Origin of the sequence: Zwartia sp. (assembly GCF_049655405.1) — a bacterium.
Taxonomy (GTDB): domain Bacteria; phylum Pseudomonadota; class Gammaproteobacteria; order Burkholderiales; family Burkholderiaceae_B; genus Zwartia.
In genome coordinates this window covers 1-55810 of sequence record NZ_JBASJR010000009.1, presented here as the reverse complement: position 1 = coordinate 55810, position 55810 = coordinate 1, and the positions used below count along the sequence as shown (strand labels likewise).

The 55810-nt window shown below is 53.7% G+C and carries 61 protein-coding genes, 1 tRNA gene and 1 other RNA gene (1 of these 63 cut by a window edge); 33 read left to right on the top strand and 30 right to left on the bottom strand.

Translation table 11 applies throughout. The features are described 5' to 3' along the window. On the bottom strand, positions 1–784 hold the 5' portion of the coding sequence (locus tag WBJ47_RS06075; RefSeq protein WP_422245793.1) for a phosphomannomutase/phosphoglucomutase. 605 nt of this gene lie to the left of the window's left edge; 784 of the gene's 1389 nt are visible here — the first part of the coding sequence; its start codon is at positions 782–784; the stop codon falls past the left edge of the window. Positions 785–896: 112 nt separating this feature from the next. Between WBJ47_RS06075 and WBJ47_RS06070 the strand changes: the two genes are divergently transcribed. Further along, a complete protein-coding gene (locus tag WBJ47_RS06070; RefSeq protein WP_422245791.1) occupies positions 897–2312 on the top strand; it encodes an FAD-binding oxidoreductase in 1416 nt (471 codons plus the stop codon). 54 nt (positions 2313–2366) lie between these two features. On the opposite strand, the gene mutM is transcribed toward WBJ47_RS06070, so the two are convergent. After that, positions 2367–3194 carry a bifunctional DNA-formamidopyrimidine glycosylase/DNA-(apurinic or apyrimidinic site) lyase gene (mutM, locus tag WBJ47_RS06065; protein ID WP_422245789.1) on the bottom strand — a complete coding sequence of 276 codons (828 nt, stop codon included), beginning with the start codon at positions 3192–3194 and terminating at the stop codon, positions 2367–2369. 61 nt (positions 3195–3255) lie between these two features. On the opposite strand from mutM, the gene WBJ47_RS06060 reads away from it, so the two are divergent. The 8 genes from WBJ47_RS06060 to WBJ47_RS06025 all read left to right on the top strand — a co-directional run bounded on the left by WBJ47_RS06060 (position 3256) and on the right by WBJ47_RS06025 (position 9954). Beyond that, positions 3256–5094: a tetratricopeptide repeat protein gene (locus WBJ47_RS06060; RefSeq protein ID WP_422245787.1), complete on the top strand. Its 1839-nt coding sequence runs from the start codon at positions 3256–3258 to the stop codon at positions 5092–5094. Next, positions 5091–5669, top strand: coding sequence for a lipoprotein insertase outer membrane protein LolB (gene lolB, locus WBJ47_RS06055; RefSeq protein ID WP_422245785.1), 579 nt, complete (start codon positions 5091–5093; stop codon positions 5667–5669). Before WBJ47_RS06060 ends, lolB begins: the two co-directional genes overlap by 4 nt. 25 nt (positions 5670–5694) lie before the next feature. Further along, positions 5695–6615, top strand: coding sequence for a 4-(cytidine 5'-diphospho)-2-C-methyl-D-erythritol kinase (gene ispE / locus WBJ47_RS06050; protein WP_422245783.1), 921 nt, complete (start codon positions 5695–5697; stop codon positions 6613–6615). A 1-nt stretch (position 6616) separates the two neighbouring features. After that, positions 6617–6690 (top strand) — tRNA-Gln (locus WBJ47_RS06045). A gap of 130 nt (positions 6691–6820) precedes the next feature. Next, a complete protein-coding gene (locus WBJ47_RS06040) occupies positions 6821–7771 on the top strand; it encodes a ribose-phosphate pyrophosphokinase (protein WP_422245782.1) in 951 nt (316 codons plus the stop codon). Between the two features lie 132 nt (positions 7772–7903). Further along, positions 7904–8506: a 50S ribosomal protein L25/general stress protein Ctc gene (locus tag WBJ47_RS06035; protein WP_422245781.1), complete on the top strand. Its 603-nt coding sequence runs from the start codon at positions 7904–7906 to the stop codon at positions 8504–8506. 108 nt (positions 8507–8614) lie between these two features. Then, entirely contained in the window at positions 8615–9211 is a 597-nt protein-coding gene (pth, locus tag WBJ47_RS06030) for an aminoacyl-tRNA hydrolase (RefSeq protein ID WP_422245779.1), read from the top strand. Beyond that, on the top strand, positions 9208–9954 hold the full coding sequence (locus tag WBJ47_RS06025; RefSeq protein WP_422245777.1) for a CPBP family intramembrane glutamate endopeptidase: 747 nt from the start codon (positions 9208–9210) through the stop codon (positions 9952–9954). The genes pth and WBJ47_RS06025 overlap by 4 nt, the downstream gene beginning before the upstream one ends. On the opposite strand, the gene WBJ47_RS06020 is transcribed toward WBJ47_RS06025, so the two are convergent. Beyond that, entirely contained in the window at positions 9947–11452 is a 1506-nt protein-coding gene (locus WBJ47_RS06020) for a class I adenylate-forming enzyme family protein (protein WP_424585374.1), read from the bottom strand. The genes WBJ47_RS06025 and WBJ47_RS06020 overlap by 8 nt on opposite strands. 123 nt (positions 11453–11575) lie before the next feature. Between WBJ47_RS06020 and ychF the strand changes: the two genes are divergently transcribed. The 3 genes from ychF to WBJ47_RS06005 are packed head-to-tail and all read left to right on the top strand — an operon-like array spanning position 11576 to position 15498. Then, entirely contained in the window at positions 11576–12667 is a 1092-nt protein-coding gene (gene ychF / locus WBJ47_RS06015; RefSeq protein ID WP_422245775.1) for a redox-regulated ATPase YchF, read from the top strand. Positions 12668–12699: 32 nt separating this feature from the next. Next, a complete protein-coding gene (locus tag WBJ47_RS06010; protein ID WP_422245773.1) occupies positions 12700–13776 on the top strand; it encodes a malate/lactate/ureidoglycolate dehydrogenase in 1077 nt (358 codons plus the stop codon). Positions 13777–13827: 51 nt separating this feature from the next. Next, positions 13828–15498: a thiamine pyrophosphate-binding protein gene (locus WBJ47_RS06005; protein WP_422245772.1), complete on the top strand. Its 1671-nt coding sequence runs from the start codon at positions 13828–13830 to the stop codon at positions 15496–15498. A gap of 6 nt (positions 15499–15504) precedes the next feature. Here the strand turns inward: WBJ47_RS06005 and WBJ47_RS06000 are convergent, their stop codons facing one another. From WBJ47_RS06000 to WBJ47_RS05965, 8 genes are all read right to left on the bottom strand, one after another. Continuing rightward, a complete protein-coding gene (locus WBJ47_RS06000; RefSeq protein WP_422245770.1) occupies positions 15505–16263 on the bottom strand; it encodes an SDR family NAD(P)-dependent oxidoreductase in 759 nt (252 codons plus the stop codon). 56 nt (positions 16264–16319) lie between these two features. Next, positions 16320–17033 (bottom strand): ABC transporter ATP-binding protein, encoded by a 714-nt coding sequence (locus WBJ47_RS05995; RefSeq protein WP_422245768.1) that lies wholly within the window; start codon positions 17031–17033, stop codon positions 16320–16322. Further along, positions 17030–17782 carry an ABC transporter ATP-binding protein gene (locus WBJ47_RS05990; RefSeq protein WP_422245767.1) on the bottom strand — a complete coding sequence of 251 codons (753 nt, stop codon included), beginning with the start codon at positions 17780–17782 and terminating at the stop codon, positions 17030–17032. The genes WBJ47_RS05995 and WBJ47_RS05990 overlap by 4 nt, the downstream gene beginning before the upstream one ends. Further along, positions 17782–18579: an SDR family NAD(P)-dependent oxidoreductase gene (locus WBJ47_RS05985; RefSeq protein WP_422245765.1), complete on the bottom strand. Its 798-nt coding sequence runs from the start codon at positions 18577–18579 to the stop codon at positions 17782–17784. The genes WBJ47_RS05990 and WBJ47_RS05985 overlap by 1 nt, the downstream gene beginning before the upstream one ends. Further along, entirely contained in the window at positions 18576–19544 is a 969-nt protein-coding gene (locus WBJ47_RS05980) for a branched-chain amino acid ABC transporter permease (protein ID WP_422245764.1), read from the bottom strand. The genes WBJ47_RS05985 and WBJ47_RS05980 overlap by 4 nt, the downstream gene beginning before the upstream one ends. Next, on the bottom strand, positions 19544–20446 hold the full coding sequence (locus tag WBJ47_RS05975) for a branched-chain amino acid ABC transporter permease (protein WP_422245762.1): 903 nt from the start codon (positions 20444–20446) through the stop codon (positions 19544–19546). The genes WBJ47_RS05980 and WBJ47_RS05975 overlap by 1 nt, the downstream gene beginning before the upstream one ends. A gap of 98 nt (positions 20447–20544) precedes the next feature. After that, positions 20545–21819 (bottom strand): ABC transporter substrate-binding protein, encoded by a 1275-nt coding sequence (locus WBJ47_RS05970; protein ID WP_422245760.1) that lies wholly within the window; start codon positions 21817–21819, stop codon positions 20545–20547. Positions 21820–22001: 182 nt separating this feature from the next. Further along, positions 22002–22385 (bottom strand): VOC family protein, encoded by a 384-nt coding sequence (locus tag WBJ47_RS05965; RefSeq protein WP_422245759.1) that lies wholly within the window; start codon positions 22383–22385, stop codon positions 22002–22004. A gap of 70 nt (positions 22386–22455) precedes the next feature. Between WBJ47_RS05965 and WBJ47_RS05960 the strand changes: the two genes are divergently transcribed. Then, positions 22456–22860 (top strand): MOSC N-terminal beta barrel domain-containing protein, encoded by a 405-nt coding sequence (locus WBJ47_RS05960; RefSeq protein ID WP_422245757.1) that lies wholly within the window; start codon positions 22456–22458, stop codon positions 22858–22860. Positions 22861–22884: 24 nt separating this feature from the next. Here the strand turns inward: WBJ47_RS05960 and WBJ47_RS05955 are convergent, their stop codons facing one another. The 3 genes from WBJ47_RS05955 to rsmD are packed head-to-tail and all read right to left on the bottom strand — an operon-like array spanning position 22885 to position 24256. Further along, positions 22885–23148 carry a YfhL family 4Fe-4S dicluster ferredoxin gene (locus WBJ47_RS05955; RefSeq protein WP_422245755.1) on the bottom strand — a complete coding sequence of 88 codons (264 nt, stop codon included), beginning with the start codon at positions 23146–23148 and terminating at the stop codon, positions 22885–22887. A gap of 32 nt (positions 23149–23180) precedes the next feature. Continuing rightward, the gene (coaD, locus tag WBJ47_RS05950; RefSeq protein WP_422245754.1) at positions 23181–23693 is read right to left on the bottom strand and encodes a pantetheine-phosphate adenylyltransferase; all 513 of its coding nucleotides are present in this window, start codon (positions 23691–23693) and stop codon (positions 23181–23183) included. Continuing rightward, positions 23690–24256, bottom strand: coding sequence for a 16S rRNA (guanine(966)-N(2))-methyltransferase RsmD (rsmD, locus tag WBJ47_RS05945; RefSeq protein ID WP_422245831.1), 567 nt, complete (start codon positions 24254–24256; stop codon positions 23690–23692). Before rsmD ends, coaD begins: the two co-directional genes overlap by 4 nt. Here rsmD and ftsY point away from each other — a divergent pair. After that, entirely contained in the window at positions 24255–25511 is a 1257-nt protein-coding gene (ftsY, locus tag WBJ47_RS05940; protein WP_422245753.1) for a signal recognition particle-docking protein FtsY, read from the top strand. The two genes, rsmD and ftsY, sit on opposite strands and share 2 nt — an antisense overlap. 15 nt (positions 25512–25526) lie before the next feature. Here the strand turns inward: ftsY and WBJ47_RS05935 are convergent, their stop codons facing one another. Then, positions 25527–27170 (bottom strand): CYTH and CHAD domain-containing protein, encoded by a 1644-nt coding sequence (locus WBJ47_RS05935; protein WP_424585373.1) that lies wholly within the window; start codon positions 27168–27170, stop codon positions 25527–25529. A gap of 32 nt (positions 27171–27202) precedes the next feature. Next, on the bottom strand, positions 27203–28006 hold the full coding sequence (locus tag WBJ47_RS05930; protein WP_422243095.1) for an HAD-IIB family hydrolase: 804 nt from the start codon (positions 28004–28006) through the stop codon (positions 27203–27205). Between the two features lie 132 nt (positions 28007–28138). On the opposite strand from WBJ47_RS05930, the gene ribBA reads away from it, so the two are divergent. Genes ribBA through WBJ47_RS05900 form a run of 6 tightly spaced genes read left to right on the top strand, consistent with a single transcriptional unit; the run spans position 28139 to position 32355 of the window. Then, a complete protein-coding gene (ribBA, locus tag WBJ47_RS05925; RefSeq protein ID WP_422243102.1) occupies positions 28139–29314 on the top strand; it encodes a bifunctional 3,4-dihydroxy-2-butanone-4-phosphate synthase/GTP cyclohydrolase II in 1176 nt (391 codons plus the stop codon). 10 nt (positions 29315–29324) lie between these two features. Next, the gene (gene ribH, locus WBJ47_RS05920) at positions 29325–29843 is read left to right on the top strand and encodes a 6,7-dimethyl-8-ribityllumazine synthase (protein ID WP_422243094.1); all 519 of its coding nucleotides are present in this window, start codon (positions 29325–29327) and stop codon (positions 29841–29843) included. After that, positions 29815–30306: a transcription antitermination factor NusB gene (nusB, locus tag WBJ47_RS05915; RefSeq protein ID WP_422243093.1), complete on the top strand. Its 492-nt coding sequence runs from the start codon at positions 29815–29817 to the stop codon at positions 30304–30306. The genes ribH and nusB overlap by 29 nt, the downstream gene beginning before the upstream one ends. Positions 30307–30320: 14 nt before the next feature. Continuing rightward, complete coding sequence (gene thiL, locus WBJ47_RS05910; RefSeq protein ID WP_422243092.1) at positions 30321–31310, top strand: thiamine-phosphate kinase; 990 nt, start codon at positions 30321–30323, stop codon at positions 31308–31310. 1 nt (position 31311) lies between these two features. Further along, on the top strand, positions 31312–31836 hold the full coding sequence (locus WBJ47_RS05905; RefSeq protein WP_422243091.1) for a phosphatidylglycerophosphatase A: 525 nt from the start codon (positions 31312–31314) through the stop codon (positions 31834–31836). A 21-nt stretch (positions 31837–31857) separates the two neighbouring features. After that, the gene (locus tag WBJ47_RS05900) at positions 31858–32355 is read left to right on the top strand and encodes a CinA family protein (RefSeq protein WP_422243090.1); all 498 of its coding nucleotides are present in this window, start codon (positions 31858–31860) and stop codon (positions 32353–32355) included. Positions 32356–32379: 24 nt separating this feature from the next. Here the strand turns inward: WBJ47_RS05900 and pyrF are convergent, their stop codons facing one another. Together pyrF and WBJ47_RS05890 are read right to left on the bottom strand one after the other, a co-directional pair. Then, the gene (gene pyrF, locus WBJ47_RS05895; protein ID WP_422243089.1) at positions 32380–33195 is read right to left on the bottom strand and encodes an orotidine-5'-phosphate decarboxylase; all 816 of its coding nucleotides are present in this window, start codon (positions 33193–33195) and stop codon (positions 32380–32382) included. A gap of 33 nt (positions 33196–33228) precedes the next feature. Beyond that, complete coding sequence (locus tag WBJ47_RS05890; protein WP_422243088.1) at positions 33229–33624, bottom strand: diacylglycerol kinase; 396 nt, start codon at positions 33622–33624, stop codon at positions 33229–33231. Between the two features lie 93 nt (positions 33625–33717). On the opposite strand from WBJ47_RS05890, the gene WBJ47_RS05885 reads away from it, so the two are divergent. The 6 genes from WBJ47_RS05885 (at position 33718) to WBJ47_RS05860 (ending at position 39558) form a co-directional block, all read left to right on the top strand. Then, entirely contained in the window at positions 33718–34092 is a 375-nt protein-coding gene (locus WBJ47_RS05885; RefSeq protein WP_422243087.1) for a tautomerase family protein, read from the top strand. 31 nt (positions 34093–34123) lie between these two features. Next, positions 34124–34927, top strand: a complete 804-nt coding sequence (locus tag WBJ47_RS05880) for a crotonase/enoyl-CoA hydratase family protein (protein WP_422243086.1) — start codon at positions 34124–34126, stop codon at positions 34925–34927. Between the two features lie 473 nt (positions 34928–35400). Next, entirely contained in the window at positions 35401–35688 is a 288-nt protein-coding gene (gene groES, locus WBJ47_RS05875) for a co-chaperone GroES (protein ID WP_028817000.1), read from the top strand. A gap of 24 nt (positions 35689–35712) precedes the next feature. Beyond that, a complete protein-coding gene (gene groL / locus WBJ47_RS05870) occupies positions 35713–37374 on the top strand; it encodes a chaperonin GroEL (protein ID WP_422243085.1) in 1662 nt (553 codons plus the stop codon). A 204-nt stretch (positions 37375–37578) separates the two neighbouring features. Continuing rightward, entirely contained in the window at positions 37579–38628 is a 1050-nt protein-coding gene (locus tag WBJ47_RS05865) for an Ldh family oxidoreductase (RefSeq protein ID WP_422243084.1), read from the top strand. Positions 38629–38649: 21 nt separating this feature from the next. Next, a complete protein-coding gene (locus WBJ47_RS05860; RefSeq protein ID WP_422243083.1) occupies positions 38650–39558 on the top strand; it encodes an EamA/RhaT family transporter in 909 nt (302 codons plus the stop codon). 99 nt (positions 39559–39657) lie between these two features. Here WBJ47_RS05860 and ybgF read toward each other — a convergent pair whose 3' ends face one another. The 8 genes from ybgF to WBJ47_RS05820 form a co-directional block, all read right to left on the bottom strand. Beyond that, a complete protein-coding gene (ybgF, locus tag WBJ47_RS05855) occupies positions 39658–40335 on the bottom strand; it encodes a tol-pal system protein YbgF (protein ID WP_422243082.1) in 678 nt (225 codons plus the stop codon). 72 nt (positions 40336–40407) lie between these two features. Then, positions 40408–40890, bottom strand: a complete 483-nt coding sequence (gene pal / locus WBJ47_RS05850; protein WP_422243081.1) for a peptidoglycan-associated lipoprotein Pal — start codon at positions 40888–40890, stop codon at positions 40408–40410. 89 nt (positions 40891–40979) lie between these two features. Continuing rightward, positions 40980–42290, bottom strand: a complete 1311-nt coding sequence (gene tolB, locus WBJ47_RS05845) for a Tol-Pal system beta propeller repeat protein TolB (protein ID WP_422243101.1) — start codon at positions 42288–42290, stop codon at positions 40980–40982. Between the two features lie 37 nt (positions 42291–42327). Continuing rightward, positions 42328–43401 carry a cell envelope integrity protein TolA gene (gene tolA / locus WBJ47_RS05840; protein ID WP_422243080.1) on the bottom strand — a complete coding sequence of 358 codons (1074 nt, stop codon included), beginning with the start codon at positions 43399–43401 and terminating at the stop codon, positions 42328–42330. Positions 43402–43443: 42 nt separating this feature from the next. Further along, complete coding sequence (tolR, locus tag WBJ47_RS05835) at positions 43444–43935, bottom strand: protein TolR (protein WP_422243079.1); 492 nt, start codon at positions 43933–43935, stop codon at positions 43444–43446. Beyond that, complete coding sequence (tolQ, locus tag WBJ47_RS05830) at positions 43935–44615, bottom strand: protein TolQ (RefSeq protein ID WP_422243078.1); 681 nt, start codon at positions 44613–44615, stop codon at positions 43935–43937. The genes tolR and tolQ overlap by 1 nt, the downstream gene beginning before the upstream one ends. A 3-nt stretch (positions 44616–44618) precedes the next feature. Continuing rightward, the gene (gene ybgC, locus WBJ47_RS05825) at positions 44619–45047 is read right to left on the bottom strand and encodes a tol-pal system-associated acyl-CoA thioesterase (protein WP_422243077.1); all 429 of its coding nucleotides are present in this window, start codon (positions 45045–45047) and stop codon (positions 44619–44621) included. 17 nt (positions 45048–45064) lie between these two features. Beyond that, on the bottom strand, positions 45065–46798 hold the full coding sequence (locus tag WBJ47_RS05820) for a proline--tRNA ligase (RefSeq protein WP_422243076.1): 1734 nt from the start codon (positions 46796–46798) through the stop codon (positions 45065–45067). An 85-nt stretch (positions 46799–46883) separates the two neighbouring features. Between WBJ47_RS05820 and WBJ47_RS05815 the strand changes: the two genes are divergently transcribed. After that, on the top strand, positions 46884–47468 hold the full coding sequence (locus tag WBJ47_RS05815; protein WP_422243075.1) for an RNA pyrophosphohydrolase: 585 nt from the start codon (positions 46884–46886) through the stop codon (positions 47466–47468). Between the two features lie 106 nt (positions 47469–47574). On the opposite strand, the gene WBJ47_RS05810 is transcribed toward WBJ47_RS05815, so the two are convergent. Genes WBJ47_RS05810 through WBJ47_RS05800 form a run of 3 tightly spaced genes read right to left on the bottom strand, consistent with a single transcriptional unit; the run spans position 47575 to position 50458 of the window. Continuing rightward, the gene (locus tag WBJ47_RS05810; RefSeq protein WP_422243074.1) at positions 47575–48477 is read right to left on the bottom strand and encodes an NAD(P)-dependent oxidoreductase; all 903 of its coding nucleotides are present in this window, start codon (positions 48475–48477) and stop codon (positions 47575–47577) included. A 3-nt stretch (positions 48478–48480) separates the two neighbouring features. After that, a complete protein-coding gene (locus WBJ47_RS05805) occupies positions 48481–49980 on the bottom strand; it encodes a tripartite tricarboxylate transporter permease (RefSeq protein ID WP_422243073.1) in 1500 nt (499 codons plus the stop codon). A gap of 13 nt (positions 49981–49993) precedes the next feature. Then, entirely contained in the window at positions 49994–50458 is a 465-nt protein-coding gene (locus WBJ47_RS05800) for a tripartite tricarboxylate transporter TctB family protein (protein WP_422243100.1), read from the bottom strand. Between the two features lie 411 nt (positions 50459–50869). On the opposite strand from WBJ47_RS05800, the gene WBJ47_RS05795 reads away from it, so the two are divergent. From WBJ47_RS05795 to ssrS, 3 genes are all read left to right on the top strand, one after another. Then, positions 50870–51253, top strand: coding sequence for a hypothetical protein (locus WBJ47_RS05795; RefSeq protein WP_422243072.1), 384 nt, complete (start codon positions 50870–50872; stop codon positions 51251–51253). Then, positions 51253–51579 (top strand): cell division protein ZapA, encoded by a 327-nt coding sequence (locus WBJ47_RS05790; RefSeq protein WP_422243099.1) that lies wholly within the window; start codon positions 51253–51255, stop codon positions 51577–51579. The genes WBJ47_RS05795 and WBJ47_RS05790 overlap by 1 nt, the downstream gene beginning before the upstream one ends. 24 nt (positions 51580–51603) lie before the next feature. Next, positions 51604–51789, top strand: a non-coding RNA gene (gene ssrS, locus WBJ47_RS05785) — 6S RNA. Between the two features lie 54 nt (positions 51790–51843). On the opposite strand, the gene lgt is transcribed toward ssrS, so the two are convergent. Continuing rightward, a complete protein-coding gene (gene lgt / locus WBJ47_RS05780; RefSeq protein WP_422243071.1) occupies positions 51844–52638 on the bottom strand; it encodes a prolipoprotein diacylglyceryl transferase in 795 nt (264 codons plus the stop codon). Positions 52639–52704: 66 nt separating this feature from the next. Between lgt and ilvD the strand changes: the two genes are divergently transcribed. The 3 genes from ilvD (at position 52705) to msrA (ending at position 55386) form a co-directional block, all read left to right on the top strand. Next, positions 52705–54390: a dihydroxy-acid dehydratase gene (gene ilvD, locus WBJ47_RS05775; RefSeq protein ID WP_422243070.1), complete on the top strand. Its 1686-nt coding sequence runs from the start codon at positions 52705–52707 to the stop codon at positions 54388–54390. A gap of 58 nt (positions 54391–54448) precedes the next feature. Then, entirely contained in the window at positions 54449–54781 is a 333-nt protein-coding gene (locus WBJ47_RS05770) for a c-type cytochrome (RefSeq protein ID WP_422243098.1), read from the top strand. An 86-nt stretch (positions 54782–54867) separates the two neighbouring features. Continuing rightward, the gene (gene msrA, locus WBJ47_RS05765; RefSeq protein ID WP_422243097.1) at positions 54868–55386 is read left to right on the top strand and encodes a peptide-methionine (S)-S-oxide reductase MsrA; all 519 of its coding nucleotides are present in this window, start codon (positions 54868–54870) and stop codon (positions 55384–55386) included. The last annotated feature ends 424 nt before the right edge of the window (positions 55387–55810 follow it).

Here is a 55810-nt window from a genome sequence, read left to right as displayed (position 1 = left end):
GACGGTCGGGCCAGATAATTTGGCCAGATTTTGTCACCACTCCCAGTCTGTCTCCGTCACCGTCAAAAGCTAAACCAATTTCGCAGTCAGTCGATTGCACGCAGCGGATCAGGTCCTCGAGGTTGTGGGGGTCGGCCGGGTCAGGGTGGTGGTTTGGAAAAGTGCCGTCCACCGTACAGAACAGTTCGGTGACTTCGCAGCCAAGGCCGCGAAAGAGGGCGGGCGCCACGGCAGCGGCGACTCCGTTACCGCAGTCGATCGCGATTTTCATCGGACGACTGAGTTTGATGTCACCGAGCACGCGCGCTAAGTAGGGCGTCAAAATATCAACCACCGAGGCGGTGCCTGCTGTGGCAGCCGTCGCTGGACCTGCAGCGACTTCGTCGCGCAACCCAAGGATCGCGTCACCGTGGAGCGTTTGGCCGCCCATCATCATTTTGAAGCCGTTGTATTCGGGTGGATTGTGGCTGCCAGTGACGGCGACGCCAGAGCCCGTTTTGAGGGTGTAGGCCGCAAAATAAACAAGAGGTGTTGGGACCTCCCCCACATCAATAGTATTGATGCCGCCTTCGCGCATGCCTTGTTGCAACGCGCCTGCCAGCTCTGGGCTACTCAATCTGCCATCACGACCGACCACCATGGTGGTCACGCCACAGGCATGGGCGCGCGCAGCCAGGCCCAAACCGAGTTGCCGGGCAAAATCTGCATTGAGAGCGGTCGGCACGACACCGCGAATGTCGTAGGCTTTAAACGCGGCATGGGGAAATTTAGCTTGGTCAGACACGTAAAAGGCTCCAGAATCAAAAGACCACTTAATCCATATTATCGCCGATTGAACTGCCCTACAATTTGGCATTCATAAATCAGCCTAACCGACCATTTTTAAAGAGAGCCGAATGAGCGCGTTGAAACAGCTAGAGCAAATCGTAGGGGCGACACAAGTGTTGACCGGCGAGGCCATGACGCCTTATCTGATTGATTGGCGAGGACGCTATCGGGGTGAAGCCTTAGCGGTTGTGCGGCCAGGGAACACCGAAGAAGTCGCTGCCGTTGTGCGTGTGTGCGCGGAGCACAACATCCCGATGGTGCCTTCGGGTGGTAATACTGGGATGTGTGGTGGCGCGACCCCTGATACCTCGGGTTTAGCGCTCGTGGTGTGCCTGGCTCGCTTGAATCGCGTCAGAGAGATTGATACGGATAACGATACGATCACTGTCGAGGCAGGATGCATTCTGCAGGCAGTGCAGGAGGCGGCTCGCGCAGCAGGTCGATTGTTTCCGCTCAGCCTAGCGGCAGAAGGCAGCTGCACGATTGGTGGCAACCTGTCCACGAACGCGGGTGGCACGCAGGTGCTGCGCTACGGCAATACACGTGAGCTTGCACTGGGTCTCGAGGTGGTCACGCCTCAAGGCGAAATCTGGCATGGTTTGCGCGGCTTGCGCAAGGACAATACGGGTTACGACTTGCGCGATCTGTACATTGGCAGCGAAGGCACCTTGGGCATCATTACCGCCGCCACCATGAAACTCTACCCTGTACCGGTTGCGCAGCGGATTGCGATGTTGGCACTGAATTCTCTTGAGGATGCCATTGCGATGCTGTCGCGCGCGCGCGCCGGATTTGGTGCGTCCCTGACTGGCTTCGAAGTGATGATGGGGTCGGCGCTCAAGGCTGTCGTGCGCCTCTTTCCACAGCAACGCTTGCCCTTTGAAGGCCCCTCCGCAGAGGCACCTTGGTTTGCCATCCTCGAGCTGTCCGATAGCGAAAGCGCCGAACATGCCCAAGCGCGTTTCGAGGCGGTATTGGGCGCTGCGATTGAGGATGGTCTGGTGGTAGATGCCGCCATCGCTGAAAATATTGCGCAGAGCAAAGCAATCTGGCACCTCAGGGAAAGCATTCCCCTTGCCGAGGCGGAGCTTGGCAAGAGCATCAAACACGATGTTTCAATTCCGATTTCTTTAATCGGAACCTTTGTCCAAACAACCAATGCAGCGCTGCAAGCCAAGTTTCCTGGGATCCAGCACATTGTGTTCGGTCATCTGGGCGATGGCAATCTGCATTACAACGTCGCGCGTGCGCCCAATCAGACTGAGCAGGAACTGCTTGCAACCCAGTATGACGTGTATCAGCTCGTGCACGATAGTGTGCATGCGCATGCCGGGTCGATTAGTGCAGAGCATGGTGTCGGTCAGCTCAAACGTGACGAGCTCACGCGCTACAAGAGTCCGCTTGAGCTAAAGCTCATGAAACAAATTAAACAAGCACTCGATCCAGAGGGGCTCATGAACCCTGGTAAGGTTCTGCAGACTTAATTTTCGGACGCCAGGGCGTTGCCGCGTGCCTAAACTGAACGTTAAACCCGAGCGCTAAACTTTTTGGCAGTTGGGGCAAAAGTACGTTGCGCGCTGCCCTTGAACAATGCGTTTGATGGGGGTCGCGCAGACCTTGCAGGGCTCTCCCTCTTTTTCATAGACCGCTGCGTGCAGAGTGAAATAAGCCCCGGCTTCGCCCGTTGCGTTGACATAGTCACGCAACGTGCTGCCGCCTGACTCCAAGGCGTCCGTCAGCGTTTGCTTGAGAGACTCGGCGAGACGTTCGCAGCGCGCGAGTGACACCCTGGCAGCCTGTGTCTTGGGATGGATGCGCGCCCGGAACAAACTTTCAGAGGCATAAATATTCCCTGCACCTACGACGACGTCCCCGGCTAACAGGGCTTGTTTGATCGAGACCTTACGACCTGCCAATCCTTTTTTGAGCCAGTTTGCGTTGAACATCGGGTCAAAGGGTTCTATTCCCAATTTGCTGAGTAATGGGTGGTTTTCCACCGGTCCCAAAGCACTGGGGTGCCATAAAACAGAGCCAAATCGACGCGGATCATGCAGGCGCAGGGTGACGTGGTCAAACTGCCATTCCACGTGGTCGTGTTTTCTGAGGAGTTCGCCGTTGAGAACACTACGCAAAGACCCAGACATACCCAGGTGAATGAGTTGTGTTCCGCTGTCGAACTCGATCAAGAGGTATTTGCCGCGCCTTCGACAGGCCCGTACAACCTGATCCGCAACCAGATTTGGCAGGTCCGCGGGAATGGGCCAGCGCATGCGAGATTCGTGCACGATCATCTTTCTGAGCGTGTAACCTGTTGCAACGGCGTCAATTCCCCGGCGAGTTGTCTCGACTTCTGGTAGTTCTGGCATGGCTGAGTGCTAACATCCGTTCACTGATTTTGTAGATTGTGCCACCAACTAGGCGGGTCGAGTGAAGTCGCTGTTCAAATCCATTCTTTCTCAAGTGTCCACCGCCGCCTTAATTGGGGGTGTTTCTTTGTCGTGGGTGCTGGGTGCATGCGCCCAGTCTGGCCCTGCAAAAGGGTTTGGACAGAGTGCTCAACTCCAAATCAAACCTAGGCAGCCCGAGTCCGAGAACATTCGTTTGCGTGCGGGTCAGCTTCCCGAGGTGACGCTCACCTCTACGATTCTCTTTCGCATCCTCGCCTCCGAAATCTCCGCGCAGCGCGGCACCTTTTTGCCTGCTGGCAAAACCATGCTGGAGTTGAGTCGGGAATTGGGTGATTATCGCCTAGCGCGTCGCGCACTAGAGTTTTATCTTGCCGGTGGCAATCTGCCTGGCGCGCTGGATGCTTCGAGGGTGTGGCTGCGCCTGATGCCAGATGATGCTGAGGCGTCCTCCACAGAAATGGCGCTCGCAGCGGCTTCTGGTCAAACTAGTGGCTTGGCGGCCGCACTTCGCAAACAAATTGATGCTGCAGCGGACAAATCTGCCGCGATTGGGCAGGCATTTGCGGTGTTGAGCCGCATGCCCGACAAACAAGCCGCCTTAAGAATCTTGAGTACGGCCATTGGCGATAGCAACGCGCGAAACTTGGCTGCGGGGCATATGGCTCTGGCCGATATGGCACGCGCAGCCGGCGATCATGCGCGCGCCCTCGAAGAATCCCGTTTGGCGCTTGCTGCCGCGCCCCGCTCCGAGGACGCGGCGATGCGTGTCTTTGAGTATGGTTTAAATGTCGACCAAGAGCGCGCGCTGCGTGACGCAACCGAATTTGCTGCCTTGCAACCCAATGCGCGCCGCTTGCGCGTCATTTTGGCGAGTCACCTCGCAGACCGAGGGCAGTTTGATGCTGCGATGGCAGAACTTAAGTCGATGGCGACACGCTCACCCGAAGACTTCGACCTGTTATTTATGCAGGCCCAAGTGTCTTACCGTGCCAAGCAACTCGAACAGGCGAGAGCCTTTTTAGATCAGTATGTTGCGGTTCAGTCGCAACGTCTGAAAGCTTCTGCGGCTGCTGGCGCGACAGATGCCCCTGCGGCCTTGGCTGAAGCCTATCAACTCATGTCTAAAGTCGCTGAGGAGCAAGGGCAGCTCGATGAGGCAGTGAGCCTGCTCACCAAGATTGAAGACCCCTCGATGCGCTATACCTCGCGCATCCGCCAGGCCATTATTCGTGCCAAACAAAAGCGAGTTGACGAAGCGCTTGCGTTGATTGACTCGGCCAATGCACAAACTGATGAAGAAATCATGATGGGAGCCTCGGCAGGCGCCCAGATTTTGCGTGATGCCAACCGACTCTCAGAAGCCATCAAGCGGATGCAGGCGCTTGACCAGCGGATGCCTGATTCGGTCAATGTCAAATATGAGCTTGCGATGTTGCATGAGCGTGCCGATCAGCTGCGCGAAGCAGAGCGGTTATTGCGACAAGTGATTGCGCTTGATCCGGGACATGCGCACGCACACAATGCGCTGGGCTACTCGTTGGCAGATCGCAATCAGCGTTTATCAGAGGCTTTAGCCTTGATTACGAGAGCGTTGGAAATCTCACCCAAGGATCCTTTTATTCTTGACAGCATGGGTTGGGTCAAGTTTCGAATGGGACAATACAAAGAAGCCGTTGATTACTTGCAGCGCGCCTACGAAAGACGTCCAGAGGCAGAAATCGCAGCCCATCTTGGCGAGGCACTCTGGAAACTGGGTCAACAGAGTGAGGCCCGTCAAGTATGGCAGGAAGGCTTGACCAAGGAGCCTGCTAACGAGACCTTATTGGAAACCTTAAAGCGCTTCGGAGTGAAGCCTTGAGTGGTCGATTGTTTTTTGGTGGGCTGCTCAGCGCGCTCCTGATGGTGCTTGCCGGTTGTGCGACGCAAACCTCTCCGACCCCTGAGGGGGTGAGTGGGAGCGAGTTCGTGCGCAATGGCCGCTTTGCTTTACGTGCAGAAGAGCCGAATCAAGCGCCGGAGGCAGTCCAGGGCGGATTTGCTTGGCGCGACGCGAATGGCCGCTTGACACTCGATTTAAGCAACCCTTTTGGAAATATTTTGGCGCGCGTCTTAGTGGAGCCTGGCCAGGCGACGCTGACCCAAGCCAATGGCGAGGTCTTGCGTGCGACTGATCCTGATGGATTGGTGCAAAAAGCAATCGGTCAGCGCGTCCCTGTCAGGGATTTGCGTCAATGGCTGCGTTCGCCCTTGCGTGCGTTGCCGACGATGCAACAAATTAACAGAGACGATCAGGGTCGAATTGTTGCTTTTGAACAAAACGGCTGGACGGTGGAGCTGACGCGTTTTGACGCCCAAGGACCTCGACTGTTGGTGCTGTCGCGCGCAGAGGCGAGCCAGCAAATTGTGATCCGCTTGATTGTGGATACCCCTTAAGTCTGTCCGGGTATGGCAAATCAACATGCTTTATGACCTGATCGCACCCGCCAAGCTCAACCTGTTTTTGCACGTGGTGGGCCGGCGCGCGGATGGATACCATTTATTGCAGACGGTTTTTCAGTTCATTAGTCTGGCTGATCTTCTAGACATTGACGTGCGTGAGGATGGCCAAATTTGTCGGGAAACCGATATGCAGGGTGTCCCGCACGACCAAGATCTCGTGGTCCGCGCGGCACGGTTGCTACAACAGTCGACAGGTGTCAAGCAGGGGGCGCAGCTGCATGTGCGCAAACGCATCCCCTCTGGGGCGGGTCTCGGTGGGGGGTCCAGTGATGCGGCGACCGTTTTAATCGCGTTAAATCGGCTTTGGCGAACAGGGTTGAGTCGGGCTGAGCTCATGCGGCTTGGGTTGCAGTTGGGAGCGGATGTCCCTGTTTTTATCTTTGGTCAGAATGCTTTTGCCGAGGGAGTGGGAGAGCAGTTGACGCCGGTCGAGCTGCCTTCACAGGCTTTTGTGGTGATCCAGCCTGCGCAAGCTGTGCCGACTCAAGGCATTTTTCAGGCGCCTGATTTGACAAGAGACACTGAAACAGTCAAAATAATGGACTTTTCTGGACCTCATGCGATTACTCGTTTGGGGTTTGGTCACAACGATCTGCAGCCAGTGGTTTTAAACCGCTTCCCGGTTGTCCGTCAGACGCTTGATTGGCTTGAACAAGCTGGTTATCAAGCACGAATGACCGGGTCTGGATCCTGTTTTTTTATTGGATTTCAGAGTGTTCAGCAGGCCGAAATGGCTAAACAGAAAATGCTCGCTAAAATACGTGTAGATTTTTCTGATGTTGCGAGTGTGGGTGTAGATAGTTCTGTATGTCCGATACAAACCTTGATGGTTTGTGAAAGCCTTCCAGAGCACCCGCAGCGGTATTGGATTGAAAGCTAGTTGGGGAGTCGCCAAGCTGGTTAAGGCACCGGATTTTGATTCCGGCATGCGAAGGTTCGAATCCTTCCTCCCCAGCCCCGAATTGTGTATAGCTGTTGAACTCGCCTAAAGACTTGCCGTAAAGCATGTCATACGATTGCCTGGCCTCAGTTCAGCAGCTTTTTTGTTCCACATCTGCTCTTGACGGTCTGTGACTGCCCCCATCATGCCCAATGATAGTTTCATGATCTTTACCGGCACTGCGAATACGCGGCTGGCAGTTGATGTGGTCAATCATCTGGATATGTCCCTAGGTCGCATGACTGTTGGACGTTTTTCTGACGGCGAAGTCATGGCCGAGATCAACGAAAACGTTCGCGGCAAGGATGTATTTGTTCTCCAGCCCACCTGTGCCCCAACAAACGACAACCTAATGGAAGTCATGGTGATGGTCGATGCGTTGCGTCGCGCCTCCGCTGGACGCATTACTGCTGCGATCCCTTATTTTGGTTATGCACGACAGGATCGACGACCCCGCTCGGCGCGTGTGGCGATTACGGCAAAAGTTGTTGCAAATATGCTGCAAGTCGCCGGGGTGGATCGCGTGCTGACGATGGATCTTCACGCAGACCAGATCCAAGGCTTTTTTGATATTCCTGTCGACAATATTTATGCCGGTCCGATCTTGCTCGGTGACATCTGGCGCCGCAACCTCAGTAATCTAGTGGTGGTTTCCCCGGATATCGGTGGTGTGGTGCGTGCCCGTGCGCTCGCTAAACAGCTCGAAGCGGATTTGGCGATTATCGATAAGCGCCGCCCACGCGCCAACGTTTCCGAAGTGATGAATATCATCGGCGAAGTCGATGGTCGGACATGCTTAATCATGGACGACATGGTGGATACGGCGGGCACGCTCTGCAAAGCAGCGCAAGCACTCAAGGAGCGTGGCGCAGGTGCTGTGTATGCGTATTGCACGCATGCTGTGTTGTCTGGTGGAGCGATTGAGCGGATTGCTGATTCAGAGCTCACAGAATTGGTGGTAACGGATACGATCCCGTTGTCTGACGAAGGACGCGCTTGCAGCAAAATACGTCAGCTTTCTTGTGCAGCCTTGCTGGGTGAGACTATTTTGCGTATTTCCAACGCAGAGTCCGTCAGCTCGCTGTTTGTAGATTAAAAAATCAACAGCGGATCTCTTTGAGATGCGCTGAGATATTCGCAGTTCACTGGTCGCGGTGGGCTGTGGAGCCACGATCCGATATCCGGATTGTGTTTTAACTGGGTGCTAGCCATCCTTATTGGAGTTTTTATGGAATTTAATGCAACCCCACGTAGCGTACAGGGAACGAGTGCGAGCCGCCGCCTGCGCCGTGCGAGCCGCGTTCCTGCCATTGTTTATGGTGGAAAAGAGCAGCCCGTCAATATCGAGCTCGATCACAACGAAATCTATCACGCGTTGCGCAAAGAGCAGTTCCACGCATCCATTCTGCAAATGCAACTCGAAGGCAAGAGCCATCAGGTTCTGTTGCGTTCGGTTCAGTGGCACCCCTACAAGCAGATCGTCATGCACGTTGACTTTCAGCGCGTTTCCGCCGATCAGGCGCTGCACACTAAGGTGCCTTTGCACTTTACCAACGCTGAAACATCGCCTGCAGTCAAACTCAGCGCTGCGATCATTTCGCACGTGATGACTGACATTGAGATTGCTTGCTTGCCCGCAAACTTGCCCCAGTTTATCGAGGTGGATTTGTCCAAGTTGGTCGGTGGCGCATCGATTCACTTGGCTGACATTGCTTTGCCTAAAGGCGTGACGTACATTGCACACCGTGGCGATCCAAATCCTGTCTTGGTGACGGCAATTGTCAAGGGTGGTCCTGCTGACGCAGCCGAAGGCGCAGCGCCAGCCGCCTAATTGACTTAGTTGAGGCTCAAGCAGTCGCCTCAAATCAGTTGATGATCAGGTTGTACCCCAAGCCCTGTCCGTTTTGCGCGGATGGGGCTTTTGACATCTAATGCTGCTATGACTCAACCCATCAAACTCATCGTCGGACTTGGCAACCCAGGCCCTGATTACGCTCGAACGCGCCACAATGCAGGCTTTTGGTTAGTCGAGGCACTTGCAGAAGATTTGCGCTGTGATTTCACGGTTGAAAAGTCGTTCTTTGGCTCAGTGGCCAAAGCGCGCGTGAATGGTGAGCAAATATTTTTGGCAAAACCGCTCACTTACATGAATCGCTCAGGTCAGTGTGTGGGTGCTTTGGCGCGGTTTTACAAACTCGTCCCGGAGGAGGTGTTGGTGCTCCACGATGAGCTTGATCTGATGCCAGGTCAGGTTAAGGTCAAGCAGGGTGGCGGTCACGCCGGCCACAATGGCCTAAGAGACATACAAGCAGCGCTGAGCAGCCCCAACTTTTGGCGCTTGCGCCTGGGGATTGGACACCCGCGTAGTTTGAATCTTGCTCAGGAAGTTGCAGACTTTGTCCTTCACCCACCCAGACGAGAAGACCAGGTGGCGATTGATGAGTGCCTGACCCGTTGCCGTGCGGTCATGCCTTTGTTTCTCAAGGGTGACTTTGTTCGGGCGACAGAGCAACTTCATCGCGACAATCCAGCATGACAGAGCCACGCTTTCGGGAAGAGTTCCGACAGTTTTTACGCTTTGTCCGGCGGCCCAGTCTCAAGCGTGAGATTCAGCATACGACTCCAGTGAATAGTTGGATCGCGGACTGGTGGCCCAAGTGCAAACTGTCGCGACTCCTCGCGTGGGCGGGGGCGCTGTGGCTGATTAATATTGTGGCGCTTGGTCCCATTGTGCTGACTGTCTTTGAGATGAGTGGCGCGACACACCGCATCAGTGTTCACAATTTACCTTGGTTCCAGGCGCTTATATGGGCACCGATTATCGAAGAGCTGCTGTTTCGGTTTGGCTTGCGCAGGCCGCTGTTGGCGCTCTTGGTCGTGCCCGTACTCGTCTATGTATTTTTGAATGGTTTTGCTTGGTGGGCGAGCAGCTTGGTTGTATTGGTGATGCTCATGCTGATCTGGTCAATGCGACACGCGAGTATGCCAACGGGAAATGCTTGGAAGTGGCTCAGAACATATCGTTGGGCGTTCCCAGCCGTGTTGCATGGCTCTGTATTGGCCTTTGCGGCACTACATATTCACAACTATGAGTTTGTGGACTTACCTTGGTGGATGATGGCGGTATTGGTGCTGCCCCAATGGGTCACCGGACTTGCCCTGTGCTGGATTCGTGTGCAACGAGGCATCGGTGCGGCGATACTCGTGCATGCACTTTTTAACGCAGGTCCCTTATGCGTGGCATGGTTAGCGCTGCAAGCAGCCGGTGACGCTATTTAAGCGGGGATTCATACCGCTCACGTAACTCCCTTTTGAGTATTTTGCCGATTTCGCTTCTAGGGAGGTTATCGGTGAGGATGAGGTCGGCTAAGCGCTGTGTTTTACCCAGACGGGCATTCACCCATTCGAGAAGCGTTTCGCTCGAAATTGTGGCCGTTGGTTTGAGCACGACGTACGCGACGGGGGTCTCGCCCCATTGTCGGGACGGTACGCCAACTACGGCAGAATCATGCACTTCAGGGTGCTGAGCGAGCTCAGACTCTAGGTCGCTTGGATAAATATTGAAACCACCCGAGATGACCATGTCTTTTTTGCGGTCTGCGAGGATCAGAAAACCGTCCTCGTCGTAACGTGCGATGTCGCCTGTTCGGATAAAGCGTTTACCGGATGGATCAAACCACTCTACCTCGCGGGTTTTTTCAGGCATGCCGTAATAGCCCTCCATCATTGCGGAGGAGCTTCCAACAATTTCACCGGTTTGACCCTGTGGGACCTCTTGGCCCGCCTCATTGATCAGGCGGATGTCATGGCCGCTGGCAGGACGGCCGATCGTGTGGAGTTTGTGTGGATAGTTGTGTGCTTCAAGTTCGCAACGTCCCCCGCCCTCGGTCATTCCGTAGATTTCCGTTAAAAGACCAGGCCAACGTTTAAGCACCTCGGCTTTGAGGGCGGCGCCAAAGGGCGCACTGGTGGAAAACTTTGCTTGAAACGCGGAGAGATCAAACTGATCAAATGCAGGATCGTCCAAGATACGTTGATATTGCACGGGCACCAGCATCGTGTGCGTGACCCGATGTTGTTCGGCTAGCTCAAGGTATCGGCGCGCATCGAACTTGCCCATCAGCACACCTGTGCCACCAAGCGCGAGAGTCGGTAAAAGCGCGACCAGCGTGGTGTTGGAGTAGAGAGGTGTTGAGGCGAGCGTCACAGAGTCGGGACCATAGCCGTTAGTGGCCGCCCGCTGGACATGTGACCAGCGCATCGAACAGGGTTGTACGATGCCTTTTGGGGTGCCTGTGGTGCCGGACGAGTAAATGAGATTAAAGGCCCAATTGGGCTGTGTGTCGACGGGGCGAGGCTGCGTCTCGCTCGACAGCCAGGCGCCCCAGCTGTCTGGTCCTCCCTGTTCGTCAATCCATATCCGACGTAAGCCTTGCTCGACCAGCGCATCGGTCGGCCAGCTCAACGCGCAGGCGCGATCTTGAAAGAGAAGCGTGGCACCTGAATTAGCCAGCATTCCGGTCAGATTTTGACGCGTGGCCGAAGGCGGCAGTGGGGTCATGACCGCACCAGCCCGCAACGCACCCAGAAAAAGTGCCACATATTCAAAAGACGTCCCCGCACACGCCGCCACCCTGTCGCCAGGTTTAAAACCATCACGCTGTAATGATGCGGCAACCCTCGAGATCAGCATATCGAGCTGCGCGTAGGAAAGCGCATGCGCGTTGAGGAACAGTGCAGGGTGCTCCGGCCTCTGCGAAGCGGCAAAACGGATCATTTCAGGGAGGGTTCCGAAAGGGCGGGCGAGAAGCTCTGCGAGAGTCATGATCTGGGACGGAAAGTAGCGGTTAAACTCACATTCTATACAGCACTTTCACTTATTAAGAACTTCGGGATTCTCATGGCTCTGCAATGCGGCATCGTTGGTTTGCCCAACGTCGGTAAATCAACCCTTTTCAATGCCCTCACCAAGGCAGGTATCGCTGCCGAAAACTACCCCTTTTGTACGATTGAGCCCAACGTCGGCGTGGTCGAAGTGCCGGACCCTCGCCTTGATGCGCTTGCCGCCATCGTCAAGCCTGAGCGTATCCTGCACGCCACCGTCGAGTTTGTAGATATCGCGGGTTTGGTCGCAGGCGCGAGCCAGGGCGAAGGCTTGGGCAACCAGTTTCTCTCTCACATCCGTGAAACCAATGCCATCATCAACGTTGTGCGTTGTTTCGAAGATGACAATGTGATCCACGTCGCTGGACGAGTCGATCCGATTGCCGACATTGAGGTCATCGAAACCGAGCTGGCGCTCGCGGACATGCAGACGGCTGAAAAAGCCATCCATCGTTTTCAAAAGACCGCGCGTTCGGGCGACAAAGAAGCCCAAAAGGTCGTGGGCATTCTCGAGCAAGTGATCGCCCAGCTCAACGAGACCAAGCCGATTCGCGCGCTGGATCTTTCGCCCGAAGACTTCGCATTGATCGCTCCGCTTTGCTTCATCACGGCCAAGCCTGCCATGTATGTCGGCAACGTGAGCGATCAAGGCTTTACCAACAATCCCTTATTGGAACGCTTGAACGAATATGCCGCCGCGCGCAATGCGCCGGTCGTGGCGATTTGCGCTGCGATCGAGTCTGAAATCGCCGAGCTCTCCGACGAAGACAAAGCGGTCTTTTTGGCCGACATGGGTATGCAAGAGCCGGGTCTCGATCGTCTGATCCGCGGTGCGTTCAAATTGCTCGGTCTGCAGACGTATTTCACCGCTGGCGTCAAAGAAGTCCGCGCCTGGACTGTGCCGATTGGCGCAACGGGCCCACAGGCTGCGGGCGTGATTCATACGGACTTTGAGCGAGGTTTCATCCGCGCGCAAACGATCGCGTATGAGGATTTCATCGCTTGCAAGGGCGAACAGGGCGCAAAAGAAGCGGGCAAGATGCGCGCCGAAGGCAAGGAGTACATCGTCAAGGATGGGGATGTGCTGAATTTCTTGTTTAACGTTTAAGCGTTTATAGACACACCAAAGGAAATCCTTGAATGGCTCAGATGCATCTCATCCCCGTCGACCGCTTGCGCGCTGCAGTGCGGTATCTGGTGAAAGGTTTCGGCAGTGATGATCGAGAAATCGAACTCGTCACGGAAAATTTGATACAAGCCAACCTGACTGGTCACGATTCGCATGGCGTGGGGATTTTGCCGCGCTATGCCGAGGCGTATCTGGAAGGTAGCCTCAAGCCGAATGCCAAAATTCAGACACGGATGGACAACGGTTCCATGATCGGTTTGGACGGCGAATGTGGCTTTGGTCAGGCGATTGGTCATCAGGCCATGGAGTTGGGTATTGCGCGCGCCAAAGAGCACGGCAGCTGCATTTTGGCGCTCGGTAACTCGCACCATTTGTGCCGCATTGGCGCGTGGGCCGAGATGACCGTTGAGCAGGGCTTGATTTCGATTCATTTTGTGAATGTGATTTCCCGCCCGATCGTGGCACCCTTTGGTGGCGGTGATGCGCGGTTTGGGACCAACCCTTTTACTGTTGGTATTCCTGTGCCTGGTCAGGATCCCATCTTGCTAGACTTTGCGACCAGCGTGATTGCGCAGGGTAAGGCCCGTGTTGCGCTCAACAAAGGCGAGCAGTTACCAGAGGGCTACCTGATCGATAACGAAGGGCGTCCCACCACCGAGCCAGTTTTCGCGGTCAAGGCACCTCTCGGTGCGCTCTGTACCTTTGGTGAGCACAAAGGCTTTGGTCTGGCGCTGATTTGCGAAATCTTAGGAGGCGCGTTGGCGGGCGGTATGACGACGCAGTCCCCACCAGATGGTAAGCGCCGCATTATCAACGGTATGCTCTCGATTATTTTTGATCCGGCTAAGCTCGCTGATGGTTCTATTTTTGAACACGAGATGAAGGCATTTATTGATTGGGTCAAGGCTTCGCCGCCGCAGCCAGGTGGAGATCACGTCCGCATTGCTGGCGAGCCTGAGCGTGAAACACGCGCGCAGCGCTTGGCGCAAGGCGTGCCGGTTGACGAGACCACTTGGAACGAAATGCTGGAGACCGCGAAAAAACTCGGTTTGGATGCTGTGCAGTTACAAAAATTAGCGGGTCTGTAATCGCCTGTTAATAAATACAAATAGATGCATATGCATCACGGGGAGACAAAAATGACGATTCAAAAAATGACCGGCCGCCAGGCGTTTATCAAGCTCTTGCTCGATGAGGGTGTCACCCACTTGTTTGGTAACCCGGGGACCACTGAGCTGGCGATCATGGAGGCAGTGCCTCAGTTTCCCGAACTGACTTATGTGCTGGGTCTACAAGAGTCGATCGTCGTGGGCATGGCGGATGGTTTTGCGCGTGCATCCAATCAACTGGTCGCTTGTAATCTGCATTGTGCGCCTGGCTTAGGTCATGCGATGGGCGCGATTTATAACGCCAAGTTTTCTGGTTCTCCCTTGTTGATTACAGCGGGCCAGTACGAGGTCGGGTATGGGCTGCAAGAGCCGTTGTTGTATGAGCCGTTGGTGCCGATTGCTGCACCCTTGGTCAAATGGGCTTTTGAGGTCACACGCATTGAGGACTTGCCACGCGTGATCCGACGTGCCGCGAAAATCGCGCGCACCCCACCGATGGGTCCCGTGTTTATTAGCTTGCCAGGCTCCGTGCTCGATGAAGAAGCAGAGATCGAGTTTGGCTTCCCCACACTAGTAGATGCTGGCATGCGACCAAGTGATCGCGCACTCGAGGAGATCGCGCAAAAACTGTTGGCCGCGAAAAAGCCCGTTATGGTGGCGGGACGTGAAATCGCCAATGCCGATATGTTTGCCGAGGCGTGTGAATTAGCCGAGTTGCTCGGCGCTGCGGTGTATCAGGAGTCCGTGCCTTATAACGCGCGCTATCCCTCCTCGCATCCCACCTGTATGGGTGACCTGACACGTAACCAAAAGAAGGTTCGTCAGACGCTGGAGCAATACGATTTTCTGCTGTGCCTGGGCGCGGACCTCTTGCGTATGTCGCCGATGAGTACGGTCGAGCCTTTGCCGCCTGAAATGCCCGTGATGCACATCACTGAGCGTGAGTGGGAGCTTGGTAAAAATTACTCCACTGCCACCGCCGTGCGTGCGGATATCAAGGAAACGTTGCTAGCCTTGTTGCCTGTGCTGCGTCGGATGCGTACTGCTGAGCAAGCCAAACAGGCGCAAGCGCGACTGGCTGACCTTGCGACCCGTAACTGGTCGGCCAATCGTGCGAAAACACGCGCTGAGGTGGAGGCGAGTGCCACGACGACGCCGATTGATCAACGCTATCTCGTCAGCCAGATTGTGGATGCTTTGCCCAAGGACGTCATCGTGGTCGACGAAACTTTGACGGCTGCGCCTGCGATTTCGGCGATGTTGCCAATGGATAACCCTCAGGCCTATTACGGTTTGGCTAGTGGTGGCTTGGGCTTTGGAATGGCGGGTGCGGTGGGGGTGGCGCTTGCGCAGCCGACTCGGCCCGTGGTGGCGACCATTGGCGATGGCAGTGCGATGTATAGCATTCAGTCGCTCTGGACCGCCGCACATCTGAAGCTCAACATCACCTACGTCATCATCAACAATCGTAGCTACCGCATCATCAAAGAGCGTCTGCTCGCGATGCGTGGCACGGATGATTTCGTCGCGATGGATATGGATAACCCAGCGATTGATTTTGCGGGTGTGGCGAAAAGTATGGGCATGCCATCACAGGTCGTGACCGATCCGACTCAGCTTGCTGAGGTTCTTAAAACGGCGATGGCAAGCGGTGGCCCTAACCTCGTTGAGGTGATTGTCTCCAGAGGGTTTGGAGAGTAAAGCGCACTACCGCATCAGGGTGCCGCCATTGACATCCATGATGGCACCCGAGACAAAACCCGCTGCGGGCGAGCACAGATAGGTGAGTATGCCCGCGATTTCTTCGGGTTGTCCCATGCGCTTCATTGGATAGGCGTTTGCATCGTAGCCGTGGCCAGCGGTCATGCCAGTTTCGATCGGGCCTGGCGCGACGGCATTGACCGTCACGTGATGCGGTGCGGCTCTCTGTGCAAACCAACGGACTAGCGCATGGACGCCGCCCTTCGACGCAGAATAGTGTGGACCGGCACGCAGGCCCCCCGTCCAGCCTGCAATCGACCCACACAGCGCGATGCGACCGTGTTTGCGTTCCATCATTCCCGGCAGGATGGCGCGCACGAGATTGATCGGTCCTAAGACATTGACCTGCATGACTCGCATAAACTCGACATCATTCCAGCTCGGTGATAGCCAGTCATCATCGTAGGGACAGATGCCCGCGGTGTCTGCCAGCGCGCTAAAGGGGGCGTGTCGCGCGACGAGCGCTTCGACTTGTTCGCGTTGACTGACATCGCAGCCTTCGACGGTGACTTGTCCTGTGAGGGAGTGAGCAAGCTGCTCAAGAGCAGGTATATTTTTCTCGATGTCGGTCAATACCAGACGGGCTCCGAGCTGGTTGCAGAGTCTGGCGGTCGCTGCGCCAATGCCGCCCGCCGCGCCGGTGATGAGCATGTGTGTATTGGAGAGGTCAAAAGCTTGTAAAGCGTTTTCACGTGAAATATGCATGACCTCTCCGACGGTTAAGCTTGAATGAGCCTTGGCAAATATTGAAGACGCAGACGTCAGACAGACAAATAACGTTGCTTGATATCTGCGTTGTCGTTGAGCTCAGTAATCGTGCCAACAAACACATCCGTTCCTTTGTCGATCACGACAGCGCGGTCGGCAAGCCCCAGACAGAAATGCAGATTTTGCTCCGCCAGCACGATGGTTTTTCCCATCTCTCGCAGAGATTGAATCAGATCGCCAATTTTTTGCACCATGATTGGCGCGAGACCTTCGCTGGGCTCGTCGAGCAACAATACGTCCGGATTGCCCATCAAGGCGCGGCCAACAGTTAGCATTTGCTGTTCGCCGCCTGATAGCTGTCCACCCAGTCGCTCACGCAACGGCTTGAGCAAAGGCAGCATCTCGTATACGCGCTCAATGCTCCAGTCATCTTCGCCATTGGCGCCGCGTTTGATCGCGATATCTAGATTTTCTTCGACGGTGAGGTCTGGGAAAATTTGTCGATCTTCAGGGACATAGCCAATCCCTGCGCGCGCGATTAAGTGTGCAGGGCGACCCGTGATGGTTTTGTTATGCAGGGTAATCTGCCCGCTCTTGGCGGCGATCACACCCGCCACGGATTTCATCGTCGTGCTTTTGCCTGCACCATTGCGACCGAGCAACGCCAGCGTTTCACCTTTATGCACATCAAAAGACAGGTTAAAGAGTGCCTGACTTGTGCCGTAAAACACATTGACTTGCTCGACATTCAAGACCTGCTGACTCATGCGTGTGCCTCCCGAGGGGTGCCCAGATAGGCCTCAATGACGGCCGGATTATTGCGAATTTGTTCCGCATTGCCTTCGGCGAGAACCTTGCCGTAGGACAGCACATGGATGTGTTGAGAAATACGGAAAACAATTTCCATGTCGTGCTCGATCAACACAACAGTCAGGCCGCCTTTTTTCCAGAGGCCATATACCGTTTCAATCATTTGTTCGCGCTCCTCTGGACCCATGCCTGCGACGGGCTCATCGAGCAGCAAGACTTTGGGACGCAGAACAAGCGCCAGCGCCATATCCAAGAGCTTTTGATCACCGTGAGATAAATTGCCACTGACAACATTGGCCTTGGTATGCAAACCAAGCTGCTCCATCACTTCGTAGGCGCGGTCACGTGTTTGTTGCAGAGGAAAACGACCAACCATTTGCGCGGACTTTCCCAGCGGAGACATCAACGCGCCACGCAGAGACTCTTCGACAGTCAAGGTTTTGAAAAGCTTGGCGACCTGAAAGGCGCGACCAATTCCTTTGCGCACAATCTCGCTGCTGGGCTGTCCAGTGATGTCCTCACCATCCAGAATGATGCGTCCTGAGTCAGGGGCTAAGGCACCTGAAATCAAATTGAAAAATGTAGTTTTACCCGCACCGTTTGGTCCAATCACCGCACTCAGAGACTCTGTTTTGAAATGAATCGAAACATCTGAGGTCGCTACGACGCCACCAAAGGATTTGTGGAGATGTTCAATCTTGAGCATCAGCGCGCTCCGTCCGGATGTTTGTGACGGGGTTTTGGAACGCCGCCATAAGTTTGCCAAGTCGAGCCCGCCAGCCAACCGGCATCGACGGGCAGGTTGATACCCGTAATGGCTTTGGCAGCAGGGGACAATAAAAAGCCGACTGAGTCTGCAATCTCATCGGGTGTCACCATCCGACCCATTGCCGCTTGGGATGTGAGGTCCTCGGGATTTCGATCGTTGCGATCAATTGCAGCCTGCAAGGCCTCGGTAAGAACGTAACCGGGTGAGATGGCATTGACGCGCACGCCGGAGCGGCCCCACTCGGCAGCCAGACAGGCAGTCATCGCAGCGACGGCTGCTTTTGCCGGACCATAGGCGTGCAAAGGCGAGGAGCGTAAGGACGTGATCGAGGCGATGTTAATGATGGAGCCGCCGCCCAATTCGACCATGCGCGAACCATAGATCGCGCACGCCAGATAAGTGCCGCGTTGATCGATGTCCACCACGCGATCCCATTCAGTCATGGTGAGCAGATCGGGTGATAGACGATTCTGCAAAATACCGGCGCAGTTCACCAGCGCCGTCACGGGGCCGTGCTTGGCCTCGATCATGGCGGCGGTCTCTTTCATGCCCTCGTCGTCTGTGACGTTGCAGGCATAGGCGGTCACGCCCATGTCGCGCATTTTGCCCTCGTCCCATGTTCCGGGTAAATCAAGCGAGACTACGTGGTCGCCGCGTTTGGCAAGATGACGCACACAAGCCGCACCAATACCACTTGAACCACCGGTCACCACTGTGATGTTTGGCTTGCTCATGAACGTGCACCTCGTTTGAAAATGTACTGAAAAATTTGCACCACAAAATCTGTGATGCCACGCTTAAAGCCCAGCGCAAACAGCAATACGATGACGCCGAGTGCGAGACCGTGATACTCGGTCGTACGCGTGATGATGTCGTTAAACACCAACAGCAGACCCGCACCGACCAGTGGGCCGATAAAGGTATGCAGACCACCCATCATGATCATGAACACCGCTTCGCCTGACATGGTCCAGTAGCTGAACTCCGGATAGGCGCCTGACACAAACAATGCCATGATGACGCCGCCAATGCCGGCGAAGCAGCTTGCCAAAATGAAGGCATACAGACGAACACGCCAGACATCAATGCCGAGAAACTTGGCGCGATCCGCGTTGTCGCGCACCATCCTGAGCGTATAGCCAAAGGGCGATTGCAAGATGTAGCGCATGATAAATAGGCACAGGACCCCAATGATGCAGGAGAACCAATAGAGCGTCTGAGTGTCGGCCAGATTAATGCTGCCCCATACGCGCGGGATGCCACCCATCAAGCCTTGGTCGCCGCCTGTCAAAGACGTCCACGTAATGATGATGCTGTGAATCAGCATTTGGAAGGCGAGCGTCAAAAAGGAAAAGTAAATTTCCTTGAGTCGTACGCAAATCGCACCAATGACCAGACCGAGTAATGCGCAAAATACAATCGCGCCTAACAGTGCGACCGGTATCGATGCGCCCCCTTTTTGCATCAGCAGACCAAAGGCATACGCGCCGCCGCCAAAGAACATGGCATGCCCAAAAGACACCATGCCCCCATAACCCACCAGAATATTGAGGGAGGTTGCAAAGAGTCCGAAGGCCGCCAACCGAATCACAAAATCAAGTGCCACACGCCCGGGAGAGAAGAGGGGAATCGCGATCAAAATCGCTAAACCCGCGAGCGCGAGCAGGAGTTCTTTGTTGAAAGTGAGCTTGGAGTTCATCAGCGTGGCTCCTTGCCGAGCAAGCCACTAGGCTTGAGCACCAGAATGAGCGCCATTGCAAGGAACATAATGCCTTCGACAAAAAGTGGAAAGCCAATCGAGCCAAACGAACGCACCAGACCAATCAAGAGCGCACCGACCAACGCGCCACTCACCGAGCCCATGCCACCAATCACGGTCACGATGAAAGACTCAATCAGAATCGAAAAGCCCATGCCGGGCGACATTGAGCGTACGGGTGCCGCGAGCGCCCCCGCGAGGCCTGCGAGTGCTCCGCCAAACGCAAACACGCCTGCGTAAATCCACGTGGTGTTTAAACCAAGCACAGAGGTCATGGTCGGGTTGTGTGCCGCCGCGCGGACCACCTTACCGATACGCGTACGTGTCATGACGTACCACATCACCAGACCAATAAGTGCGGCCGCACCAATCATGAAAAGATAAAACACCGGGACGATTCCGCCTGCGATAAAGACTGGCGGCGCCTGGAAGGCCGCGGGCATGCCCATCGACTGGAACTCATGTCCCCAGATGATTTTGACCGCATCATCAAGAATCAAAATAAACGCATAACAAACTAGCAGTTGCAGCAACACGTCAGCGTTGTAAACCTTGCGCATAAAAAAGCGCTCAAAGAATATGCTAAAGAGTCCGACCCCCGCGCCCGCGATCACTGCGGCCAAAATATAACTGTCGGTGATGCGATAGGCGGATAGCGCGATATAGGCGCCGAGCATGTAAAGCGAACCATGCGCGAAATTGATGACCTTAAGCACCCCAAAGATCAGGGTCAGGCCAGCGGCCACGAGAAAGAGGAGTGAGCCCACAATCAGTCCGGTGCTGGTTTGGGTCACGATGCATGACAAAGAAGTCAGGCACTCATACAGGGCGGTGGGATCCAAGGATATCTCCGAGAGGTGCAGGCGAAGCGGGGTGTAGGCGACTGCGTCTTACCCAGGCATGGGTCAGACGCAGTGCCCTCAAACGTTTAGGCGACGGCTTATGCCCAGCCTTTACGCTTTTTCCATTCGGCTTCCAGCGCGTAGATCTGATCCCACTTGCCGTTGACTTGATTGGTCATGAACGGCTCTTTGTTCGTCAAGGAGCCGTAGCCGATTGCGTAGTTGACGACGGTGTTGTCTTCTGGACGCATCGTGAGTGTGCCATCCGCACCAAAGGGTGAGTCGATTTTCAGACCACGCATCGCTTCAGCAATTTTCTTGCCGTCAGCACTGTTCGCTTTTTTCATCGCAGCGGTCAAAAATCCGATACCTGCTGCGTTTTGCCAGGACCAGTTCAGTGCCAACTCTTTGAATTTGGCCCGGTAGGCATCAGACCACGCAGCGTTGGCGGCTGTGTCGGGGAAGCTACGCAGGTAGCGATTACCTGAGTGCATGTTCGGAGGTACGTTTTTGACGGCTGTGAGCACGGCATACTCGGCCAAGTTAGGCGAGAAGAATTGCTTGTCTTTAAACAAAGCATAAATGTTTGACTGGTCGATAAACGAGGTCATGTCACCACCCCACAAGCATGAGTAAACCGCTTGTGGTTTACCTTGCAACATGCGCGTGATGTTTTCGCTGTAGTCGGCCTGAAACAGTTTTGGCCAGACTTGACCGACGATTTCGATATTGTTGTTGAAATGCTTGAGGTATTCAAAATACTCAGCTGTGGTGTCGCGACCATATGCGTAGTCTGGTGAAATACTCATCCAACGTGTGAGTTTGAGTTTTTTAGCGATTTCGGCGCCATACGAGCCGCCTGCAATTGCGTCATGAATTCCCTGGCGCGCGCAGCGGAATGCTGTCGGGACACGCAGCTTTGGATCCGCAGTGAGTGAGGAGGTTTCTGAGCACGTGTGCACGACCAACACGCCGAGGTCTTTCGCGACCTCGTGCACAGCAAAAGCGCCAGAGGAGGCTTCTGCGTCCCACAAAATTTCGCAACCATCGCCTGTGACCAGTTCGCGTGCGACACGAGCGGCCTCTTGTGGCTGGCCCTTGGAGTCACGTACCACCATTTCGATCATGCGACCGTTCAAGCCACCAGCGGCATTAAATTTTTCGACTTCCATCGCGACGGCATTGCGCGAGGCGATACCAAGCATCGCGACACGACCAGACAGAATCGTCGGCATCCCAATGCGGATGGGTTTGTTCTGTGCCAGTGAAATCGCGGGCAAACCGAGTGCTGCAATGCCAGCAGTCGCGGCTGCGCCTTTTAGCAATTTACGACGTGATGCGCCGGCTGAACTTTGGGTGTACTTTGTGCTCATGTTGTCTCCAGATTTTTGAATCATTTTTATGTTTTATGACACTACGACTACTTTTTTTCTTTATAACGCACTATGACGATTAGCCCGAGTGCCTGTCAAGAAAGAGTTGAATGGGGTAAACCCGTAGGCGGCTTCGGTATGGCCTGAGGCAACGAACAAGCAGCTCGTTCATACGGGAGTCTTTATTCGAGGTAATTTGAAATTTCAATGAGGTTCTGATCGGGGTCTCGGAGATACACAGATAGTATTTTTCCTTTGGCCCCTGTGCGCTCAACAGGTCCGATTTCAACGGGCACGCCTGCTGCCGCAAGTTCTTGCAAGATCACAGAGACGGGCGTCGAGGCGATAAAGCACAAGTCTCCTGAGCCTGCGGTCGGACGTAAAGCCTTGGGATCGTAGGTGTTGTCGATTTGATGCAGATTGATTTTCTGTTGACCAAAGCCAAGCGCTTTGCGATCCCCTAAAAAGGTGATGATCTCAAAACCTAAAACTTTGGAATAAAAATCACAGGTTTTTTCAAGACTTGCGACAGTCAATACGAGATGATCAAGTCGGTCAATTTTCATTGTTGTGACTCCTTGTTGAGATAGACTAAAGTGTAAACAGGTTTAACCCTTTGAACGGATCACTAGAAATATGACTTCTGCTGCTGCATCGAACCCAGTTTTTTTTCCCGTGATGGGTTGTGCCGGCCTCGACCGTCGCCAAGCGGCTGACTACCATCAGCGCTGGTTTATCGTCGATGCGAACGGGCATTGGTTGAGTGCCGACAAGTGTGCGGCGCTCTCCACTGTTGTGACAGACATCAAGTTGGGCTCGCTAGTCTTGCGTGCGCCCGGGATGTTACGGATTGATATTCCACTCGATGTGATCGAGGACGATGATAGCGTCAAGCGTACTGTGCAAGTCGGCCAGCAGTCTGTCGTGGTGGTAGACGAAGGGGATGTGACGGCCACTTGGTTGGCCAACGTCACAGGACAGCCTTGCCGCTTAGTCAAGCTGCATCCAGAGGCTTCCCCGGTGCAGTGGCCTGCAGTTTAAAGAATTAAAAGCGCTAAAGAAGGCCTAGACTTTGGCAGCTTTAGCGCTTGTGAGCTTGTGGTACTTGACCATCAACGCGTCTTGTCCTTCCTTCCATTCAGGATGCAACTCAATACAGTCGACGGGACAGACAACTTTGCATTGAGGTTCATCGTGATGCCCCACGCATTCCGTACACGCATCAGGATTGATGATGTAAATCGACTCGCCCATGGAGATTGCATCATTGGGACATTGTGGTTCGCACACGTCGCAATTAATGCATTCTTCAGTAATCAGCAGGGCCATAGTGAGTCGGTATCCAAGTAGTCGTGTGAGACTTAGGTCTTGGTTGCAGCAGCGCTTTGTTCGCGTCTTTCTTTGGCTTTGGCTTGTAACCAGCGCTCAACCGACGGGAAAACAAACTTGCTGACATCGCCACCGAGCTCGGCAATCTCTCGCACAATCGTGCCAGAAATGAACTGGTATTGATCTGATGGCGTCATGAATAGTGTTTCGACCTCAGGTAAGAGATGGCGGTTCATTCCTGCCATTTGAAACTCGTACTCAAAGTCGGACACTGCACGCAGACCTCGCACAATCACGCGGCCTTCTTGTTCACGCACAAAGTCCTTGAGCAAACCCGCAAAGCTCGCGACCTTGACGTTTGGATAGTGACTCAAGACCTCGCGGGCGATTTCTACACGCTCGTCGACAGAGAAAAAAGGACTTTTTTTGCGGCTATGCGCCACGCCAATCACAACCTGGTCAAACAGGCCGGCGGCTCGGCGCACCAAATCCTCATGGCCGCGTGTCATAGGGTCGAATGTTCCGGGATAGATAGCAGTGATCATTTTTGCAGCGCAACAATTTGGAAGAGATGATAGTGTACGGCCCCTGCGCGATCTTGGCGCAATAACCTGTACGCGTCCGGTACAACAACCGGTTTTTCGGCCTCAATATAAACAAGACCGTTGGATTCCAACAAATCTGGCAAGAGAGGCCAGAGCGATTCTAGCCAGTTTTTGCCAAATGGGGGGTCAATGAAAATCAAGTCAAAGCGAGCGGCCTCGAGCCGACCTAGGACATGCGCGGCGTCACCTGCGTGAATCCTGACGGCTGTCGCACCTAGCTTGTCCCGTAGCGCGCGGAGTGCGGCGACAGCGCGAGGATGTTGTTCCACCATCTGGACGTGCGCAACGCCTCTGGATGCAGCCTCAAAGCCCAATGCACCACTGCCGGCAAACAAATCCAGCACGCGTTTATCGGAAAACTCGCCGCCCCAAAAATAATTTAGCCAGTTGAACAAAGTTTCACGTACCCGGTCGGGGGTGGGACGCAAACCTTCCGCATCGATCACCTCAATAGGGGTTCGACGAAACTGTCCGGCCACGATGCGAATATACTTCTTCACTATGTTTCGCTTCTTCAAGAAAAAACCAATCACACCTGAGTCTTCAGTCGAAGATCAGTCGCCCACGCTCGCCTCTCAAGAGGTGGAGCATAGCCCGGATCAAATTGCAGAAAAGGTGATCGTACCTGAGACTGCGGCTGAGGCTACGCCAGCGCTGTCACCACAAACACCGTTCAGGAGAAGTTCTTTCGCCGCGGCGTTAGGCGGCTCTGGCATCGCGACGCCCGAATCACTCTTGCCAGCTGTGCCGATCGAGCCAGTCGAAGTCATTCAACCGATTGAACAGATTGCACTAGTCGAACCGATCGAACCAGTCGAGCCCGTCATTCCAGAGCAAAATCAGGAAAAAAAGGCCTCTTGGCTGGCGAGGCTCAAGGGCGGACTGGCGAAAACAGGTCAAAGCATCGGCAGTTTGTTTGTCGGCGTGCGCGTGGATGAGGCGCTTTTCGAAGAGCTCGAAACGGCATTGATCATGGCTGACGCAGGTGTTGAGGCCACGGAGCAGCTGCTCACAGCCTTACGTTTACGCGTCAAGCGCGATCGGATCGAAGACGCAGAAGCGGTGCGTCAGGCGTTACGCGAAGTGTTGACCGAGCATTTAAAAGTCTTAGAAAAACCCTTTGATGTCGGTCGTGTCAAACCATTGGTCGTGATGATCACTGGTGTGAATGGCGCAGGAAAAACAACTTCAATCGGAAAGTTGGCGTTTGCGCTTCAGCATGAGGGCGCGCGCGTTCTCCTGGCAGCCGGGGATACCTTTCGAGCCGCGGCACGCCAACAGTTGATCGAGTGGGGCGTACGCAACAAGGTAGACGTGATTGCCCAAGAAGGCGCGGATCCTGCTGCGGTAGCTTTTGATGCCGTGCATGCGGGTCGTGCGCGTGGCATGGATGTTGTGATGGTGGACACCGCCGGTCGCTTGCCGACACAGCTTCATTTGATGGATGAGCTCAAGAAAATCCGGCGTGTGATTGCCAAGGCCGACCCGACTGCACCGCATGAAGTGTTACTGGTCGTGGACGGCAACTCAGGACAAAACGTCTTGGCGCAAATTCGCGCCTTTGATGCTGCGGTCGGACTCACCGGGCTCATTGTCACCAAGCTTGATGGCACAGCCAAAGGCGGCACGTTGGCTGCGGTGGCTGCGGGGAGTCAGGGCGTGCGTCCTGTGCCGGTTTACTGGATTGGTGTTGGTGAAAAAATCGAGGACCTGCAACCTTTCGTCGCAGCGGAGTTTGCGGCGGCTGTTGTCGGCTAAAGACACACTCTGGGCTTAGTCCCAGGGTAGCTTGGCCTTGGCGAGTCGACGAAAGGCCTTGGAGGCCGCATCGGTGAGAGTAGCTTGACGCGCCTGAATCCAGCCGCAAGCGAACCATGCTTGAGGCTGATCCATCTTGAGTGATTCAAAAAGCGGCAGCGCAACGTACAGATCGTTCATCTCACCCAAAATATCTTGCACAACGGCGAGCTGCTTTCTGTAAGGCTGCAGGTTTGCTGCGGGCAAAAGGTATTCGCAGAACTGAAGTGCGTAGCGCAATTTTTTACATTGTTTGCGTAACGCATGTTGCTGTTCAATGTTCAGGTTGCGAAAGGCCACACCATTTTGCACAATCCTGCGGTGCCACTTTTTGAGTTTTTTAATTAATAGAGGCTTAAGTGGTGGCTTTTGCGGGAGCGGTGGCGCATGAGGAAAGATAAAAACCTCGTCATGATCAGCATCACCGCGTGCAGATACTGACACTGGCGCAACCGGTTTAACCATCAAAGGCTCAGCCGGAATCGTACACAGCGCCAGCATGTCTAGAAGCCAGCGCTGAAAGCCCGCGCTCGCCACGAGCTGAGTGCCTGAGCTCTGGTGGGGTGAAACAGGCAGCACTAAGGGTGGCAGTCCGGCTGCAGCGATCGCGGGTAGGACAGATCCCTTTAGCACATCCTCATCCCGCGTTCCACCCAGATGCGAAAAATACTCTTTGATTTGCTCTCGGAGCTCAAGCGAGGGAAGCTGCGTCAGGCCATCAAAAAATGACCAGGCAGAGCGGAGTCTTCGAATCCCAACGCGCAATTGGTGGATGTGCTCAGGAGTGGCGGCCTGGCAAATCCCCGCCGTGTCGACTTCACACAACACCGCAGTATTGCGTACGATCTGTTCCAAACACTCTGCGGTCACCACGGCCAGCACTTGAGCGGAATCACGAAGCTTGACCGCACTCACTAAGGAGACAATCTCAGCGCCTCGCGGTTTCCAAAAATCTGCCACCCGTTGCGCCCGTAACGCAGCCTGCTGTTGGCGCGAGGCGTCATCGTGCGTTTCCATGTCTTCAACTGCATCAAGGGCTTGTGCCAATTGTGCCAATCGGTCGCCGCGCTCCGCTTTACTCCGAAAGTCGAGGATGAGACCGAATCTCTGTTGCCATGTCCGACCTACCTCAAAGACCGCTTCGAGATGGCCGCGTTTGAGTTCAAATTCCACCTCTGAAATGGGGAGTTCAAGTTTTCCTGCGCGCAACAAGCCGCGATCAAAGGCAAGTTCAACGACCCCAGAAGGCGTGCGTATATCACGCAGTTGCCGCAGCACATTTGTCTCGTAACACACCTGCAGAGGCTCCGACAGGTTAGACAAAATTTCGCCAGCAGGTGTGCCTGTATACACACTCAAATCCAGCGTGGCTTCAGGTCGATCTTGATTGATTTCAACACGAGACAAGCTGTGTTCGCCGGGCATTTTGAGTGTTTGTACCCATTGATTGCCCTCTAGGCGGAGCCTGAGGGCAATACGCGCCTGCACTAACGCCCGGCTTGGCGTGTCGAAATACAGAGCACGCAATTGAATCTGAGAGTATTTGGCGCGTTGTACGGCTTGCTCGACGCGTGATTGTGCTTCAACGGGCACATTGAGCTTGAGCTCTTGTTCTGACATCGTCACCCCTCTTAAAACTGCAGTCCGAGGGGTTATGTCAAACCTCTCGCTTTTAGCAAATATTGGGCCACTTCGACAAAACCCTCGCCACCTTTGGAAGGTGTCACAAACTTTGGCGGATGCTTTAACCGATGAAGCTGGCTTTCGATATTGGCCACACCAACCGAAAAGTCAAAAAACTCAAACATGGGCTCGTCATTGGGCGAGTCCCCGACAAAAAGCACCGAATCAAGCTGCTCATGTAGATCCAGTCCGCACTCTCGTGCAAACAGAGTCTTGGTCATGGACAGTTTGTCATATTGACCAAACCAGCCATTCACATGAATCGAACTCACTTTGGCTTGCGCACCAGCGAGTTGAAACAAGTTCACAATCCTTTGTACCTTAGGTTCGTCTAAAGGTGTGACATCTTCACAAAAATCGATCGCTAAATCCGCTTCTCGGTAGTTTTGATCACTTGCGAGCCCGCAACCGGGAACTTCGCGCAAGATTTGTGCAGAGAGATCATTTAATTTTTGGCGGTTAATTTGCCTTTGGCTTGTCTGTGCAAAGTAATGCGAGATCATTTTCTTGGCAAGATGATCGTAGTGCATATAAAAAGCACCATTTTCCCCGACCACTGCAAAAACGGGCCACATTCTGGCGATGTGATCGCACCAGCCCGCTGGTCGACCTGTGATGGGAATCACCACGATACCGGCAGCGGTTAGTTGTTCAAGTGCGGCGTAGGCGCGACTCGTGAGGCGTCCTTCTGTCGTAATCGTGTCGTCAATATCGCTCAAAACAAAGCGAATGTTGGCGGCTTGGGTGACAGAAAGGTCTTTGAGCGGTTGCATAGAAATATAAGCGCCAAGAGTTAAAAATAGAGCTTCAACGCGCTCAGAGCGGGTCAATGCAGGGATTCTAGGTGTGCTTTGATGCGAGGATTCTATAATAGGTGTTTACACGTGTCTCAGCATAACGCCACCATGTCTGCCAAACCTTCTTCCGCCCCATCGCTTGATACCGACCTTGCAGCCGCGATCTCTCCTGTCTCTGAGATTATTTCTGAGCTCAAAATGGGTCGCATGGTGATTTTGGTGGACGAGGAAGACCGCGAAAACGAAGGCGATCTGGTCATGGCCGCTGAGTTTGTCACGCCCGAAGCCATCAATTTTATGGTGACGCATGGCCGTGGCCTGGTGTGTCTGACACTCACCGAAGAGCGCTGCCGTCAGCTTGAGCTGCCCTTGATGTCCAATCGAAATGGGACACCCTATGGCACCAACTTTACTGTCTCGATCGAAGCCGCAGAGGGTGTAGAAACAGGTATTTCTGTCGCAGACCGCGCACGAACCGTCCGTGTGGCTGTGGCGCGCGACGCCAAAGCCACTGACTTGGTGCAGCCGGGTCATATTTTTCCGTTACAGGCTGTGGCGGGTGGCGTGCTGGTGCGCGCGGGCCATACCGAGGCCGGCTGCGATCTGACCGCCATGGCGGGTTTGACCCCTGCCGCGGTCATTTGTGAGATTTTGAAGCCCGATGGCACGATGGCGCGCCTCCCCGATCTGATTGATTACGGTCGGACGCACAATTTAAAAATCGGTACGATTGCCGATCTCATCCAATACCGCAATGAACACGAGTCGGTGATTGAGCGTGTCAGTGAGCGCCAGGTGCAAACCCCCTGGGGCGAATTTAAAATGATTGCTTACCGCGATACTGTGGCGGGTAACCCTCACTTGGCGCTGGTGCATGGACAAGTCGATCCAGGCCGCGAGACGCTTGTGCGCGTGCATGAGCCGACCTCCATACTTGACTTGATCGACGTTCAAAGTCCCGGACACAGCTGGGGTGTTGCCGAGGCACTGCGGGCAATTCGCGAAACCGAAGCCGGCGTGATGGTGTTTCTCAATTGTCAGGGCTCTTCAAGCCACCTTTTTGAACAAATGACGGCCTCGCAAAGCGATGCGCCAGTCCGCGTTAAACGTGAATCCGGCCGGATGGATCTGCGCACCTACGGAATGGGGGCACAAATTTTGCGTGACCTCAACGTCGGGCAGATGCGTTTGCTGGCGCGACCCAGAAAAATGCCAAGCATCATGCCTGGCTTTGGCCTCGACGTCACCGGTTACGATCACCAACCTCCCACCCGCAACACATAGGAAGCACATCATGAGCCCATATACCCTGACCCCTGACATGAATGGCGAGGGCCTGCATATCGGAATCGTTCGTGCCCGATTCAACGAAGACATCGGTCTGATCGAACTCGACGCTTGCTTGCAAGAACTTGAAAGCCTGGGTGTCGACGAGCGTGACATCATGGTAGTGACCGTGCCTGGCGCCCTCGAGCTCGGCGTCACTTTGGCACGCATGGCTGAAACATTTGAATTTGATGCGTTGATTGCTTTAGGTGCTGTCATCCGTGGTGAGACCTACCACTTTGAGATCGTCAGTAACGAAAGCGCCTCAGCCATTGCACGTGTGGCACTCGAAACAGGTATTCCTGTTGCAAATGGTGTGCTGACAACCGAAACGGATGAGCAAGCCGAAGCGCGTGCGGCTGATAAAGGCCGCGATTGCGCGCAGTGTGCAGTCGAAATGGCCAATCTGGTGGCGTCTCTTGAGCCCGAAGCAGACGAAGACGACGAAGAGGATGGTGATGTTGAACAAGCCCCAGCAAGACGATAACTCGCAGGCAATGCCACCCCGTAGTGCGCGTCGGCGCGCGCGCGAGCTGGCGTTGCAAGGCTTATATGCCTGGTTGGTGCGTGACACAGAAAGCCTTCAGGATGCAGGAGAAATCGAAGCGCATCTGCGTGACGAGGACGAGTTCGATCAAGCGGATGCCGTGTGGTTTCAAACCTTGCTGCATGGCGCGATGAGAGAGGCGCCTGAGTTGCGTGAAAAGTTTGCACCTTTTGTGGACCGCCCGCTTGCCGAACTTTCACCAATCGAGCATGGCATTTTGCTGATCGGTAGCTTTGAGCTGGTCCATCAAATTGATGTGCCTTATCGTGTTGCGATCAACGAAGCAGTCGAGCTCGCCAAGTCGTTTGGCGGGACTGATGGCTTTAAGTTCGTCAACGGCGTGCTCGACAAGCTGGCCGCTGAGGCTCGGTCGACCGAGGTTCGGGCAGCCGCCCGCCGCTAAGCGCACCTGCAAACGTGGCGTCCGAATTCGATCTGATCTCTCGCTTTTTCAAGCGTCCGGTGCCCGCCGGAATGCTGGGCGGGGGGGACGATTGCGCCTTGTTTCGAATCACACCCGGTTTAGAGTTGGCGACCAGCAAGGATTTATTACTTGAAGGTCGCCACTTTTTTCCAGATGTTGACGCCTTTACGCTCGGGCACAAGTCCCTGGCCGTGAACCTGTCTGATTTAGCTGCCATGGGCGCTAAACCCATCGCGTGCTTATTAGGTTTAGCGTTGCCAAGTTTTGACGAGGCGTGGGTTGAGCGGTTCGCTGATGGGTTTTACGCGCTCGCGGATCAACATGGCTGCGCCCTGATTGGTGGAGACACCACACGCAGTGAACAAGGTATTGCCATTAGCGTCACTGTGTTTGGAGAGGTTGATCCTGCTCAGGCGATGCGACGAGACGCCGCTCAAGTCGGCGATGATATTTGGGTGTCGGGCCAACTCGGAGCAGCGGATGTGGCTTACCGAATTTTGGCTGGATCTTTAAAAGACCATTCAAGCCAGGGGTTATTCGGTTTGGAAGGCAGTCTGCTCGAGCAAACACGCGCCTCACTTGAGACGCCGAACCCTCGCGTATTTTTAGGTCGTCGCCTCGCAGCACACACGCATGCGGCGATTGATATTTCTGATGGCTTGTTGCAGGACTTGGGCCATATTCTTCAAGCGAGTGGCGTTGGCGCACGTATGGATGAGAGTTTGTTGCCTGTTCACCCCGCACTTGCGCAACTCTCCCAGGCAGATCGGCGGCGTGCCGTGTTAGCAGGCGGGGATGTGTATGAGTTGTGTCTCACTGCAGCCGTTGATCAGCGTGATCATTTTGAGCGCATTGGGCTTGAGGCGGGTGTGCCTTTGACTCGAGTTGGCCAAATCACCGCCGGTACGGAGCTGTTTGTGTATGACGATGCCGGTCAGTTGATTCAACCCCTGCCGCAAGGCTTCGACCATTTCCGGAAATAATATGACAGGTGTTTCGACCCGGCATCGCACCACATGGCCAACGCTGCGTTGGGTGTTCTCCGACCCAGCTCGAATCCTGATGTTCGGGTTTGGCTCAGGCTTGATTCGCCCTGGCTCCGGGACGTGGGGGACCTTATTGGCGTGGTTTCTTTGGGTCTTTGTTTCCCCAGGTGTCAACAACCTGACAATGGGACTTTTTCTGTTCGTGTGTTTGATATACGGTTGCTGGGCGGCCCATCGTGTCAGTCAGGCCATGGGTGTTCAAGATCATGTTGGCATTGTCTGGGATGAGTTCGTAGCCTTTTGGCTCGTATTGTGGCTGGTGCCCGGATCACTTCTCGCGCAGACGATCGCCTTTGTCCTCTTTAGGATTTTCGATACAGTCAAACCACCACCCATCCGCCAAGTCGATGCGCGTTTCAAGGGGGGCATCGGAGTGATGGTCGATGATTTGTTGGCTGCCGTATACACGCTGATCGTGATGGCGCTGCTTGTGCGCTTTGGCCCTGCGATGTATTTCTCCTAACGTCAAACTATTGAGAAAATTATGCAAAATGATGCGCGTGCACGAGCCGCTCAATTAGGTCAGTTACTGCTCGCGCGTCAGGGCTGGCTGGCAACCGCTGAGTCCTGTACGGGCGGATTGTTGTCTGGAGCCGTGACGGCAGTGCCGGGCTCAAGCGGCTGGTTTGATCAAGGTTGGGTCACGTATAGCAATATGGCAAAACATGCCCAACTCGGTGTGGCACGCGAAACTCTGGATGAATTTGGTGCAGTCAGTGAAGAGGTTGCCCGTCAAATGGCAGCAGGTGTGCTGGCGATGGCACCACGCGCCACGCTGGCATTAACCACGACAGGCATCGCTGGTCCTGGGGGCGGCACGGCGAATAAGCCGGTTGGTTTGGTGTGGTTTGGTTTTGCGCAGCGCGCACCCTCTGGTGTGATTGTGCACGCGACCTCACAGATTTTCAAAGGGGACCGCGATGCCGTACGAGAAGCCTCGGTTGCCTTTTCCCTGCAGTTTGCCTGTAATTTGCTGCCCTAGATCGTCTCGGGCTCAGGCCACATCCTAGCGATGTGCGTTGATATCGTCGCGTGTTTGCTTGGCAACCGCTGCGGCCGCCTCAGTCCAATGACCGGGTCCTGTTGCGTACAAAATAGCCCGTGACGAGTTGATCATCATGCCGGTTCCGTTGGCATTGCAACCTGCTGCGCAGGTTGCCGCGATGTCTCCGCCTTGCGCGCCAATGCCTGGTACCAATAATGGAACACTGTCACCCACCGCGCGGCGAACGGAGGCCAATTCGTTAGGAAATGTGGCACCGACCACCAGGCCGCACTGACCCGTGGAATTCCATTTGTTCGCCACGAGGTCAGCGACCCGCAAATAAAGCGGAATGCCATCGGTCTCCAGGAACTGCAAATCTGAGCCGCCAGGATTTGAGGTGCGGCACAACACGATGACGCCGCGGTCTTCCCACTCCAGATAGGGCTGCACAGAGTCGCCGCCAAGATATGGACTGACTGTCACAGCATCTGCACCATACCGACCAAAGACCTCTTTTGCGTATTGAGTCGCGGTCGCACCGATATCGCCACGTTTGGCGTCCATCATGATGGGTAAGTGAGGATATTTTTCACGCATGTATGCGCATAAATCCTCGAGCTGTCCTTCTGCACGTGCCGCTGCAAAATAAGCAATCTGGGGTTTGAATCCACAAACATAGGGCGCTGTGGCATCTACGATTTGTTTGCAAAACTGAAAAATCGCATCGGGTTTTCCAGAAAGCTCTTGAGGCAGGCGAGGGAGGTCAGGATCGAGACCCACCATGAGGAGTGAGTTTGAGCTTGCCCAGGCGGCGTCCAGTTTTTTAATGAATGACATGTTTAGCTGACATATTTTTTTGCGTAGACTGAATTAGAGCATGGGATGCCAGTGATTGAGTATGACCACGACCCAAAGTCCTGCAGCAAGGAGCAAACTAAGGAGTACCGCAGCACTTCCAAGGTCTTTGGCGCGCCCAATGAATGGGTTCTCCTCTAGAGAAATGGCGTCAGCGACTGCCTCGATTGCTGAGTTGAGTAGTTCAACCACCAGCACAAATACGAGAGAGGCAATCAGAGCAAGAATCTGCGCGCCTGTCTGACCCACCCAGAACGCGATGGGGGTCAAAATCAGCGCGAGAAGGAGTTCTTGTCTGAAAGCTGCTTCATCGCGCACTGCGGCTCTCAAACCCCGAAAGGAGTAGCGCGCAGCGTTTATCACACGGCTGAAACCGCCTTTGCTTTTGAAAGGAGAAGGATGTGAAGACACAATAGTGATCTTGGTTTATAAACATGAGGATCAATACAACTAAATCTGGCCCAAGCCAGTCACCTCAAACCACTTCAGAAAAGATAGCACACAATGCCAATTATCAATATTCAGATTATGCAGGGACACAGCGCTGAACAAAAAACGGCTTTGCTGAAAAACATGACGCAAGCTGTTGTAGACAGCATTGCTGCACCTTTGCCCTCCATACGCGTCGTGATTCTTGAAACCCCTCGTGAAAACGTCATCGTGGGCGGCGAGTTGGGGCAAGATATGGCGCTCGCGACTGTGGGATTGATTTCAGGGCGTACCGAGGAGCTCAAGGCAGCGTTGGTTGCGGCACTCGCGAATGCAGTGGAAAAAAGTATTGGTTTATCCACTCAGCATGTGCGCACAATCATTTTGGATACCCCGACGACCGATATGGGCGTAGCGGGTGGTCGCACAGCGAAAGCAGCAGGGCGTTAGTTCATTATTTTTACTCGGAACACTACACAACATGACTTCACCTCTCTCTTACGAGCAAGATGACCTCGGCGTCGTCACGCTGACACTCAACCATCCAGAGACGCGCAACGCTTTAACCGGGACTGGCATTGTTGAGGCCATGCTCGAAGCGTGTCATCGCATCGAGCACGATCCCAGCGTGCGGGCGGTCATCATTACGGCGAACGGGCCCATTTTTTCATCTGGCGGAAAAATTGACGAAATGGAGCGTCAGATTGGCTCTGGTTTCGGTAGCGAGGTCTTGCGTCAGGAGTATCGGCAGGGCATCCAACGTTTACCTTTAGCGATTCATCAGATTGAGGTGCCGACGATTGCGGCGGTCAACGGCCCAGCGATTGGTGCGGGCTGTGATCTTGCATGTATGTGCGACTTGCGGATTGCGTCGGAGCACGCGACGTTTGCCGAGAGTTTCGTCAAGGTCGGTATCGTGGCGGGTGATGGCGGTGCCTGGTTTTTGCCGCGTGTGATTGGGATGGCGCGAGCGGCTGAGATGTCGTTTACTGGCGAAGCCATTGATGCGAAAACGGCTCTAGATTGGGGCATGGTGTCGCGTGTGGTGCCGGCTGAGGAGCTGTTGTCGACTGCGCAAACGCTGGCGCGCAAAATGGCGGTCAATTCTCCACCTGCGGTGCGGATGACCAAGCGTTTGTTGCGTGAGGGGCAAACGTCTTCGCTGGCTAATTTGCTGGAATTGTCGGCGGCGTATCAGGCGATTGTCCACAAAACGGCTGAGCACGCCAAAATCGTCGGCGACTTTATGGCAGCCAAGGCGGCTCGTCGGGCTGCGCGCAAGTAATTTTTTCGACAACCTCGTTACAGGCAAGTGGAGCGCTTGAAGTTTTGCCCAGCAAAACTCAACACTCTGATTGCCGCAGCGCAAATCTCGGATAGATTTGTTTTAGCGGGTCTCAACTTGTTCCGGAAACCTGGGGCGTTTAATGTTGCTGAGCAACATATAAAGCGCCCCATTTTCCTGCAAACTGAGGAAACTTCCCAATGAGGAAACCTCACGAATGAGGGGGCGGCCTGGTTGCAGGCAAGTGGAGCGCTTGAAGTTTTGCCCAGCAAAACTCAACGCTCCGATTGCCGCGGAAGCGCCCGAACACCAGGAGCCTAAGTATTTCACAGCCTTAAATTCCTCAAATTCACACCCAGTGCACTTGAAATCCCCAAAACAACCCCTATAATTAGCACTCAACTGCAACGAGTGCTAACAATCCTCCCGCAGTCTTTCTAACAACCCATATTTGTATCTAACAGGAGTTCTACATGGCCCTGCGTCCCCTGCACGATCGCGTGATCGTCAAACGCCTGGACAACGAGCGCAAAACTGCCTCGGGCATCGTCATCCCTGAAAGCGCCGCTGAAAAGCCCGATCAAGGTGAAGTGCTAGCTGTTGGTCCCGGCAAACAAACTGAAGACGGCAAAGTCCTGAAAATGGACGTCAAAGTTGGCGATAAAGTGTTGTTCGGCAAGTATGCCGGTCAGACAGTCAAAGTCGACGGCGAAGAAGTCCTCGTCATCCGTGAGGAAGAAATCCTCGCGGTTGTCCAGTAAACAGAACACAAGAAGGAAAGATAAATGGCTGCCAAGCAAGTTTTATTCGGCGATGACGCACGCGTCCGTATCGTCCGTGGCGTAAATATTCTCGCCAATGCAGTGAAAACAACACTCGGCCCAAAGGGTCGTAACGTTGTGCTCGAGCGCTCTTTCGGCGCCCCAACCGTCACGAAAGACGGCGTGTCGGTTGCGAAAGAAATCGAACTCAAAGACAAATTTGAAAACATCGGCGCACAGCTGGTCAAGGAAGTTGCTTCCAAGACCTCCGACAACGCTGGTGACGGTACAACTACAGCTACTGTGCTGGCTCAGTCGATCGTTGTTGAAGGCCTCAAGTACGTGGCTGCCGGCATCAATCCAATGGACCTGAAGCGCGGTATCGACAAAGCTGTGATCGCTGCAGTGGCTGAGCTCAAAAAGCTCTCCAAGCCATGCACCACAACCAAAGAAATCGCCCAAGTCGGTTCGATCTCGGCAAACAGCGACTTCTCAATCGGCCAGATCATTGCTGACGCAATGGACAAAGTCGGTAAAGAAGGTGTCATCACTGTCGAAGACGGCAAGTCACTCGAAAACGAGCTCGACGTCGTCGAAGGTATGCAGTTTGACCGTGGCTATTTGTCACCTTACTTCATCAACAACCCTGAAAAGCAAGTGTCAGCGTTGGACGATCCTTATGTTCTGATTTACGACAAGAAAGTCAGCAACATTCGTGACCTGCTGCCCGTGTTGGAGCAAGTTGCCAAGTCCAGCCGTCCTTTGTTGATCGTGGCTGAAGACGTCGAAGGCGAGGCTTTGGCCACGCTGGTCGTCAACAACATCCGCGGCATTCTCAAGACCACCGCCGTCAAGGCACCTGGTTTTGGTGATCGTCGTAAAGCGATGCTCGAAGACATCGCCATCCTCACCGGTGGTACTGTCATTTCCGAAGAAACAGGTATGTCGCTTGAGAAAGCAACATTGGCTGAACTCGGTCAAGCAAAGCGTATCGAAGTCGGCAAAGAAAACACCACAATAATCGACGGTCATGGCGATGCCAAGTCGATCGAAGCACGCGTCAAGCAGATCCGTGTCCAGATCGAAGAAGCATCTTCCGACTACGATCGTGAAAAACTGCAAGAGCGCGTGGCCAAGTTGGCCGGTGGTGTTGCTGTGATTCGCGTCGGTGCATCAACCGAAGTCGAAATGAAAGAAAAGAAGGCACGTGTCGAAGACGCACTGCACGCAACACGCGCAGCGGTCGAAGAAGGCATCGTTCCTGGCGGTGGCGTTGCATTGATCCGCACACGCGCTGTTGTGGCCAAAGTTAAAGGCGACAACGCTGATCAAGACGCTGGTATCAAGCTTGTCTTGCGTGCCATCGAAGAGCCATTGCGCACGATCGTGGCAAACGCTGGCGACGAGCCAAGCGTTGTGGTCAACAACGTTGCGAACGGCACAGGTAACTACGGCTTTAACGCCGCCACCGGCGAGTACGGTGACCTGGTCGAGCAAGGCGTGTTGGATCCAACCAAAGTCACACGTACAGCTCTGCAAAACGCAGCCTCCGTTGCCAGCTTGTTGCTGACAACAGAAGCCGCAGTTTGCGAACTCGCCGAAGACAAGCCAGCTGGCGGCGGTATGCCAGGTGGTGATATGGGCGGAATGGGCGGTATGGGCGGAATGGGCGGTATGGGCTTCTAAGTCCACATCGTTATCCTCGAGATACGTCTCGGGGGTCGCTTTAAAAACCCTCGGAGAAATCCGAGGGTTTTTTATTGGCTGCTTGATCTTGGCGCGAGGTGACGGCGGAAGAACTGCGGCTGACATGACGGCAGCCTCGCTCCCGAGTATGCTTGCGCAGATGAGTAAAAAGCCTAAAAAATGATCTTAAAGGGAGTGTTGGGAATGAGTGAAAGCGGGCAAGTACGGACAGTCTGGACAGAGGATGAGCTCACCGCATTGGCAGTGCGTGCATTTCAAGGCCTCGGTCTGACAAAAACAGATGCTGCAGACGTTGTCCGTGTATTGGTCTTGGCGGATCTTTTTGGTTTGAGTACCCATGGTCTTTCACGTGTGGAATCTTATGGTGACCGTTTAATGGTCCAAGGCATTCGCGCGCAGCCAAACATTCAGGTTCAATCCCCCGCGCCAGCACTCAGGCTGGTCGACGGCGATAACGGTGTCGGTCCTCTCGTGGGTATGCATGCGTTGAGAGCCGCGATGGACGCGGCGGGTCAATTCGGTATCGGGATGGCCTTCGCCCGCGGCAGTAACCACTTCGGACCCATTTCCCCTTATTCGTTGATTGCAGCGCAGGAAGGTTTTGCCAGCATCATCGGCAGTAACGCGACGACAACGATTGCACCGTGGGGAGGAAGTGATGCCCGCTTGGGGAATAGTCCCTTGGGCTTTGGCGTGCCGAACCCTGGCGGTCAGCCCTTTTTGCTCGACATGGCAATGAGTGTGGTGGCCCGTGCCAAAATCCGTAATGCGTTCAAACGCGGCGAGACCATTCCTGACACGTGGGCAACCGATGACAAGGGTCGGGCAACGACTGATCCCAAAGCCGCGCTAGATGGCTTTCTGCAGCCGATTGGCGGGCATAAGGGTTATGGACTCGCACTCATGGTGGATATGTTTGCAGGACTGTTGTCTAACGCGGCCTACCTGACGCACGTCAAATCCTGGGTCGATGCACCGGATGAGCCGCAAAATCTGGGGCACTTTTTTATTTTGATCAACACCAAAGTGCTTGGTTCGCCTCAATGGCTCACGGATCGTATGATGGATTTTGCGTCGATCTTGCATGACAGTCCCCCAGCAGTCGAGGGTCGTTCAGTCATCATGCCAGGCGAAATTGAATTGAAAAAAATGGCGCAACAGCAGGAGGCGGGGATCACGTTGGATCCAGCGGTCGTCAAGCTCTTGCAAGAGCACGCAGCCAAGGCTTCGTAAAAAATATCAGAGGAGACATTTGTGCACGAATGGACTTGGTTATGGATACCTGCAACGATTTTTGCAGCAGCGGCTCAGGCGGGTCGTAATGCGATTCAGAGAAGTTTGACGGAGCAACTCGGCACTTTGGGTGCGACTCAGGTACGTTTTTTGTATGGTTTTCCATTTGCCGTTTTATTCACCACGATTGCTCTGATGGTGACCGGCTCAGTCATGCCCAAAATGGACTTGAGTTTCGTGTTGTTTGTCTTGGCAGGTGCCTTGTCACAAATCGCGGCAACGGCACTAATGCTCGCTGCGATGCGACAGCGGGCGTTCGTTGTGGTCACTGCTTGGACAAAAACGGAACCTGTTCAAGTCGCACTTTTTGGTCTGGTGGTGTTGGGTGATCGAATCTCTATCCTAGCAATGGTGGCGATCATCATTGCCACGGTAGGTGTGACAGTCATGGCACGCAAGCCGGGCACAACAGCGCCAGGAGAGTCTTCATGGAGGCCTGCTGCGCTGGGCTTGCTGGCGGGGGCATTTTTTGCGATTGCCGCAGTGACCTTTAGGGGTGGCATTCTTGCTTTGGGTGAAGCGCATTTCTTTGTTCGTGCCTCGTGGACGTTAACCTGCGGTTTGGGCCTGCAGACTATTTTGCTTGCAGCGTGGATGATGAGTTTTCATCGGGAGGCCTGGATAAAATGCCTCAAGGCTTGGCGTATTTCGATTTGGGGTGGTTTGCTAGGTGCTTCCGCCTCGCAAGGCTGGTTCTTGGGTTTTGCGCTTACCGCTGCGGCGAATGTTCGTACTTTGGGCTTGGTTGAGGTTTTATTCGCGCAGTTATTGTCGTGGCGCGTCTTCCTTAGCAAGAGCTCCAAGCAAGAAAGCTTTGGCATTCTGTTGATTGTGGTCGGCGTAGCTTGCTTGCTACTTTCGACTGGTTAAAAAGAATGGCTCCGAATATGCGTCAATTAGACGCTCGGAGCCATCCTTTTATAGAGGCCACAGAGCTGAGTCTCTATTGCCTCACTCTCTCAGGAAACTTTACTGCAACAAAGGCAAGCGCTTGGCTGCAGTGTCAGCAGCGGGTGTTCCTTTGTATTCCTTGACAATACGCTGCAAGGTTGCTTTGGCGCCAGGTCGATTGTTGAGTTCGATTTGGCAGCTCGCCACCATCAACAGTGCATCTGCTGCACGTGGCTCGGTTGGGAACTTTTGCACCATGGCTTGCAAGGTCGTAATCGCACCTTTAAAGTCCTTCATCGCATAACGACTGCTGCCAAGATAAAACTGTGCAGTAGGTGCCAAGGCGCTATCAGGATAAAGCGTGAGAAAGGCAGTCAAGTTTTGGATCGTTTCTTTGTATTGAGCTTTGCGGAAGCTTTCAATCGACTGATCAAACGCAGCCTGTTCGCGCGGATCTTGGGACCGAGGGTCTGCACCTCTTGCACCACTGCCGCCTGAACTAGCCGGACGGCCGAGCTGTTCGATGTCACCGCGTAAACGGACAATTTCTTGTCCAAGCATTTCGATCTGATCGGAAAGCTGAATGCGCGCACGCTGATTGGCTTCGTTCATCGTTTTGACTTGCTGACGCAGCTCGAGAATGGCTTTGCGCGCTTCGTCGTCCGTAAATGCCAAGGTCGACTGGCTGAGCAATGCTCCACCGATCAAGACGAGGCATGAGCTGGCGGCACGCCAGGAAAGAGTCTTGTTACGCATAAAAATTTCCTCTCTTTTAAACAACAAAGCGGCCAGAGGCCGCCTTGTCACAGACCAATCTACCGGGTCAGTTTAGCGCTTGTAGTTGAAATCCGCACGGCGGTTTTCTGCGTAGTCAGCATCAGTGTTACCGAGTGCCTTGGGCTTTTCTTTACCGAAGCTGATGGTTTCAACTTGCGTGTCGGGAACGCCAATCAAGGTCAGCTGGCGACGGACGGCTTCGGCACGACGCTGGCCCAGGGCCAAGTTGTACTCGGAACCGCCACGTGCATCAGTATTGCCTTCGATGACAACGCGCTGCTGTGGTGCGCTGACAAGATATTTGCCATGTGTGTCAACCAGTGCGCGGTATTGCTCGCCCACTGCATAGCTGTTGAAGTCAAAATAGACCGAACGCTGTTTAGCCAAAATGCTTTGTGGGTTGAATGGATCCAGAATGCCAGAGCCGTCTGCGCCACCTTTGCCAGCTTGGTCATCCAGTGAAACGGAGCTACATGCAGCCAGTCCGGCGGCAAGTGCTGCAATGGTCACAACTTTAGCAATACGCGATCTCATGATGTCTACCTTAATAAGAATTTCAAATAACAACTTGTCTAAATTAAAAACCAAAACTCATTTTAAAAACATCTATCTGTAGATAGAAACTACTTGTTCGTAAACGGACCCCAGGTGGGTTCGCGAATTTCACCGTTCAGGACAGACAGAGTCTGACGAACGCGACCATCGCTAGACACACCCGCCAGTACGCTTTTGCCACCTTGGACCGCGGCATAAAGCACTTGCATACCGTTCGGTGCAAAACTAGGTGACTGGTCATCTCTGCCTTGAGTCAACAAGGATTCAGCACCGTTGGTTAAGTTCAGTGACGCGACTCGGTAGGATCCATCCCTGCGAGTGACAGTCAACAGAGTCTTGCCATCCGGAGAAACCCTTGGTGAGATATTGTAACTGCCATTGAAGGTTACGCGGCGTGGTTCGCCACCATCTAGACCCACTTGGTAAATCTGGGGGCTGCCACTACGGTCGCTGGTGAAGTAAATGGAGCGGCCATCCGGGCTAAACGTAGGCTCCGTATCAATCAACGGCGAGCGGGTGACGCGACGCAGGTTACCACCATCGTTGGCATTCACTAAGTAAATCTGAGAAAGTCCGTCTCGCGTCAATACAACGGCCAAAGTATTGCCGTCGGGGGACCAAGCGGGCGCTGAGTTGTTACCTTTGTAGTTGGCAACAGGAAAGCGTTTGCTGGTTGAAAGCTGATGCACATAGACAACTGGCTTGCCTGACTCGAAGCTCACATATGCCAGGCGCGAACCATCTGGGGACCAAGCAGGCGAGATAATGGGTTCGCCAGAGCGCAAGGCCACCTGAGGATTCTGTCCGTCAGCGTCCGCAATTTGCAGCTCATAAGTCTTGCCGCGTTTCAGGACGTAGGCGATACGTGTTGAAAAAACACCTCTGATGCCTGTAATTTTTTCATAAATACGATCAGCGATTTGGTGGGACATGCGACGCAATTCTTTGTCGCTACCGACAATCGTGATCTCGTCCAAGGAGCCGCGTTTCACGGTATCGCCGAGACGATACTTAATCTCGTAGCGTCCATCTCCAGCGCGTGTCACTGTGCCATATGCGATGAAGTCAGCGCCGCGTGTGCGCCACTCATCATAAGCAATCGGCGTGGCATAGGTCAGGTTGGTACCCGAAGTGCTAATCAGGCGGAATTGACCAGAGCGGGTCAGATCGGCACGAATGATCTCTGCGACTTGCGCACCTGCGCTGTCACCGCTGAAGTCGGCGATGGCAACTGGATATTGCTGAGCACCTGTTCCAGAAATATCGACGCGTAATTGGGCATTCGCAACAAAACCTAGGCCAAGTAGCGCGGACAGCACCAGCATCTTGAGCCAAGATCTCAGCGAATAAAAAATCGAAAAAGAATGTGGGCGGATCATATGCTGTGGATCACTTTTCATGGTTACAGAACTCCTGTCAATCGTACATATTGTAGTTGACGTCAATGTATCCGGGGTACTTGCCAGACGGCGGGGTCGGGAAAGGTGAGCAACGCCGGATTCCTGTCTCAACCGCGCGATCAAAGTTAGGATTTCCAGAGCTGCGGGTCAACTTGACTGACGCAATGGTGCCATCGGGCCGGAGGTCAACACGATATTGAGCAGCAGGATTGGCATTACCTCTTGGCGGAGATGGAAAGGCAACGCCGGGTTGCACACAAGCACGAACTTTGGCGCCATAACCGTCATTACTGCCGCCTCCGGCTTGATTCCGGTCTGCCGTGCCGCCTGGAATGCCAGCGGCACCCATCGCATCATTACGGAATGCGTCTTTGAGCGCTTTGTCCGCAGCAGCTTTTTTGGCCGCGTCGGCTTTGGCCTTTTTGTCTGCCTCTTCCTTGGCTTTCTTGTCCGCCGCTTCTTTAGCTTTCTTGGCCTCTTCTTCTTTCTTTTTCTTTTCTGCAGCCGCTTTTTTCTCAGCTTCCTGCTTTTCTTGTTTCTCGCGCTCGACACGCTCAGCTTTTTTGCGCTCTTGCTCGAGGCGGTCGCGTTCTTTCTTTTCGGCTTGTTCGCGCTCGTGTTTGATCCGTTGCTGCTCTTTCGCAGCATCTTCCTTGGCTTTTTTCTCTGCAGCCTCTTTTTCAAGCTGGGCGCGTTCAAGCTCTGCGCGCTTTTTGCGCTCTTCTTCCAACGCGATCTCTGGGTCGATCACAGGCTTTGGCTCAGGCGCTGCTTTAGCTTCCGGCGGTGGCGGAGGTGGTGGTGGAGGGGGCGGTGGCTCAGGAGTGGGCTCTGGTTTGGGCTCAGGCTCAGGCTTTGGTTCGGGTTTGGGTTCGCTGCGACTCGGTGGGGGATTGATCGGTGTCGTTCCGTCCATCCAGAGCTCAACCTGCAGAGGACCTTCAGCTTCTGTTTTCCAATTGAGCCCCACCACTAAAAACAACACCAATATGCCATGTGCGAGCATCGCCAAGCCAAAGGCGCGCCAATCGGTCGCTTGTTTGGGAGGCAGGCTTGGGCCGCGCGGAGTTGAGTCGTTGTGTGGCGTCATAGCGGGTGCAGCATGCGTTGCGCGCGTGTGCGTGTGACCTCTTTATTTTTTAGGGGTGTTTGTTTTATTTGCAGCGCCTTTGGGCGAAGCATTTGGTGTCGCAGTGTCACCCTTTTGATCGACCAGCAGGCCAAGCTTGGTGACACCGTTTTTGCGCAAGTCATCCATCACTTTCATGACAGTTTCGTAGGGAACCTTACCGTCTGCAGCAATGACGACAGGTTGGTCGGGCTTGAGCTCAGCGAGTATGGTCTGTGCCAACGCGCTGCGCTCAACGGCGATGTTGGTGGCGCCCGCCTCGCGCTTGCGCCACGAGATCTTACCGTCCTCAGTAATCTGTACTTCGATCGGCGTGGCGGGAATGTTCGCAGCCTGTCCGACAGAGGGCAGTTCGACTACGCCTGGAGTAATCAACGGTGCTGTTACCATAAAAATGATCAGCAACACGAGCATCACGTCGATATAGGGTACGACGTTGATCTCATTTTTCAGGCGTCGACCCGAGCGCCCGGAGCTTGAGCGGACCGAAGACATTAGCGCACCTGCCGCTGCAGAATATTCAAGAATTCGTCGACAAAAGTTTCAAAGCGAATCGACAGGCGATCAATATCGTGCGTGTAACGGTTGTAAGCCACCACAGCAGGGATCGCAGCAAACAAACCAATAGCTGTTGCGATCAGTGCTTCGGCAATGCCTGGCGCGACTGAAGCCAGCGTGGCTTGCTGGACATTGGCCAGACCCACAAAAGCATGCATGATGCCCCAAACAGTGCCTAGCAAGCCGATGTAGGGGCTCACCGAGCCGGCGGACGCCAGAAAGTTTAAATGCGACTCCAACTCATCGAGCTCGCGCTGAAACGCTGCACGCATGGCCCGGCGAGCGCCGTCCATCGTGGCATTGACGTCCGCGGTGTTGCCGCTGCGCCGTGCTTTGAGAAACTCAGTCATACCCGAGTCAAAAATACGCGCCAGCGCACCTTGTTCGGCTCGACGTGTTGAAATGGATTGATGAAGAAGTGCGAGATCACCGCCCGACCAGAAGTCGTCTTCGAAGCGTCTGGTTTGAATCAAGGACTTTTTGATGGTTGCGCGTTTCGCAAAAATGAAAGTCCAAGAGACAACGGAAATGCCAACGAGTAACAGCATGATGAACTGTACTGGCAAGCTGGCATCCAGCACCAGCGAGAGCATCGACATATCTTGGGTGGTTTGCATCACTTATTCCTGAGTAATTGCGGCTAATTTAATACGTACGGATTCTGGGATTGCAGCGACCCGCATATTAACGGTTTCTACACAACAGACTTGGATATTACTTTGAGCAATCAGTTCCCCATTTCGACTAACAGACTGTGCAAAGTGTAACGAAGCTCGCCCCATTCGGGTGACTTCGCTTTCAATCTGCAACAAATCATCGAGACGAGCGGGTGAAATGTAGCGCACATCGACACGCACCACCATAAAGCCACGCTGTTCTGATGCGGCCAGGGCGGATTGGTTGACGCCTAACGCGCGCAACCACTCAGTTCTGCCGCGCTCCATATATTTGAGGTAGTTGGCATAAAAAACCACACCACCCATGTCCGTGTCTTCGTAATAGACACGGACATTCATCTGGTGTTTAAACGGCGGGTGTTCGATTGGCATGTGTATCTGGGGCGTAATCAAGCGGACTCGAGCAATACAAGTGCCTGCGCCACGCAGTCAGCGAGCGGCACACGTGCGGCCTCTGTTTGTTTGCGTCCGAGCAGCTCGACGACACCATCATTGAGTCCACGCTCGCCAACCGTAATGCGTACAGGTGGGCCAATGAGCTCCCATTCTGCAAACATGATGCCAGGACGCTGATCGCGGTCATCCAAAATGACGTCAATGCCGCGGCTCTTGAGTTCAAGGTAGAGTTTTTCGCTTGCCTGTCGGACGGCTTCGCTCTTGCCCCAGCCGACTGCGCAGATTGCGACCTCAAAAGGCGCAATGGCTCTTGGCCACACGATCCCTTTCGCATCGTGATTTTGTTCGATGGCAGCGCCCACAATACGCGTGACCCCGATGCCGTAACAACCCATTTCCATCAGGGCAGGTTTACCGTTTTCATCTAGAAAAGTGGCTTTGAGGGCTTCGGAATATTTTGTGCCCAGGTAAAAGACGTGACCGACTTCGATGCCACGTTGAATGGCCAGTGTGCCTTGACCGTCTGGTGCGCGGTCACCCTCCACCACATTGCGCAAATCTGTCACCAGGCTGGGCTCAGGCAGGTCTCGCACCCAGTTGACGCCTGTCAGATGTGCGCCTTCTTGATTGGCGCCGCAGATAAAGTCGTGCATCTTTGCGACGGTTAAATCAGCGACGACATGAACGGGTAATCGCGTCGCGACGGGACCTAGGTAGCCAGGTTTGCAACCAAAATGCTCAATAATTTCAGCTTCTGTGGCGAAGCGATATCCTTTATCCAGCCCAGGCACTTTACCGACTTTGATTTCGTTGAGCTCATGGTCACCACGAATGAGGAGTAACCAGACGGTTGCCGGTTTGCCTTCTTGCTCAGTCGCCAACACGATTGATTTGACGGTTTGGCTTAGTGGCACCTTGAGCATCTCGGCGACGAGCTCACATTTCGTCGCTTCAGGTGTGGCAACCGTTTGCATGGGAGTGCCTGCTGCAGCACGTTCAGTCAGCAGGCAAGGTGCGGGCGCCAGCTCAATGTTGGCGGCATAGTCAGATTGAGGGTCATAGACAATCAAGTCTTCGCCAATGTCTGCGATCACCTGAAACTCATGGCTCTGTGAACCACCAATCGAGCCAGTATCTGCCGCAACCGCACGGAAAGTCAGTCCTAGACGGGCAAAGATCCGCATGTAGGCATCAAACATGACCTGATAGCTTTTTTGTGCACCGGCGACATCACGATCAAAGGAATACGCATCTTTCATGGTGAACTCGCGTCCACGCATCACACCAAAGCGTGGGCGACGTTCATCACGAAATTTTGTCTGAATATGATAAAAGTTGACGGGCAAGTGGCGCCAGCTTTGAATTTCGTTGCGCGCAATGTCAGTAATCACTTCTTCCGATGTTGGCTGCAAAACAAAATCACGACCGTGACGGTCTTTCATCCGCAGGAGTTCAGGACCGTATTGTTCCCAACGGCCCGATTCCATCCAGAGCTCAGCCGGCTGCACGACGGGCATCAAGAGCTCGAGCGCGCCGGCCGCGTCCATCTCTTCACGGATGATGTGTTCGACTTTACGAATCACACGCAAACCGAGTGGCATGTAGTTGTAAATCCCACCCGCCAGTTTACGGATCATGCCGGAGCGCATCATCAGTTGATGGCTGGCGATCTCGGCGTCGTTAGGGGCTTCTTTGAGAGTGCTGATGTGATAGGCAGATGCGCGCATTGTTTGCTAAAAAATTTATTAGGGCAAATTGCCCAACAGGTACGTATAATTAAATGCAATTGTATTGAATTCGCTGGGAGTGGCCATGCTTGATCGCGAAGGCTACCGTCCTAATGTCGGAATCATCCTCGTTAATCAAAAAAATGAGGTCTTTTGGGGTAAGCGTATCAGGGAACATGCTTGGCAGTTCCCCCAAGGTGGTATTAAACACGGCGAAAGCCCGGTTCAAGCCATGTTTCGCGAGCTTCACGAAGAGGTCGGTCTCAAACCCGATCATGTCCGCATTTTAGGACGCACAAGAGAGTGGTTGCGTTACGACGTGCCGGATACCTTTATCCGTCGGGAGTCGCGCGGGCATTACAGAGGGCAAAAACAAATTTGGTTTTTGCTGCGTATGCTTGGGCGCGACATAGACGTCAAGCTCAGAGCGACACAGCACCCTGAGTTTGATGCGTGGCGCTGGAGTCATTATTGGGTGTCACTCGAAGCTGTGATTGACTTTAAGCGCGACGTCTACACGCAGGCACTCAACGAACTATCGCCCTTGATTTTTAAACGCGGCCAAGACTCTCGCCATGAATCAGTATCTGGGGTTGAGTCTGCACCTCTTGATGCTGAAACACTCGTCTCCAATCCTCCAGAGATCACGTTTAAGAGCTCCGCTTTATAGGCGCATACGCTTGATATGCGTATGCCTCAGTTAAACGAGAATTCAGGCCGAAAAAAAATGACGCTTAAATTTTAAGCGTCATTTACATCACAAAACTAAGTGATACTTATTTTAGTCGCTTGATCAAGCTGGAAGTATCCCAGCGTGAACCACCCATCTGCTGAACATCGGCGTAAAACTGATCGACTAATGCCGTCACGGGGACACGTGCACCGTTTCGGCGGGCCTCATCCAGTACCAGACTCAGATCCTTACGCATCCAGTCTACGGCAAAGCCAAACTCGAACTGATCGTCCACCATGGTGTTGCCACGATTTTCCATCTGCCAGCTTTGGGCTGCGCCTTTATTGATGACATCAAGGACTTGTTTCATGTCCAAGCCTGCAGCCTGACCAAAGGCAATGCCCTCGGACAAGCCTTGAACGACTCCAGCGATACAAATCTGATTGACCATCTTGGCCAGTTGGCCTGCACCAACAGGGCCTACCAGGGTCACCGCACGGGCCATGGCAGCGATGACATCGCGAACATGCGCGAAGTCAGCCGCATCACCACCGCACATGACGGTCAGCATGCCATTGACGGCACCCGCTTGACCACCCGAGACGGGCGCATCGATGAATTTGAGCGATTTGCTCTGCGCAATGGCATGCATCTCGCGAGCAACAGAGGCGGATGCTGTCGTATGGTCGACATACGTGGCACCCGCTTGCATCCCCGCAAATGCGCCTTGATCACCCAGCACCACACTACGCAAGTCGTCGTCGTTTCCAACGCAAGAAAAAACGATCTCCGCGCCGCTCGCGGCTTCACGAGGCGTCGCGCAAGCACGGCCGCCAAACTCGTTGACCCAGGCTTGCGCCTTTTGAGCATTGCGGTTGTAGACCGTCACCTGATGACCAGCCTTTGCCAGATGACCTGCCATCGGCAGACCCATCACCCCCAAGCCCAAAAATGCGACTTGACGGGGGGCAGAGGTTTCGTAGGTTTTGCTGTTGATCGATGCCACGGATTAGGTTTCCTCGAAGATTTCGCGCTTCTTTTTCAAAGAAGGCAGAGAAATAATCAATACGAGCAGTGCAGCGACACCCAGCAATGATGCAGACAGTGGACGCTCAAGGAAGGTCATGAAGTTACCGCGCGACAGGAGCAGGGCGCGACGGAAGTTTTCTTCCATCAGTGGTCCCAGCACCAAGCCCAGCAACAAAGGTGCGCCTTCGCACTTGAGTTTAGACCACACATATCCAATGATGCCAAACAACGCAGTGATTAAGATGTCAAAGATGTTGTAGTTCAGTGAATACACGCCGATCGTGCAGAACAACAGAATCGCTGGGTAAAGGACACGATAAGGAACCGTCAGGAGTTTGATCCAGATGCCAATCAGAGGCAGGTTCAACACCACCAACATCAGGTTACCAATCCACATGGAGGCAATCAGACCCCAGAACAGTTCTGGGTGGCTCGTCATCACCTGAGGACCAGGCTGGATGTTGTGAATGGTCATCGCACCGACCATCAGCGCCATCACAGCGTTACCTGGGATACCCAGTGTCAACAGAGGAATAAACGAGGTCTGTGCACCAGCGTTGTTAGCCGATTCAGGACCTGCCAAACCAGCAGGGTGGCCTTTACCAAAGCGCTCTGGGTTTTTGGAAAGTTTCTTTTCGATGGTGTAAGAAGCAAATGACGACAGCACTGCACCGCCACCAGGCAAAATACCCAACACTGAACCCACAGCTGTGCCACGAATGACTGCAGGCCATGATTCCTGAAACTCTTTCTTGTTTGGATAAAGCGAACCGATTTTTGCATCGACTTCAACGCGGTTTTCTTTTTGCTCAAGGTTGGTCATGATTTCGGTGAAACCGAACACGCCCATTGCCACGATCGCAAAGCCCACGCCGTCCTGGAGTTCGGGGATGCCGAAGTCAAAGCGGGCGACACCAGAGTTAACGTCTGTGCCAACCATGCCCAGCAAAAGGCCAAGCAAAATCATCGCAATCGCTTTGATCAGGGAGCCAGAGGCCAACACCACAGCACCCACCAAACCCAAAACCATCAGCGAGAAATACTCTGCGGGGCCGAATTTGAACGCCAACTCAGCGAGCGGAGGTGCAAATGCAGCGATCAGCAGGGTGGCCACGCTACCGGCGAAGAACGATCCCAGCGCAGCAATTGCCAGTGCTGCACCCGCTCGACCATTTTTGGCCATGGCGTGTCCATCGAGCACTGTCACCACCGCAGAGGTTTCACCTGGAAGGTTCACCAAAATCGCGGTGGTTGAGCCACCGTATTGTGTGCCGTAATAGATACCAGCCAACATAATCAAGCCAGCAATCGGAGGCAAGACGTAGGTGATTGGCAGCAACATAGCGATGGTTGGCACAGGACCGAGGCCAGGCAAAACGCCCACCAAGGTGCCCAGCAAACAGCCCAAGAATGCATACGCGAGGTTTTCGGGAGTAAACGCCACCCCAAAACCAATCATCAAATTATTGAGTAAGTCCATGAATCAGTGCTCCTTAGTTCATGCCGAGAAATGCGGGCCAAATCGGGAACACCAACTTGAGACCAACAACGAAAGCCAAATAGCAGAGGACTGTGAGGAAAATTGCGTTCGCAATCGTCACTTTCCAATTGTTATCGTGCGCGGCGGCTGCGCTAATTAAGACCAAGACCAGCATGGAAATAATCAGACCTGCAGGCTGGAGCAAGTAGGCAAACACAACCACTGCTCCGGTAATGATGGCCACACTCTTGAAGTCGAATTTAGAAATTTCAGTTGTTTGGGCTTTTTTAGCGAAAGAGGAAACCAAAATAATGGCTCCAAGAATCGCCATAATGACACCGAGCCAGAAAGGAAAATATCCAGGCCCCATTCGCGCTGCGGTCCCCATCGAATATTCGGTGGATTTCCAGGCGAACGCTGAGCCGAGGACGATAAACATCACCCCTGACCAAAAGTTCTGTTTGTTTTTAAGCTGCATGGTGTCGAGCTCCTTGACTGCGCTGCTAATCATTTGTTTTGTTGAAACGGGTGGCGCAAAAATAGCGCCTCACAGACTAAATGACCCCTTGAATGTATTTTCAGACAAGAGGTCACCACGGACTGCATGGTAATTGAGAGTGAGACCAAAGCAAACTCAAAAAGAGCGAAATATTGATGGGGTTTTCCCTAGAAAAAGGGTAAAACCTAGGCCCACATGGCGTAAATTTTCAAAGCAATCTCCGATTTGAGGAGAGTCCCTAAGGTTTTGTATGTTTTTGAGAGTTGCTAACATGCGAAGCTGAACGCAGGCTGACATTTTTTGTAATGGTTAAAAAAAATTAACGGTTGTTTATCGCACGAGTAAGTCACGAACCATTTTGGTTGTCTATTTTTGCTTTACGATATCGGTATGCTTGAAGATCTCGATCACCTATCTACACGTTTGGCGAAATTACTCGCCTACACTCAGCAACTATTCGCTGAGCAAACCGCTTTGCAGGCTCGCCTCGTGCAGGCTGAGGCTGAGCGCGATGCCGCTCGGGCGCAACTTGCCCAAGAGGGGACGCAGACGCAAGTGCTGAGCCGTCAGGCGCAGACTGCAGCCTCTGAGCGCGATGTTTTACAAGGATCCCTGGACTTGTTCAAACAGGAGCACCACACGCTGCAGGCGCAGCTCTCTGCACGTGATAAAGAGGTTTCAGCTTTACGAGACGTGACCGCGCAGGCGCGCCAACGTATTGATGCTGTGCTGGAACGTTTACCTGGTGCGACACAGACCGAGGAGCAGCAATGATGGAGCGCGTCGATATTTCTATCTTAGGGCGCGACTATTCTCTTGCCTGCCCACCAGAGGAAAAGCAGGCTTTATCCGCTGCTGCCCAGCACGTCAGCCAGCTTGCTGGTCGTATTCAAGGAACTGGAAAAGTTTCTGGTAACGAGCGCATTGCTGTGATGGCCGCTATTCAGATCGCAGTCGAGCTTTTGTCTGTCCGTGCACCTGATGGTCCGCTAGGCGGCTTGGCGGTTGGTGACTTCAAGCGTAGAATTGACGACATGAATGCAATGCTTGATGAAGCTTTGGCGACGGTTGCACCGAATCGACCGACTAAACCGCGCTAAATGAGTCTTTTTCAAGTTAAAAGTTTGTCCCTGCTGTGTTCGTGACTAGGTCATATATTCTCAGAACCAATGCTTTTGGCATATTCAGGTCGCAGGATAGCTCGATGGGAATGCTCGTCTCTAGTCAGATGCGCTCGAAATCAAGCAGAACGTGGCCAACTTGAACCTTAGGTTCGAGATGCCGGCCTAAACGGCATAAGCGGGGCATTTATTGAAAAAGCCTGCCAATCATTTGGCAGGCTTTTTTCTTTTTTGACGGGCTAGTTACTTTTGCTGAGACGGTGACTGTTTGGCCGCCCAAATAAAGAGCGCAGCACCAAATACAACCATCGGCAGTGACAGCCACTGTCCCATTGAAAGTCCCGCTGCGAGTAAACCCAGAAAATTATCTGGTTCGCGGGCAAACTCCGCGACAAAGCGGAAAAAGCCATACCCCATCAGAAAAACAGCTGTCACTTGACCCAGCGGGCGTGATTTGTTGGCAAACCACCAAACCAGAATAAACAATGCGAGTCCCTCTAAGCCAAGCTGATAAAGCTGAGAGGGGTGCCTGGCGACTCCGTCGCCACTTTGAGGAAACACCATGGCCCAAGGCAAGTTGCTCGCTCTGCCCCAGAGTTCGCCATTGATAAAGTTGCCGAGCCGACCAGTCGCCAAGCCCAAAGGGATGAGGGGTGCGACAAAATCGGTCACCATCAGAAAGCGATAGCCTCGATGTCGCGCAAGCCACAACATCATGAGAGTGACGCCAATCAAGCCCCCATGAAAAGACATCCCACCTTCCCAGAGGTAAAAAATCTCTAGGGGGTGCGCCAAATAATAGGCGGGCTTGTAAAACAACACATAACCCAGCCTGCCGCCCGCCACCACGGCCAAGACACCATAAAAAATGATGTCTTCAAGGTCGCGCATGGTCAGTGTGGTTTTATGATGTTTGATTCTCCAGCGACCCAGCAGCCAAGCTGAGCCAAAAGCTGTTAAATACATTAATCCATACCAATGGATGGCGACTGGCCCCAGACGTATGGCAATTGGGTCAAAATTAGGAAATTGCAGCATCACAAGCTACCAAGCAAAAGATGTCCGATAATAACCGTTGCAAACTTCACTAACAGGTGTTTATTCATGGCAAACAACGACCGCTCCAAAAATATTACCGAAGGCGTGACACGCGCTCCTAACCGTTCAATGTATTACGGCATGGGCTACAAAGAATCAGATTTTGCCAATCCGATGATTGGTGTGGCAAACGGTCACTCCACTATCACGCCTTGCAACAGCGGCTTGCAACCCTTGGTTGACGCTGCGATTGTGGCGATTCGCGAAGCCAAGGCCAACCCACAGGTATTTGGTACTCCGACGATTTCCGACGGTATGTCGATGGGTACAGAGGGCATGAAATTTTCCCTGGTCTCGCGTGAAGTGATTGCGGACTGTATCGAGACGGCTGTCATGGGGCAGTGGATGGATGGCGTGGTCGTGGTGGGTGGCTGCGATAAAAATATGCCAGGAGGCATGATTGGTATCGCGCGCACGAACGTACCCGGTATTTATGTTTACGGCGGCACAATCAAGCCGGGCTCGCATAAAGGCCGTGATTTGAACATCGTCTCGGTCTTTGAGGCCGTGGGCGAATTCACGATGGGTCGCATGAGCACAGAGGATTTCAAGGCCATCGAGCAAAAAGCGATCCCGGGCTCGGGCTCTTGTGGCGGCATGTACACCGCTAATACGATGAGCTCCACGTTCGAAGCCATGGGTATGGCACTTCCCTACTCAAGCACCTTGGCAAACGAAGACGGCGAAGCGATCACGATGGCGGCAGAGGCTGCACGTGTGTTGGTCGATGCTGTGCGTCACGGGCGCAAGCCGCGCGACATCATCACCCGTAAATCGATCGAAAACGCTGTCTCAGTCATTATGGCGATTGGTGGTTCGACCAATGCGGTGCTCCACTTTTTGGCGATTGCGCACGCTGCTGAAGTGCCGTGGACAATTGACGACTTTGAAATTGTCCGTAAGCGTGTGCCCGTTCTCTGTGACTTGAAGCCGTCCGGACAGTTTTTGACCGTGGACTTGCACCGCGCGGGTGGCATTCCTCAGGTCATGAAAATTTTGCTCAACGCCGGATTGCTGCATGGCGATTGCATGACCATCAGTGGCAAGACGATTGCCGAAGTGCTGAAAGACATTCCTGATCAACCGCCTGCTGGTCAGAGCGTGATTCGTACTATTCCTGAGGCCATGTACGCTCAAGGTCATTTGGCGATCTTAAAAGGCAACCTCTCTCCAGAGGGTTGCGTGGCAAAAATCACGGGCCTAAAAAACCCCGTCATCACAGGGCCTGCCCGTGTCTTTGACTCTGAGGATGATGCAATGGCCGCCATCATGGCGCGCAAGATTCAACATGGCGATGTTGTCGTGATTCGCTATGAGGGCCCCAAAGGTGGTCCCGGTATGCGTGAAATGTTGGCTCCGACCTCTGCTTTAGTGGGGCAGGGCTTGGGCGAGACGGTTGGCTTGATCACAGATGGCCGCTTTTCGGGTGGAACGTGGGGCATGGTGGTGGGGCACGTTGCTCCTGAGGCCTATGTGGGTGGTTTGATTGGTTTGGTCGAAGAGGGTGATTCCATCACCATTGACGCTCATACTCAATTATTGCAGCTCAACGTTGCGGATGCCGAAATCGAAAAGCGTCGCAAGCTTTGGAAGCAACCAGCACCCCGCTACACACGCGGTGTATTAGCAAAGTTTGGCAAGTTGGCTAGCACAGCGAGTCGTGGGGCTGTCACCGATGCCTTTGACGAGTAAGTTTTTTAATCTGGCAGTTTGGATGGGCGCGGCTAAAGGCGTTTGTTTGGCCGTCGCTCTGACACTTGCCGGAAGTGTGGCCGCTCAGACACTCGCTTCTGCGAGTGATGCTGAGCGTTCAGCTCAGGCATTGTCACACGCAGAGGGGTTGGCGCTTGCTAAGGCGCGGGCTTGTCTGGGATGCCACCAAGTCGATAGCAAAAGAGTGGGGCCTGCTTTTCAGGCGATTGCCCAGCGATACGCAGATCGGAATGATGCTGCTCTCTATATGGTTCAGGTTATCCGAAAGGGTGGACGTGGACAATGGGGGGCGGTACCGATGCCCGGTCAGGCTGTCAGCGAGCAAGATGCTCAAAAGTTGGCGAATTGGATCATCTCCCTAAGGAAATAAGCGTGAGCAACTCATCATTAACGCATTCGGAGCGAAAGCCTTCCTCATCTTTAGCGGATCAGGGCGGTGAATGGTCAACGGCAGTTTTGGGCGGCGGATGCTTTTGGTGCACCGAAGCAGTATTTAAAGCGCTAAAAGGTGTACATGCTGCGCAGTCTGGTTATTGTGGCGGGGATGTAGATCATCCTACCTATGAGCAAGTGTGCGGAAAGCAGACTGGGCACATAGAAGTGATCAAGATTGACTTTGATCCAGCTCAAATTGGATTCAAAGAGTTATTAGAGGTGTTTTTCGCCACACATGACCCGACAACTCCTGGAAGACAAGGAAATGATGTGGGTCCACAGTATCAATCCGTAATTTTCTTTCAAAACAAAGAGCAGCTAACGATTTCACAAGATTTTATAGCTGAGCTTGAGTCTAGTGAAAGGTTCGCCAGCCCAGTATGTACAGAAATAAGATCTGCAGAAACTTTTTGGCCTGCGGAGCTTTACCACGCAGATTATTTTGCGCTACATCCAGAGCAGGGTTATTGCCAAATGGTGATTGCTCCAAAGGTTTCGAAGTTTAAAAAGCAGTTTTATGACAAATTAAGTCATTCCTAAGAAAAAAAAATGGGTTTTACGTATATTTCCGCTGGCTCTATTTGACACACTTAAAAAACACGTGCATAATCTCGTTTCTCTGCTGCACAAACAGCAGAAAAAGAGAAGTAAGTAGTTAACAGGATGTGCGGAGATAATGCCAAATTTGGCAAAGTTAACCCCAAGATACTGAAAATTACGAGCAGTTAGTGATTTGCCAAAGCGAAAAACTTACTGTACAATCTCTACTTCGTTCTTTAAAAATTTGACAACCGATAAGTGTGGGCGCTTGGAATGAGTGTCGCAGGTCACTGTGCCGTAACAGGTTCAGTGATTGCAAACGAAATCAAGTGCTCACAAAGAAGTTTGGAAATGAATATTAAGTGTAAAAGCTTGATATAAATAACCTCACTTCCTTTGAGCAGCGACGTATAACCGGCCTGGG

Coding starts and splice junctions, on each gene's coding strand:
- WBJ47_RS06070 (WP_422245791.1), top strand. CDS start 897: ATGAGCGCGTTGAAACAGCTAGAGCAAATCGTAGGGGCGACACAAGTG.
- mutM (WP_422245789.1), bottom strand. CDS start 3,194: ATGCCAGAACTACCAGAAGTCGAGACAACTCGCCGGGGAATTGACGCC.
- ispE (WP_422245783.1), top strand. CDS start 5,695: ATGCTTTATGACCTGATCGCACCCGCCAAGCTCAACCTGTTTTTGCAC.
- WBJ47_RS06040 (WP_422245782.1), top strand. CDS start 6,821: ATGCCCAATGATAGTTTCATGATCTTTACCGGCACTGCGAATACGCGG.
- WBJ47_RS06035 (WP_422245781.1), top strand. CDS start 7,904: ATGGAATTTAATGCAACCCCACGTAGCGTACAGGGAACGAGTGCGAGC.
- pth (WP_422245779.1), top strand. CDS start 8,615: ATGACTCAACCCATCAAACTCATCGTCGGACTTGGCAACCCAGGCCCT.
- WBJ47_RS06025 (WP_422245777.1), top strand. CDS start 9,208: ATGACAGAGCCACGCTTTCGGGAAGAGTTCCGACAGTTTTTACGCTTT.
- WBJ47_RS06020 (WP_424585374.1), bottom strand. CDS start 11,452: ATGATCCGTTTTGCCGCTTCGCAGAGGCCGGAGCACCCTGCACTGTTC.
- ychF (WP_422245775.1), top strand. CDS start 11,576: ATGGCTCTGCAATGCGGCATCGTTGGTTTGCCCAACGTCGGTAAATCA.
- WBJ47_RS06010 (WP_422245773.1), top strand. CDS start 12,700: ATGGCTCAGATGCATCTCATCCCCGTCGACCGCTTGCGCGCTGCAGTG.
- WBJ47_RS06005 (WP_422245772.1), top strand. CDS start 13,828: ATGACGATTCAAAAAATGACCGGCCGCCAGGCGTTTATCAAGCTCTTG.
- WBJ47_RS06000 (WP_422245770.1), bottom strand. CDS start 16,263: ATGCATATTTCACGTGAAAACGCTTTACAAGCTTTTGACCTCTCCAAT.
- WBJ47_RS05995 (WP_422245768.1), bottom strand. CDS start 17,033: ATGAGTCAGCAGGTCTTGAATGTCGAGCAAGTCAATGTGTTTTACGGC.
- WBJ47_RS05990 (WP_422245767.1), bottom strand. CDS start 17,782: ATGCTCAAGATTGAACATCTCCACAAATCCTTTGGTGGCGTCGTAGCG.
- WBJ47_RS05985 (WP_422245765.1), bottom strand. CDS start 18,579: ATGAGCAAGCCAAACATCACAGTGGTGACCGGTGGTTCAAGTGGTATT.
- WBJ47_RS05980 (WP_422245764.1), bottom strand. CDS start 19,544: ATGAACTCCAAGCTCACTTTCAACAAAGAACTCCTGCTCGCGCTCGCG.
- WBJ47_RS05970 (WP_422245760.1), bottom strand. CDS start 21,819: ATGAGCACAAAGTACACCCAAAGTTCAGCCGGCGCATCACGTCGTAAA.
- WBJ47_RS05965 (WP_422245759.1), bottom strand. CDS start 22,385: ATGAAAATTGACCGACTTGATCATCTCGTATTGACTGTCGCAAGTCTT.
- WBJ47_RS05960 (WP_422245757.1), top strand. CDS start 22,456: ATGACTTCTGCTGCTGCATCGAACCCAGTTTTTTTTCCCGTGATGGGT.
- WBJ47_RS05955 (WP_422245755.1), bottom strand. CDS start 23,148: ATGGCCCTGCTGATTACTGAAGAATGCATTAATTGCGACGTGTGCGAA.
- coaD (WP_422245754.1), bottom strand. CDS start 23,693: ATGATCACTGCTATCTATCCCGGAACATTCGACCCTATGACACGCGGC.
- ftsY (WP_422245753.1), top strand. CDS start 24,255: ATGTTTCGCTTCTTCAAGAAAAAACCAATCACACCTGAGTCTTCAGTC.
- WBJ47_RS05935 (WP_424585373.1), bottom strand. CDS start 27,170: ATGTCAGAACAAGAGCTCAAGCTCAATGTGCCCGTTGAAGCACAATCA.
- WBJ47_RS05930 (WP_422243095.1), bottom strand. CDS start 28,006: ATGCAACCGCTCAAAGACCTTTCTGTCACCCAAGCCGCCAACATTCGC.
- ribBA (WP_422243102.1), top strand. CDS start 28,139: ATGTCTGCCAAACCTTCTTCCGCCCCATCGCTTGATACCGACCTTGCA.
- ribH (WP_422243094.1), top strand. CDS start 29,325: ATGAGCCCATATACCCTGACCCCTGACATGAATGGCGAGGGCCTGCAT.
- nusB (WP_422243093.1), top strand. CDS start 29,815: ATGTTGAACAAGCCCCAGCAAGACGATAACTCGCAGGCAATGCCACCC.
- WBJ47_RS05905 (WP_422243091.1), top strand. CDS start 31,312: ATGACAGGTGTTTCGACCCGGCATCGCACCACATGGCCAACGCTGCGT.
- WBJ47_RS05900 (WP_422243090.1), top strand. CDS start 31,858: ATGCAAAATGATGCGCGTGCACGAGCCGCTCAATTAGGTCAGTTACTG.
- pyrF (WP_422243089.1), bottom strand. CDS start 33,195: ATGTCATTCATTAAAAAACTGGACGCCGCCTGGGCAAGCTCAAACTCA.
- WBJ47_RS05885 (WP_422243087.1), top strand. CDS start 33,718: ATGCCAATTATCAATATTCAGATTATGCAGGGACACAGCGCTGAACAA.
- WBJ47_RS05880 (WP_422243086.1), top strand. CDS start 34,124: ATGACTTCACCTCTCTCTTACGAGCAAGATGACCTCGGCGTCGTCACG.
- groES (WP_028817000.1), top strand. CDS start 35,401: ATGGCCCTGCGTCCCCTGCACGATCGCGTGATCGTCAAACGCCTGGAC.
- groL (WP_422243085.1), top strand. CDS start 35,713: ATGGCTGCCAAGCAAGTTTTATTCGGCGATGACGCACGCGTCCGTATC.
- WBJ47_RS05865 (WP_422243084.1), top strand. CDS start 37,579: ATGAGTGAAAGCGGGCAAGTACGGACAGTCTGGACAGAGGATGAGCTC.
- ybgF (WP_422243082.1), bottom strand. CDS start 40,335: ATGCGTAACAAGACTCTTTCCTGGCGTGCCGCCAGCTCATGCCTCGTC.
- pal (WP_422243081.1), bottom strand. CDS start 40,890: ATGAGATCGCGTATTGCTAAAGTTGTGACCATTGCAGCACTTGCCGCC.
- tolB (WP_422243101.1), bottom strand. CDS start 42,290: ATGATCCGCCCACATTCTTTTTCGATTTTTTATTCGCTGAGATCTTGG.
- tolA (WP_422243080.1), bottom strand. CDS start 43,401: ATGACGCCACACAACGACTCAACTCCGCGCGGCCCAAGCCTGCCTCCC.
- tolR (WP_422243079.1), bottom strand. CDS start 43,935: ATGTCTTCGGTCCGCTCAAGCTCCGGGCGCTCGGGTCGACGCCTGAAA.
- tolQ (WP_422243078.1), bottom strand. CDS start 44,615: ATGCAAACCACCCAAGATATGTCGATGCTCTCGCTGGTGCTGGATGCC.
- ybgC (WP_422243077.1), bottom strand. CDS start 45,047: ATGCCAATCGAACACCCGCCGTTTAAACACCAGATGAATGTCCGTGTC.
- WBJ47_RS05820 (WP_422243076.1), bottom strand. CDS start 46,798: ATGCGCGCATCTGCCTATCACATCAGCACTCTCAAAGAAGCCCCTAAC.
- WBJ47_RS05815 (WP_422243075.1), top strand. CDS start 46,884: ATGCTTGATCGCGAAGGCTACCGTCCTAATGTCGGAATCATCCTCGTT.
- WBJ47_RS05805 (WP_422243073.1), bottom strand. CDS start 49,980: ATGGACTTACTCAATAATTTGATGATTGGTTTTGGGGTGGCGTTTACT.
- WBJ47_RS05800 (WP_422243100.1), bottom strand. CDS start 50,458: ATGCAGCTTAAAAACAAACAGAACTTTTGGTCAGGGGTGATGTTTATC.
- WBJ47_RS05795 (WP_422243072.1), top strand. CDS start 50,870: ATGCTTGAAGATCTCGATCACCTATCTACACGTTTGGCGAAATTACTC.
- WBJ47_RS05790 (WP_422243099.1), top strand. CDS start 51,253: ATGGAGCGCGTCGATATTTCTATCTTAGGGCGCGACTATTCTCTTGCC.
- lgt (WP_422243071.1), bottom strand. CDS start 52,638: ATGCTGCAATTTCCTAATTTTGACCCAATTGCCATACGTCTGGGGCCA.
- ilvD (WP_422243070.1), top strand. CDS start 52,705: ATGGCAAACAACGACCGCTCCAAAAATATTACCGAAGGCGTGACACGC.